The following is a 56,980-nucleotide window of genomic DNA, read 5'->3' as shown; positions in this document are numbered from 1 at the left end:
AGGCGCGCCGCCAGGCGTCATCGCGCAGGGCCCGCTGCAGGACGAAGAGCACCGTGGCCGACGACATGTTGCCATAGTCGCGCAAAACCGCGCGAGCGTCATCCAGGGCGTCGTTTTCCAGATCAAGCGCCTCCCGCAGCCCGCTCAGGACCTTGGCCCCACCAGGATGGCAGATCCAGCGATCGATCGCCGCCCGCTCCTCCCATGTCGCAAGAGAAAGTCGGCCGTGGCCTCCCCCATGCGCCGACGTGCGATCTCCGGCACGTTGATCGAAAAAACCACGCCCAGCCCGTCATCCTCGACCCGCCAGCCCATCACATCCAGCGTGTCCGGCCATCGATGCTCGCCCGAGACGCCGATCCAGGGACCCTCGCCACCCGTGCTCAAAATGGCGGCCGATGCCCCGTCGCCGAACAAGGCGCACGCCACCAGATTGGCCTTGCTCTTGTCACGCAGCCGCAAAGCCAGCGTACACAGTTCCACGACCAGCAGCAGTACGTGCCGACCCGGCCTGACCCGCGCCAGATCCGCCGCCCGCGCCAATCCGAGCACGCCGCCAGCACATCCGAGCCCAAAAATCGGCGTGCGCTCGACGTCCGGCCGCATGCCCAGACGCTCCGCTACCAGCGCATCCAGACTGGGCGTCGCGATGCCCGTCGACGACACCAGGACGACGGCGTCGATGACGTCCGGCGCCAATCCGGCCTCGTCCAGTGCCCGCTCGGTCGCCGTTACCAGCAACTCGGTCGCCTGCTCGATGAACAGCTGGTTGCGCGCACCCATCCCCCGCTCCACGAGGTGTGCTTCGATGGGCAGGCACGAATAGCGCCGCTCGATGCCCGCATGCGCAAAAAGCGGCGCCAGCCGCGCAAGGTTCTCAAGCGCCCCCTCGAAAATCCCCAAGGCCGCCGAGGTCACGGCCGACTGCTCGAGTTCATGGGACGGGACGGCCGTCGCCAAGGCCCGCAGCCGAACGGGCTCCCCTTCCACACCAACGCTGCCCGCCATGATCCCTCCACCCAATGCTCAGCGGCAAAGTCGAAACAAGCCCAGCAGAAGCACGGCCAGGAGCGTGAAATCCCCCCTTGAGACGGCGCATGGAGCCATTCGCCGGCGGGACAAGAGGCTAAAACCCAGGCTTTAGCCCAAGAACTCCACCTGGAGACGATCTATTTTGACAAGCAAGAAAGCATTCTTGCGTTCCGGCCCCCACAGTATGGCATCGTGCAACAGAGTCATCACGCCCGGCGTCATAAGGATTAGAGTGCAGCAAACACAAATATACTTATCGAACAATCTTCCCAGAACTTTTAGCCATCCACCAAAAGATTGGTCGGAACCGCGTCAGCTCTGAAGGATTATTATCCCCATTCGCTGGGGGAGATACATGATGAACTGGCATCGCGATATCGTGATTGGCGGCCTCGTGGCCTGCCTCGTAAGCGCGCCCGCCATGGCCACTGAAACCTGCCCGACGACCACCGGATTGGCCTCCTATTATGGCCAAGGGATGCACGGCAAGAAGACTGCCACGGGCGAACGCTTCAACAAGAATGCCATGACCGCCGCGCACAAAACCCTGCCGCTCGGTACGAAGGCCACAGTGACCAATCTCGAAAATGGCAAGAAAGTCGACGTCAAGATCAACGACCGGGGGCCCTATACCAAAGGGCGCTCCCTGGATCTGGCCGAGGGTGCGGCCAAGAAGATCGACCTGAACGACGGCGATGGTGTGGCCAAGGTAAAGATTGTGCCCAAGGAGACCGTCGTCGCCGCGAAGGACGGCAATAAAAAGACGGTCTGCGCCGGCAAGTGATGGCCAAGACGGCCTAGGTTACGACCGGCAATCCCAGCCGATCGCGCAGATTGCCGGTCCCATAGGCCCGGCGAAACAGGCCACGCCGCTGCAGCTCCGGCACCACGCCCGTGACGAAGGCCTGAAGACCTCCCGGATGCCAGGGGGCAAGGATGTTGAAACCATCGCAGGCGCCGGATTCGAACCAGAGCTGCAAGGTGTCCGCCACCTGCGAAGGCGTGCCGCGAACCAGCTTGTGACCGCGCGCGAGCACCATTCGCCGCGCGATCCCCCCCAGCGACAGGCCCTCACGGGCGAGCTTTTCGACCATCGCCAGCCGGCCGCGCTCGCCCTCGCCACCCCGCAGATCCGGCAGGCGGCCCGCTGGATCGTGGTTGGTCAGATCCTGGCCCACCATGTCCGAGAGATAGGCCATGGCCAAAGGCGGCGGCACGAGCTCTTCAAGCATGGCCTCGTTCGCGGCCGCCTCCGCCGCCGTGTCGCCCAGGATCGGCATGATGCCGGGCATTACCTTGAGCATCGCCGGATCGCGGCCGGCCGCCCTCGCGGCGGCCTTCAGGGCCAGGCTGCGCGCGGTCGCGTCCGCCAGCCCCTCGTTCAACGTGAAGACGACATCCGCCAGATGGGCCGCCAGGTCCTGGCCCGCAGGCGAGATGCCGGCCTGAATGACGACCGGCCGGCCTTGCGGCGGACGGGGCACGTTCAAGGGCCCCCGCACGGCGAAGAACTCGCCGTTATGCTCGATCGGCCGAATCTGGTCGGGCCGGGCGAAGTCGCCGCTCGCCTGATCGGCCAGGACGGCATCCGGCCCCCAACTCAGCCAGAGCGCCTCCATGACACGGACGAATTCGGCCGCGCGCCGGTAGCGCGCGTCGTGCGCCATATGTGCCTCGGCGCCAAAATTCCGCGCTTCCTGCCATGTGCTGGAGGTGACGATATTGACCGCAACACGCCCCTCGCTGAGGAAGTCCAGCGTCGCCAGCTTGCGCGCCACGGCGTAGGGCTCGTTGTAGGTCGTCGATACGGTGGCGGCGAGGCCGATATGCCGGGTGCGGGCAGCCAACGCCCCCAGGAGCGTAAGGGGCTCCGGCCGCACGACGATGCTGTGTCGCAGCACCGCGTCGTGGGTGTCGTTCAAGCCCAGTCCATCGGAAAGGAAGACGAAATCGAAGAGGCCGCGCTCCGCGATGTCAGCCAGCCCGGCATAGAAATCGAGCCGCATCAGATCGCGCGGATCGACGCTTGGATGGCGCCAGCCCGCCACGTGATTGCCGAGATTGAAAAGAAAAGCACCGAGATGCATCTGGCGTCGGGTCACGCGGAGCCTCCATCGGCGGACCAGTACGCCGGTCGGCCTCGTTGAACGGACACTACCCCGCCTCCCAGGGCTGCCTTCAGGCCGCGATCCGGGTCACGGCGCGATCTCGCACAAGGCGGCGACCACGCCCTCGATCTCAGAGCCGCCGCTAAAGTGACGGCAGAGACTGCGACTGGATGGTATCGCTACCGGCCGCGGGCGGATAAGGCTGGCCGCCAATCGAGGACGTTCCGCCCGCGGCCGACGTGCCCGAAGCCGGCGCCGAGGGCGTAGCTGTAGCCGATGTCGGGGCCGAAGGCGTCGGATCGTTGCTCACCGTCGCGAACTGGCCCAGATTTTGGCGGGCGGTCTGCTTGAGATTGGGCTCCATGTCCTGGATTAGGTCGGCCATCAGACGGCGCGCCTCATTGTCCCGCTCGACCACCGAGGCCCGCTGCCCGACCGAGCGGGAACGGCCGACATGCGCCGTAGCCGAGACACGCTCCTGCCCCGCCTCGTCCAGAATGATGATCCGGATCGCGAGATTGCCCTCGAGGGCGTAGGTGGGCGCATTGCCCATCCAGCCGAAGAAGCCACTGCTACGATCGGGGATGAGGCGCTCGGTGACGCTGGCCTGCTCGACCACAGCCTTGGCCGAACCGCTACCGCCGCCGGCTCGAACCCTGACCGCCAGCCAGCGCTTCGTCTCATCGGTGAGTTCGTTGCTGCGTCGTGCGTCGACGAAATTGGTCTGCGCCGGCGCTTGGCGCTGGTCGACGATCTGCACGTTGCCGACGGCCAGCGTCACGCTGGGCTGAGCGCTGTAGTTTGGTCGATAGTCGATCTCGTCGGTCTCGCAGCCGGCGAGGCCGAGGAGGGCCACGGTACCAAGCGAGGCCAGAAGGACGCGCCGTCGATGCAGGACCAAGTTCGTCAATGCCTCCGTGTATTGAACAGTTCAACCAGCCTGGCCGGTTCATAGTGGTAGCTCTGGTTGCAGAACTGGCAGGTGACGTCGATGCTCCCGTCGGGCAGGCGCATTTCCTCCACCTCCTCGGCGGAAAAGCTGAGGAGCACGCGCTCGACGCGCTCCTCGTCGCAAGAACAGCCATGCGCCAGCGCCTGAGGCTCGAAGACGCGTACGCCCGTCTCATGAAAGAGTCGGAAGAGCAAGGTGTCGAGCGGTAGACCGGGATTGGTGATCTCATCGTCGGTGGCCGTGCCCAGAAGCACCATGGCTTCCTGCCAGTCCAGCGCCTGCGCCTCCTTGGCCGCCGGATCGGTGACGGCCAGGGCCTGGACGATGATGGCTCCCCCGCGCCAGGCGCCATTGGTATCTTGCTCGAGCGCCATGCGAATGCCGGTCGGCACCTGCTCCGAGCGACGGAAATAAGCCAGCATCGAATCAGCCAGCGAGCGGCCCTCGAGCTCGACGATGCCCTGATAGGTCTCGCCGCCCGATGCCGCCTGATCAACGGTGAGGGCCAAAAGCCCCTGGCCCAGCAGGCTGACCGGATCCTCATCGGCGCTCAATGCGGCTACCCCCGCCGCATCGAAGCTCGCATAGCCCCGCAGGAAGCCGTCATTGGTGCAGTCCGCGACCATGAGCCGGATGGCTCCCTGCCCTCGGATCTGCAGCGAGAACTTGCCGTCGAACTTCAAGCCGCCGGCAAGGCCGCTGGCCAACACCAGCAATTCGCCCAGCACGCGGCAGACCGGTTGCGGATAGGCGTGCGCCTTCAAGACGCGGTCGACCGACTGGCCCAGCCGGACGAACCGCCCACGGATTTCCGAAGCCTCAAGCTGGAACGGCCTGAGGACGTCGATGGCAGGGATGGTTGCGCTCATAGCGCTTACTTAGGAAGCAAGACACCAGGCGAGAATAGCCTTTTGCGCATGAAGGCGATTCTCGGCCTCGTCGAAGACGACGGATTGCGGACCATCGATGACCTCCGCCGTCACCTCCTCGCCGCGATGGGCGGGCAGGCAATGGAGGAAGATCGCATCGCCGCGCGCCTTGGCCATGAGCGCCCCATCGACCCTGAAGGGCGCCAGGAGCCGGTGCCGCCGCTCCGCGTCGGCATCGCCCATGGAGACCCAGGTATCCGTCAAGACGACGTCGGCGTCACTCGCGGCGACCGCCGGGTCATGGGTGACGGAGACGCGCCCCTGGCGCTCCCCGGCCCAGGCCAGCACCTCCGGCTCCGGCATCAACTCGGGCGGACAGGCAACGGCCAGCTCGAAATCGAAGCGGACCGCCGCCTGGATGAACGAGGTGACCATATTGTTGCCGTCGCCCGTCCAGGCGAGCTTCTTGCCCCGGATCGGCCCCCGATGCTGCTCGATCGTCATGACATCCGCCATCACCTGGCAGGGATGCGAGCGATCGGTCAGCCCGTTGATCACCGGTATGGTGGCGTATCGGGCCAGCTGGTTGAGCTTCTCGTGCTCGTCGGTACGGATCATGATCGCGTCGACATAGCGCGAGAGCACCTTGGCGGTATCCTCGATCGTCTCGCCGCGGCCGAGCTGCATGTCGCGCGAATAGAGCACGATCGGATCGCCCCCCAACTGCCTGGCCGCCACCTCGAAGGAGACGCGCGTGCGGGTCGAGGGCTTGTCGAAGATCATGGCCAGCGTCTTGCCGGTCATGGGCTTGAGCGCCAATGCTCCATCCTTGAAGGCCCGGGCATCGTCGATGATGCGACGAAGATCCTGGCCTTCGACGAGGTCGAGGTCGAGAAAATGGCGGGTCATGCGGCCTCGGCCCGGCTGGCAGCCTGTTCGATAATGCCGACTCCTTCCTCGATCTCGTCCAGGGTGACGGTCAAAGGCGGCAGGAGGCGGACGACATTGTCGGAGGCCGGAATCGTGACCAGGCCCAGTTCCATGAAGCGCGCGACGACGTCCCCTGCGGGCTGGACGGTCCTCAGCCCGAGAATGAAGCCCTTGCCGCGCACTTCGGCGATCATCTCCGGATGCCGCGCGGCCATGCCCTGGAGTCGTTCTCTCAGGACGCCGGCACGCCTTGCGGCATCGGCCATGAAGCCTTCCTTCAGCATGACGTCGAGCACGGCGTTGGCGACCGCGGAGCCCAGCGGATTGCCACCGAAGGTCGAGCCGTGCGTGCCATAGGTCATGCCGGCCGCAGCACGCGCCGTGGCGAGGCAGGCGCCGATGGGAAAGCCGCCGCCCAGCCCCTTGGCCAGGGCCATGATGTCCGGCACCACGCCCATCCCCTCATAGGCGAACATGTTGCCCGTCCGGCCAAGCCCGCATTGCACTTCGTCGAAGAGCAGCAGCATGTCATGCTCGTCGCAAAGCTGACGAAGTGCCGCCAGGAACCCGGGTTCGGCCGCGCGGATGCCGCCCTCACCCTGGATCGGCTCGATCAGGATGGCGGCGGTCGAGGGCCCGATCGCCGCCTGGACGGCCGCAAGATCCCCGAACGGCACGACGTCGAAGCCCTCCAGGAGCGGCGCGAATCCCTCGGCCATCTTGGGCGTGGGCACTGCCGAGATGCCGGTCATCGTCCGCCCGTGAAAGGCGCCCTCGAAGGTGATGACCCGATGCCTCCCGGGAAGGCCACGGGCGAAGAAGTGGCGCCGCGCCATCTTGACCGTGATCTCGATCGCCTCGGCACCCGAATTACAGACGAAGACGGTCTCGGCGAAGCTGTTGGCGACCAGCCGGTCGGCCAGCTTCTGCAAAGCCGGGATCTCGTAGAGATTGGAGGTATGCCAGAGCGCATTGGCCTGGCTCGTCAAGGCCTCGACCAGATGTGGATGGCAATGGCCAAGTCCCGTCACCGCGATCCCGCTGCCGAAGTCCAGATATCGTCGGCCCCGGTCGTCCCACAATTGCGCACCCAGGCCGCGCTCGAAGGCGACATCCATGCGTTTGTAGACGGGAAGCAAGGTTGGAACGGACGAATTCAGCATGACGGCAGGTGCGAGCACCCCTCCAGATTTATAACATCCAAAAGACAAAGCCGGCGACATGCCGGCTTTGAAGGATATAGGGCGTTGCACAGATCCGCTCGCGGAACAAGCGCAGAAAGATGAAGCGGCGCGACGGGCTCCCTCAAGCCTTCAGGCGGTGGCCCGTGCGAAAGAACCTGAGCGTCAGCCACCAGAGCAGGATGTCGACCAGGAGCACGACGAGCGCGCCGACCCAGACATTGCCGTCGGCATGGCCGCTCATGGCAAAGCGCAACCCGTCGATCATGTAGAAGAAGGGGTTGGCCAGCGCCGCGAGGTGGAAGCCATAAGGGAGGTCGTTGATCGAATAGAAGGTGCCCGAGAGGAACGAGAGCGGCGTGATGACGAAGTTCGTCACCATCGCCATCTGGTCGAATTTCTCGGCCCAGAGCGCTGCGAGCATGCCCAGAAGCGACAGCATCAGGGACGATACCAGGAAGAAATAGAGGATGAGCCAGGGATGGCTCATCGGCAGCCGGACGAAGACCAGGGCCGCGATCGTGATGACGGCGCCTACCAGGACGCCACGCGTCACCCCGCCCATCGAGATGCCGACCACGAGCTCCGCAGGGCGCAAGGGCGGCATCAGATAGTCGATGATCGTCCCTTGGATCTTGGCGATCATCAATGAAGAGGAGGTGTTGGCAAAGGCATTTTGGGTAATGCCCATCATGACCAGGCCCGGGACCAGGAACTCGAGAAAGGAGAGTTCGCCAATGTGCCGGGCGTTCCCGCCCAGGGCCAGCGCGAAGACCGCGAGGAAGACCAGGGTCGTGATGACGGGCGCCAGCAGCGTCTGGCCGAACACCTTGAAGAAGCGGCGCACTTCCTTGTGATAGAGGGTGCTCACGCCGATCAGGTTGATGTCGGCGAAATTGGCGAACGTGCGGTCGCCTTCGCGCGGATAGGCAGGCGGCGCCACGACCACGCTCTTCATCATTTCATGCCTATTTTGCAAAACTCACCGCCCGCTGCTCATAGCCGGGCTTCACATAGCGACGCGCCGCGAGGTTTGCACGCACAAGCCGCCGATTTCGCCGACAACAGGCCTCAATAATCGTGCGTCCAGCTGAGTCCGGCACTCGTGCCGGTCTGTCCCACCGTCGTATCGGCGGACAGATTGGGCGTCAGCTCGATCGTCACCTTGGCCTTCGTACTGTCCGCCGTCGCTCCCTGCTGCACCTGCAAGAAAACGTCGTCGGAAATGTATTTGCCGGCACTGGCCGTCGTATCCGAGCCCCCCGACCCCGAGACGTCGAACGTGTCCACGCCCAATGCATCCCGCCCGATACCCATGAGCCCGTCGCCGCCGCTCTGCAGTTGCTGGATCGCGGCTGCCAGTTTCAGACCTTGGACAGGGCTGATGTCGGCCGAGGAGCGGTTGAACATGATACGCGAGACGACCTCGTCCTGGGGCGCTATCGGATCGCTTGTGAGAGCCAGCGTCGGATTGGTCGCCGCGCCGGTCACGGTGACGATGCCAGTAAAACCTCCCGCGGTCTCGGACGTCGCCTTGATGTTCAGCTCGGGAATGGGCGGTTGGGCTCCCGAGAAGGTGATCGTCCCCGTGTCGATATCAAAGCGCCGGTCCAAGAGGTTCAGATAGCCTCGGCGGTAATTGATCGTGCCGATAACAAGGGGATTGTCGGCCGTCTGCGTGACCTTGACGTTGCCGCCCCATTCACTCTCCAACCCACGGCCGCGCACGAAGAATTTCTCGGGCATGTCGACCACGACGTCGAGGCCGATGCGCATCGGCGGTGACGGTGGCGTCGTCGTTGCCGCCGGCTTCTTCTCGCCGGCTACGTTGACCGGCAAAGTGGGCGGCTTGCTGGGCGGCGGATTGGGCAGACGAATCTCCGCCTCGTTAACCTTCAGCCGGCTCTTGACGTTCATGTCGCTGAGCGAGCCGCTGACATCGGTATCGCCCGAGAGCCAGACTTGGCCGAACTCGGCATTATAGACCTGCATGTTCGCCAGCTGCACCTTGACCCCCAGGCCTGTCAGCGCCGTGCCGTTCAGGGTGACGCTGCCACTGCCATTGATCGTGCCATCCTTGCGATCCCTGGCACTCAGGGTCTGCAAGTCGATCCGGTTCTGGTTGCCGACGACCCTCACATTCAAATCGCGCAGCATGACGCCGGTCAACGAATCCTCGATCAGGCCGTTTTGGATCGCGATGTCGCCCGCAGCCTGCGGTGCTGAGAGCGTCCCGCCGAAGCGGGCATCGATATTGAGGATGCCCTGGATTCGTTGCCCGTCCAGAACAAGGATGTCGGCGATCCGGGCGAGATCGGCACGGCCGGTCAGGCTGCCATTGATCGGCTTGTTCTGCGGCAGGTCGAAGGCGAAAGGTTCCAGGCCCAGCCGAAGGGGCAGGTTCGCCTGCACGCGCAAGGGCTCGCTCGTGACCCCCGCCAAGCCGGCATTCGCCTGTACCTGGCCGCCGCCGATCGTGGCATCGGCCGTCAGATGCGCAGGCGGCACATTGCGAAGATTGTCGGCCTTAGCCTTTACCCCGGGCGCATCGAGGGAAAAGACGATGCGCGGCGCAGCGCTGCTGCCCGAGGCGTTCAAGGTGAAGCCGACCGTGCCGGCTAGGTCCGGTGCGCCGAACGGCTTGAACATCGCAAGCGGCGTCGGGTCGAGCGACGCCTTGGCATCCACGCGCCCATTGCCCAGTGCCGCATCGGCCTTCAACCGCGCCTGCCCGAAGAGCAGATCGAACCCGGCAAGCTTCATGGCGGCCCCGACCATCTCCATCTGGGCCGGCCGTTGGAGGCGAATTGGCTGGCGGGCGAAGCTGCCGGTCAGGCTCTGCAGATCGATGCGCCTGGTGTCCCCGGCCAACCCGGCCTGAAGGCTGGTCGCAAGGTCGAAGGGATTCGCTCCCTGCATTCCGCCATCCAATGCGGCGGCGATCTTGAGTGCCGCAAGGTCGCCCGTGGCCGTGACCCGCGCCTGCTTCAAGGACAGGCCCGGCTGAGCAAAGCCCGCCGCATTGATCGCCGCATCCAGGCCGAGCTTGCCGCGCACATCGTTCGCCCGCGCGGTCACGCTGGCCGATTGCAGCGCACCGAACGCGCCACCGATATCGGCCGCACGGATGTCGGCCCGGGCATTCTGCTTGCCGTCCTGGCCGTCAAAGTCGGCCTTCAGGGCGACGCTGCCCTTGAGCGGCTGGCCGATGAATGGCGCCAGCGCCGCAAGATTGCTGACCCCGCCCTCGATCCGGCCATCGGCCAGCTGCGTGGCGAGATTCAAGGCCGCCTGCCCCTCAAGCTTCGTCCCGGGGGCCGTGAGGGTCAGGTCGCGCACCGTGAAGATCTGGCCGTCGCGCGCGTAGGCGCTGGTAAGCGCTATCGGCCCGCGCCGTTCGCGGGCATCGAGGTTCAGCTTGCCGGCGATCTTGTCGATCGGACCGGCCGCATCCGCGTTCAGCGTGATCTTGCTGAAGGCGAAACCCGCTGCCTGCAGGTTGTCGATCGCGGAGGCGAGTTCGATGTCGGGCTCGGTCGTCTTGCCGCGGGCCTTGAGGTTGGCGGCAAAGCTGCCGGCCAGCGGCTGACCGGCCAGACCCGAGAGGGCCGCCAGACGCGGCAAAGCCAGATCGAGATCCGCAGCCAAGGTCTGGTCACCGCTCATTTCCACGCTGGCCTTGCCCTGGAGAGAGGCCTCCTTCGCCTTGAAGGCGAGATCCGTGACATCCAGCGACTTGCCGTTCACGTAGGCCAGATTCGCATCCAGGCTGGGCGTGGCGCCGAGCAGGTCGCTCGTACCGGCCGGCAGCCCCGCCAAATCTTCCGCGCGAAGGGCCAGGACCGCATCGATACGATCCCGCAGCGAGCCCTGCCCCTTCAAGGTCAAGCTGGCGCGTCCCGTCGTCGGCTGCTGCGTCACCGGGCGAAGCACGCTGAAGTCGGGGAGATCGAGAACGAGGTCGGTCGAGACCAGCTGATCGTCCAGCCCCATGCCGGCCTTGCCCTTCAGGCTCACGGCCGCACCCTCGAAGTCGAGGGACTGGACCGTGGCGGCCTTGCCCGCCTCGAAGCTTGCGGTGGCATCCAGCTTGGGTGCGGCGCCCAAGAGCTCCATGGCACCGGGCGGCAGGCCCGCCAGCCCGTCCGTGCGAAGGGCCAGGACCGCATCGATCTGCTTTGCCTGATCGCCCAGCGTCACATCCGCGCCGAGGTCAATCTTGCCGTCAATGCCGGGCCGGCCATTCGGATCAGGCATGGCGGCTGCCATCAAAGGCTGCAAGCTGGGTATGCCCAGATCGAGGCGCAACTTGCCCGCAAGGCTGGCCGGATCGATCGCCCCCTTGAGCGTCGCCGTGGCCCCCAAAGCCTTGAGCAGAACCGTCTTCAGATCGACCGGTCCAGCGCTCGGATAGCTCAAGGCGAGGTCGAGGCTGGCCGCCTCGTCGTCACCGAGTTGCCGGCCATTCTGGGCCAGCCCCTTGACGCTGAGGCGGCCGTTGAGGTCTGCACCAGGAAAGGTCGTCTCGAAAGGCCCGAGAAGGTTTGCCTTCAGCGCCAAGGCGACGTCGCGGACGGCATAGGGTGGATAGGCGATATCGCCGGCATTGACATCGAGGTCGATCTCGGGCTGGCGGAGAGCACCCTGCGCCAGGAGATCGAGCGTGGCGCTGCCCTTCAAGGGCTGGCCGGCAAGGCCGCTCGCGACCGCGAGGTCAGGCACGGTCAGGCTCACCTTGCCATCCAGCCGGTTCGCCGCGAGATCGGCCGCCCCACCACCCTCGATGCCGAATCCCGCGGCTCCCACATGCAGGCGCTGCAGGGCCACACGCTGAGACGAGGTTGGCTGCAACTGGACGGCGAGGTCGATCGCCCGGCCGGTCAAGGGCTCGATCGTCGGCGGCAGCACGCCGGCCGCCACGTCGATCTTGCCATCGAGGCCCAGGCGCGGCAGGTCGGCAAGACCGAGGGCGAGGTCGGCCTGGACGCTGGCCAGGTTCTGCGCCTCCAGGGCAAGCTTGCCCCGCCAGTCGGCGAGCGGGCCGCTGCCTTCGAGGTTCATATGCAGCTGGCCCGCATTCGGGCGGCCCGAGAGCGCCGCCAGAAGGCCGCCAGTCTCGTCGGCCTTGAGCTTCAGGTCGAGCGACTGCGCGGCCAGATCAGCACCCAGGCCCAGATGCAGACTGGCGGTCTGCTGGTCCTGCCGGTTGAGATCGAGCAGGGCATTCAGGCTGGTGGCGGCATCGTTGCTGCCAACCTTGCCCTCGATGCCGAAACGGGCCGCCTGCCCCAGAACGGGTTGGCCGAGCTCGAGCTGGTCCACATAAAGCCGCTGCACCTCGACGGCCACCGGGAGGGAGCGCGGGAGCTGCGGCAGGCTCGGCATGCTGAAGGGCTGCGGCTCGGGCGGCGGACTGGTGGCGGGTGGCAGGCGATTGAGGGCAACGCGCTGGGCACCGACCTCGGCCAGATTGACCTTGAGATGCAGGAGATCCGAGAGGACCAGATGCAGTCTTGCCTTATCGACCTCCAGCCACGGCCCCGAGGCATCGCCCATCCGGAGGCGACCCAGGGTCATGTCGAAGGGTACGAGGCCCTCGATGTCGGCGATCTCGAAGCTCTGCCCCGGCCCCGAGAGGCTGGAACTGGCGAGGCTGGCTACTTCCTGCTTGCCCCAGCCCGTCTGCAGGAGTCCGAAGGCACCGCCCACCAGGACGACGACCAGGACCACCAGGACCAGGATGCTCCAACCAACAAATCGCGCGATCTTGCCGATCACACCTCGTCTTGGCGGCTTGGGCGTCGCCTCGTTCATCAAACCGTCCTACGCAAACGACCGCTCGGGATGCGGTCCGTTCTCCTCATGTGCCAGCAGCATGACCGGCTGGCGGGGTCAGGCATCCTCAAAGGGACAAGTTAGAACGCCTGGCCGATACTGACATAGATCTGGACCACGTCGTCGACCGAGCGCCGGTCGAGCGGCACGCCGACATCCAGGCGCAGCGGTCCGATCGGCGTCAAATAGCGCAGGCCCACGCCCGTGCCGACGAAGAGGTCTTCGGAGAAGCTCGGGGCCGAGCTGTCGGCCACGGTGCCGCTGTCGACGAAATAGACAAGGCCGATCGATTCCGTGGCGCGATAACGGAACTCGCTGTTCAACTCGATGACCGAACGGCCGCCCACCGGATCGTCCTTGCCATTGAGCGGTCCCGCCAACTGATAGCCATAGCCGCGGATCGAGCCGCCGCCACCGGAATAGAAGCGCTCGTCCGCCGGGATCTGGTCGCGGTCGGCGCCGACGATCGTGCCGACATTGCCGCGAAAGGCCATGACGTAGCGCTCATTGCCGGCGATCGGGACATAGGCCGTGCCGATCGCCTGCCCTTTGAAGAAGTTCGTCCCGGTCTGGATCGTGTCGGTATAGGGGGTTGCATAGAGGTTGAGGCGCCAACCCCGGGTTGGGTCCAGCAGATTGTTGGAATAGTCCATGCGAATCGAGGTCGGCAGGGAGAGCAGACCGTAGGTTTCCTCCTCCTCGTCCTTGGGCTCGATGCTGGCCAGCCTGTAGGCGATGCCGGCCGAGCCCGTCACATTCTCGGCCCAGAGCGGCCGCTCAATGGCAAGGCCGGCACCGATGCTCTCGGAGGAATAGGCATCCGTGTCCTCCTGCTTCATCGAGCCATTGGCCAAGAGATTCTGCTGCCTGGCGCCGAAATCCGGCTTGACGAAGTTTGCCGAGAGCTCGCGACGCAGCGGCGAGAGATAGAGGTCGCTCCTGAATTTCTCGCCAGCCCCCAGGAAATTGCGGTTCTCCCAGAAGAAGGAGACGTTCGGCCCCTCGTCGGTCGCATAGCCGAGCCCGGCGCCGATGGAGCGCGACTTGCGCTGAGTCATCTTGTAGGTGATGGGCAGCCGCCCGGTCGCATCCAGCTGGTCCGGCTGCACGACCTGGACGACCGAGAACAGGTTGGTATTGACGAGCGACAGTCGAGTTTTTTCCATGACCGTCGGGCTGTAGCGATCGCCCGGCCGCCAGAGCACGCGACGGCGCAAAAAGCGCGAATCGATGCCGTCCGCCCCTTCGATCGTGAACTCGCCCATATGGACGATCGGCCCCGTCGTCACCGAGAGGACGACGTCCATGGTCTTGCCGTCCTTGTCGATCTCTGCCTGGAGCGGATCGGCCTTGGCAAAGGCATAGCCAAGATCCTTGGCCTCGCTGACCATGGCCGACTGGGCATTGAGGACCTGCTGCGCTTCGGCCGGCTGATCGGCGTTCAGCCCAAGCTTCTCGGGACTGGGCGCCAAAAACCCGTTGGCCGGGTCGCTGGTCACCGTCTTGATGGATCTGAGCCGGTAGCGTTGGCCTGGCTTGACGTCATAACTGAGGATAACCGGCGGTCCCTTGGTCGCGTCGGTGATCGTGTCGAGCACACCACCGGTGGTGCTGCTGTCGGCCTTGTCGTCCTCGCGCACCTGGGTCACGCGATAACTGACCGTGCCATCGTAATAGCCAGCCGAGTGCATGCCATTCACGATGTTGGGCAGATCCGCCTCCGCCCGCCGTTCGAGCACGAAGGTGCTGGCGGGGGGACGGCTCACGGCATTGGCGGCATCGGACGAGCTCAAGAGCGTCGCCCGCAACGCTTCGTCCTCCTTGCTCAGGCCACCGATCTCGACACCGTAGCGAATGCCGCTCTCAGTCGGCGGCGGAACCCCCTCTGGATCGTCCTTGCTGCGAAAATAGGAACAACCACTCAAGGTCGCGCCGAGGAGAAGGAGGCAAAAAGCCCATTTACCCAGTTCGAACGAAAGCCTCATGCGCGCGTCGTCATCGTCGCTGCCTCGTCCCCATTCGAAAGTGTTGCCTCGCCGGCCAGTGCGGCCTCTCTAGCACCCATAGGCGAGCCGTCGCGGAAGTAAACTGTCTGATGCGGATAGGGTATCTCGATACCCCGCTCGTTCAGCGCCTGGTTGATACGCTTGTTGAATTCGCGCTGCACACGCCACTGATCGCCTGGTCTGGTCTTGAGCCTTGCCAGGATGACGACCGAGGAATCGAGGAATTTGTCCACACCCGCGATCTCGAGCGGCGCCAGGATGATCCGACGATAAGGCCATTCGCCACGGATCTGCTCATCGAGCTCGCGCAGCATGTCGTAAACCGCATCGATGTTGGCTCGATAGGTAAGGGCGACGTTGAAGACGGCGAATGAGAAATCCTTGGTCAGGTTGGTGATCGTGGTGATCGAGCCATAGGGAATCGTCATGACGCTGCCGTTATAGGCACGAAGCACCACGGCGCGCATCGACATGGTCTCGACAGCGCCCGACTGGCCGCCGAGATCGACCACGTCGCCTACCCGCATCGTATCGCCCAGGAGGATGAAGAGGCCGGTGATGATGTCCTTGACCAGGGCCTGGCTGCCAAAGCCGATCGCGAGACCGACGACGCCGGCACCGGCCAGGAGCGGACCGGTATCAACACCGACCTCGGAGAGGACGGTTGCGGCGGCGAACAGGCAGATGACGACGAGGACGACGTTGCGGCCGATATTGGCCAATGTCCTCGAACGGTTCGAATGCTTGATGTTGCCGTGCGCGTCCATCGCCGTCAGATAGCGCGTGATGGCGCGATCCAGGGCCAGCCAGAGGGCAATCGCGATGAGAATGATGATGCCGATGCGCAGGCCGCGCTCCAAAACGCGCGCACCGGTGGGCGAATGCAGCCAGCCCAGTATGTTCAGCCCCCACACCTGCAAAAGCGCCAAGATGGCAAGGGCGCGAAGAGCCATGGCCAGGATGCCGAAGACGATGGCATCGCCGGCCCGCCGCGGCGCCGGATCGAGCGTGTCGGTCTCTTCCAGCGGACTCGAGCGGTCGGCGCGGCGCTGCAGGCGGTGGAGCACCAGCATGCCCAGTTGGAAGACCACCGCGATGGCCGCAGTCGCCAGAGTAGCGATGAAGAGGTAGCTGAAGCCGCCCGGCACATCGATCGCCCAGACCAGGTAATAGAGCCAGACGAGGCCGATGAGCAGGAGATGGCCCCGCGCCGCCAGGGCCTCCCAAGGCAGCACGTCGCGCAGCAGCGCCAGGCGGCTGGCACCGAGCCGTCGAACAGCTTTCGCGATCGCCGCTCGGTGACGGACCAGCCAGACCGACATCCAGCCGCAGATAATGATGAAGAGGATATGGGAGAGTACGGTGTGGAGGCTGGCGGGCAGGCCCAAGCGGTCGGCCGCGACGAGCAGGAAATAGCCATCAAGGCTCAAAAGACCGATGCCACGAGAGAATCGACGCAAGGCCAGCGCGTCCTCGTCCGACAGCTTCAGCCAGCGCCAGTCCTTGTCCCTTGGCGCGAACACGTGATGGCTGGACATCCACAGGAGATGGCCGATAGCAAAGCAGAGGACGCCCAGCGTACCGACATCGATCGTGACGTCGGCCAGCGGCAGGACGCGCAGGACGATGCTGCCGGCGATGAAGAAGCCGATGGCGGGCAGGACATCCAAGAGCAGGACCCAGAGGCGACGCAGCCCGCGCCTGAACGAGCCATGCGCGGGATTCAACCGCACGCGGCTCGTATATCGGCGGACGAAGTGCGTTAGGAGCATCACGAGGACGAGCCCGCCGACCAACGTCAGGCCCACGCCCTCGAAGACCGAGAACCAGAAGGCCCGCCGATACTCGTTGCTGGCCTGGAACGCCAGCCAGTCGGCGAGATTCGGGAGCGTCGCGATCGAGGCCAGGACGGCCTTGGCCGTATCCACCACGGCCTGCACCTGGAGATTGACCTTGCCCGTCACCTTGTCGACCAGGGTCTCGGCCCTGGTTGACGATGTGGCGCCGACAGTCTTCATGCCCGCCTGCAGCGCCTTAAGCTGGCCCAGGAACTGCTCGCGTGCGGCGGGATCCTCAAGGAGCTTGATGGTCGCCGTGAGCTCGGCTTCGTCCAACGCCGCCTTGCCCGTCGCCGACGCTGCCGCCAGCGACGGGCGGGGCGAGGTCGTCGCCGGCGCGCCCTGGTCTTGCGTCGCGGCCGGTGCCGCGGCGTCGGCCGGCGGCGCCTCAGGCTTCAGCGAATCGGCGCCAGGCTTGCCCGTGTCGTTGACGGAGGCATCCGGCGCACCCTGCGCCAACGCTTGTAGGCTGACGATTCCGCCCGAAAGAATTGTCCAGACGCCAAGGATGAGGACGATAGCTAGCGCCAGCGCTCTTGTGTGGCGAGGCAGGATGAGGCGGCCCGGAATCATGCCCGCCTATTAAGGAAACCCCAACCGAAGGGCAACCGCTACGATTATCCGCTCAAGCCCACCCGGTGACGAGAAAGCGCTGCGCTGCGCCTTCCAGCACCAATCCCGTCAGCCTGTCACTGCGGAACGCACCTGTGTCGATGCCGATGCGATTGGCCTTGACGACCGGGCGCTCGACGATCGTGTGGCCGTGCACCACGACCGCGCCCAGATCGCCTTCATGCTCGAGAAATCCCCGCCTGATCCAGATCAGGTCGTTTTGTCCCTGCAAGTCGAGAGCCACGCCTGGGCGGACGCCCGCATGACAGAAGAAATAGTCGCCAAGCCGCCAGGAAGTACAAAGCTCGTTCAGGAATCGGCGATGGCTGGCGGGCACCCGCCGCCGAAGCCGTGTGCGCCACGCCTCGCGCTCCGGTCCGGGCGGTGGCAATTCGCCTTGCATCTCATAGCTGGCTGCGGTCTCCCGACCGCCGTAGCGCCACCATTCGGCCTCGGGCCCGGGCTCGACCAGCAGCTCGCGAAACCAGGCATCGTGATTGCCCAGGAGGTAATGCGTGGTAACCCCTTGAAGGGGATGGTGCACCATATGCTCGATCACCTGCCGGCTGGCCGGCCCGCGGTCGATGAAGTCGCCCAGATAGACGAGGTCGACGAAACCCTCGGGCGGATGGTCGCGCAGATCAGACTGGATCAGCCGCTCGATCTCGAGGAGCAGATCGTAGCGGCCATGAATGTCGCCAACCGCATAGACGCGACGTCCGGGCGGCAAGGTCGCGGGTCGCCCGTCTACCGACGGCACCCGCTCGGGCTCCGCTCGAAACCATTGGATGACGGCATTACAGACATCTTTGACGACACTAGCTTCGACCACGCGCAGCCCATCACCGACGGTTAACAAGACTAAATGTTTCGGACGCCGCAGGGACTTTCAACCCACGGCTGCCCATTCATAGCGCCTTGCCACCGTTCGACCATACCCCTAGGGAAATGCATCATCATCGCTTGCGTTATCCGAGGCTCACTCAAGCCGGTTCTGGCAACGGCACGCCTACGGGCGTGGAGGCTTGCCAGGATGGCATGCAGAACTGGCACCTGACCTCGGCGGTACGATGGCGCGGAGCTCCTTCGTTGGTCTCCGCCTTCAGTGCTTCTTTGAGGCCGCGTCGATGATCTACACGATAACACCGGGAGGCCGCGCCAAGGCCGCCACCATCCATATTCACAAGGTCTGCAACGACGGCTCATCGGGCAGACGTCGCTTCGTCAAAGGTCTGGTCGACAGCGAGCAATAAGCGCCCAGATGGTCTAGAATGCCTGTGCCGACGCAGGTCGCGATTGAAACACTCCGGAAGGACGCATGCGCACGCTTATCGTCATTCTCATCCTCATCGTCGGCGGCTTTCTGGCCTTCACCAGGCTGGCCTACGGCACGTTCGACCCCTGCCAGGCAGCGGCGGCCTCCTATCGCCAGAAGGTTGAAACGGCGATGCAGGCAAAGCTTGAAGGCACCCCCGAAGGGATGCTCCTGACCATGCTTGGGCCGGCCGTCCAACCCCTCATCGACGCGGTCCTGGCCGAAACCTTCAAGACCCGCGCCACCTATGAATGCGTGGCGGCCGTTCCCTATCTGGAAACGCCCTGGGGCAAGGAGCGCGCCCAGGGCGATGCCGACAAGCTGATCGCCCAGCTGAAGAAGAAGGCGAGCTGAGGGCCGCATGGAGCAGCTCGGACGACTCCAGGGGGTCGATGCGAGGCAAGCCAGGCTGTTCGCCGCCGCCGATGGCCGGCGGCTCAGGCTGCCGTCCGACGGCGGCGGCCTGGAGGCGGCCGCTTAACATCGAGGAGGTGCTGCGCCACATAAGGTGAGGCCCGGCAGCGGGCGGTCATGAAAGGAGCGGCCTCGTGCCCCTTTATCTGCTGGCGGCCCCGGCCATCGGCATTGCCTACGGCCTCCTGGCGCAACGCGTCCATTTTTGCACGATGGGCGCGCTCAGTGATCTCTTCCTCTTCGGCAGCCGGCGACGGCTGCGCGGCTGGGTGCTGGCGGCCGCGACCGGGCTTCTGCTGACCCAGTTGCTGGTGGCGGCAGGCGCCCTGGCACCCGGCCAGACGACCTATCTGGCCTTGCCCGCGCCCGGGCTGCCAACGGCTCTCCTGGGCGGCTGTCTGCTCGGCTACGGCATGGTGCTGGCCGGCGGCTGCCCGTCCCGCAATCTCGTCAGGCTGGGCGGCGGCAGCCTGAAGGCCGGCCTCGTTCTCCTGATCATGATCGTCGTGGCGCTGATCACCACGAAGATACCCTTGCCTATGCTGCTCCCCTTGCCAGCCTTGCCGGCGGACCTAGGCTTGCCCGCCGGCCTCATTCTGGCCATTGCCGGAATGTCATGGAGCCTTGGCGATCGGCAACTGCGAAGCGACCGTACTGCCCTTTGGGTCAGTTTCAGCCTCGGGCTTCTTGTCGCCGCCGCCTGGCTGGGCGCCCCCCCCGGCCTGGAAGCCGGCCTCAACTTCGCGGTAGCGACGATGGCGCCAAGCCGGCCCATTGCCGCCTTCGCCTTTCTGCTCGCCCTTGGCGCGGTCCTGGGCGCCCATCTCGGTTCGCGCCTGCAAGGTCGGTTCCGGTTGGAGAAGCTGACCGGCCCCGACCTTCGCCGCATGCTGGGTGGCGCCGTCCTCATGGGGCTGGCCCTCCCCCTCCTGGGCGGCTGCACCATCGGCATGGGCCTGGCCGGCTTCTCGGTCCTGGCAACACCGGCGATCCTGGCACTGCTCGGCATGGCGGCCGGTGCACGCGGCGGACTTTTCTTTCTCGAAACGGGACGCCTCGCGCCCTTCCCCGGCCGCCCTTCATAGCTTGTGGACCCGGCGGGTGCGCATCATGGGATGCCTCCGACGCACTTTGTCGGCTCGGTCCCGCGCGAGATTCTGCAAACACGTCAGGCTTTCGTTAACCTCCGGCTGCGACATTGGCAGTCGCCAACGAGCCCGGACGCCAATCTATGCCAGTCACCTATTTCGTCTGCGCCAATAATAATCGCAGCAGCGGCAGGCCAGGCCCGCGCCGCCGGGTCGCCGAGCCTGCGGGCGGTTATCAAGACATACTCGGACCCTTCCTCGTGCCGGAGACCGAGGACGAGACAGCAACCTATTGCCAGATGCTTCGCCTCGCATCCGACCCGAGGCGCTTGGCGGAGGATCTGCGCTGCTTTCAGGCCAAGCTTTGCGTCGGCTGAGACGGCGGCGACCCCCGCCGCATTAGCCCGACAGGATCACCAGACACCTAATCGTCCCACGGCTCAGGGGGCGGGTGCCGCCACATGGGCTGAAAAGAAGCGATAGCTCATCGCCATGAAGCTGGCGACGATGGTCGCCTGAATGAAATCCATGATCGTGGCCACCGCGAGGCCGGTCAGACTGCCGCTGCTTCCCAGATTCGCCAGCAATTCCTGCAAAAGCGCACCAAGAAGGGTGATGGGCAGGGCACAGGCGAAGATCCCGCAGAGGAGAGGCAGCGTGTAGCCAGCTGTCAACTTCCAGGCGCGAGGCGGCGTCATGCGGCGGTCGCCGATGGCCACGGCCGGCAGCAGAAGATGGATACGCGCCATCACGAGCGCGATGCTCACACTCGTGAGAAGGCGGGACAATGCCGGATCAATCACGGGCGAGATGGACCCGCCCGGGCCCGCCACGATTGTCGATACGACAAAGAGGAGGAGCACGAATGGGATGGCGATCATGAGGCCCAAAAGCAGGCTGACGCCGACATAGCGAAGGACGCGGCCATTAACGGGCGCGAGCAGTTCCGGCGCCGGCTCGCCCAGCAGGATATGGCGATGCCAAAAGACCGCCACCGCGTTCAGGCTGAAGGCCCACACGAGATTGGCGACGGCGAAGAATGCCAAAAGAGCTGGTGACGCCTCGACATTGCCCTCGGGCAACAAACGAGCGGCGGCCGAGATCGCCATCAGCAGGAGAAGCCAGACGCCGGCCGCGCGCAGAAGCGTATCCAGCTCACCCAGGACGGCTGCGTAGGCGGCGCGCACGGTGGCTGACAAAGGAAAGGGTCGCATGCGGACTCGTCGTCTAGTGGTGGCGAACATGCCCCGGAATTTAACGATTCACGGCGGGGGTGGCGTCTTGGGTTTTAGGCCAGACGCGCCACATTGGACATAGTGCGAGGGCCGATAAGCGTCGGCCGGCATAGCGGCCAAGCCGCGAGCAGGCCGCGCGATCTGACCTTTTCAAGCCTCTGGTCGCTTGATCGACAGCCTGACCGAATAAGTCCCAGAAGGAATGTCTTCGTCGATGGATTATCGCTTCGAGCGCCTCGCAGCAGGCCGTCCGCTTGGCTGGAAGAGCCTCTTTCAGCTGTTGAGCTGGCGCGGCGTGCTCATGCTGGCGCTGGCCGCGGCCCTGGCGATCGCGATCTTCGTGGCCGCCGCCAGCGTCTTTCTGCTGGTCCTGCCGGTCCTGCTGATCGTCGGGCTGGTTGCACGCCTCTTCCTTGGTGGCAAGCAAAAACGACCACGCGCCCGTCCGGCCTCCCCCGAACTGATCGAAGGTCAGTTCGAGGTGATCGACTCATCCGCCAAACCCGCAGCCGGCACGGGCTGGGGGCCCCGCCGGCCCTGATCCTTCCCCCAGGGGACTGATCGAGGTCGCTTACCGTCAACGAAGGACGCGGTCCGAGGCCGACGGCTGGCTGTTCAGGCGGGCTTGGTCTTCGCGAAGGATGGCCGTTCGGCCAACTCATCCATGAAGCTGGCCAGGCTCGGGTGATCCTGCCGCCACGTGAGTTCCGGGAAGCGGAATTCGAGAAAGGCCAGCGCGCAGCCAAGCGTGATCTTGCCGATATCGAGCGGCAGTGGCTGGCGCTCGACCGCAGCGGCGGTAGCCAACGCCCGCGTGACCTTCGCCATCAGCCCGTCAATCCAGGGCTGCCAACGGTATTGCTCGGGTCGCAGCGACAACTCGTAGCGCACACCGATCGCGGCATCCATGATGCCATCGCCAAGGGCCTGCAGGGTCAAAGCAGCGTAGCGCTCGGCGCCGGCGGCCGGAAACAGGCGGTGACCACCTGCCATGTCATCCAGATATTCGGCGATCACGACCGAATCGTAGATCGCCTGGCCTTCATCCGTCACCAGTACCGGGATCTTGCCCAACGGATTGGCGGCGTTGACCCGCTCGTTCGCCTGGACCGGTGTTAGCTGCTCCTGCAGGAGTTCCAGCCTGTCGAACAGGCCAAGCTCGATGGCGACGACCTTGACCTTGCGCCCAAATGGCGATGTGACACTGGTGTGAAGTTTCATGAGGCCGATCTTCAAGAATGCTGTATAAGGCCAAGTTTAGCGGCTGAAGCGCTCATCCGCGAGGTGGCTGGTCGTACTTTCTAATTCCAGTCACGCTTGGCAGATGCAGTGCTAGGGTCTAGGTTCAATAAAACGCGTCACTGCGCTCCAGGAGTCCCTTGATGGGTACCTTCAGTTTTTGGCACTGGTTCATCGTCCTCGCGGTCGTCTTGATCATCTTCGGCGCCGGCAAGCTGCCCAATGTGATGGGTGACCTCGCCAAGGGCATCAAGAATTTCAAGTCCGGCATGCAGGAGGGGGAAGACGAGCAGAAGCCAGTCCTGACCCGCGACGAGACGAAGCCCGCCGCGACCAGCTCGACCTACAACAAGGAAGAGAATCGCGCCGCCTGAACGTCGGCTCGATCGTAAACGAAATGCCCCGTCCCATCGGATGGGGTATTTTTTTGTCTCAGCCTGAGCCGATAGCGTCGATTTCGTCCAGTCCCGCGTCCCAGGCGGGCGGATCGCCGATTTGACGGCCGAGATAATCGACGAAGAGCCGCACTTTGGCCGGCAATAATCTATTGGCCGGCCATACCGCGTAGAGGTTGAAAGTCCCCGGGCTGTAATCCTTGAGCACGCGAACGACGTCGCCGGCACGCAAGGCGTCACCGGCGAGGAACGTGGGCTGCATGACGATCCCCTCCCCGGCGATCGCCGCCGCTAACAGCATGTCGCCGTTATTGGCCGTCATCTGCGGCATCGGCTCGACGACGACCGTCTCCTTGCCGCGCGTCAACGTCCACCGCGTGACGGCGATGCCTTGTCCATAGATCAGGCCTTTATGGTGGGCTAGATCCGCGGGCCTTTCAAGCCGGCCCGCTGCGGCCAGATAAGCCGGCGAGGCGCAAAGGATCATACGCACCGTGGCCAGCCTTCGAGCAACCAGTGACGAGTCCGCCAACCTGCCAATGCGAACGGCGAGATCGAAACCATCGTCGATCAAATCAACCTGGCGGTCATTCAAGACGAGATTAATCTTGAGGCTGGGATATGTCCGCATGAAGCCGGGCAGAAGGGGGGCCAGATGCTTGATGCCGAAGCTCATCGGGGCCGAAACATTGAGCGTTCCAGCAGGTTCGCCGTGCAGGTTGGTCAACTCCGCGCTCGCCCGCTCGAACTCCGCCAGAATTCGCTGGGCCCGCCCGAGAAACGCCTGACCCGGCTCGGTCAGGCCGACCCGGCGCGTTGTTCGATTCAAGAGCCGGACACCCATCGTCCGTTCGAGCTTGGCGACACGCTTGCTAACCAGCGCACGCGCCACCTTCAGCCTAGCGGCCGCAGTCGTAAAACTACCCGTCTCACCGACGGCCACGAAAGCCTGCATGCCATCTAATCGATCCAAGCCTGCCGTCCCTCGCCCCGGAGTCTGGTCGCGCAACCGGAGATCGGTAGCGAGAACTGCGTTCGTCGACTAGGTATCTGATAAATACTCGTGATCACAGCCATAACAGCTACAATACCAGTACATCAGCCAGTTCGGCCCAAGTCACATGAACGATCATTTACTATCCGGCTGCCTGCGTAAATAGAGTTGCGCCGACTTGCGCTCTGCAAGCCAGCTACCACCGCGACCAGATTTACCGAACTTCCGAGCAGTAAAGATTAGGGTAGGATTTGAGCGCTCACGTTTTCTTGATCGCCCCATGCGGCGACGCGGCATGCGTTCGAGCGTTAGAGTAGGAAGTGTCGATGGATGATAAGTGCAGCGACATTGAGGTCCGCGACGGCCCTTTGGTCGGAGCCGCCTGATCCACGACGGACGGAGGGAACATGGCAGCAATCTCCGAGACACTCGACAGTCAGCGAGCCAATCGGCGCTTTATTCGCGAATCAATGAACGCCCCGCTCCTGACGCGGGAGCATGAACTCAATCTCGCCCGCCGCTGGCGCAACAGCGATGACCAGGAGGCGCTGCACGAGCTTGTTCAGGCCTATATGCGTCTCGTGATCAGTACGGCAAGCCGGTTCAAGAATTATGGGCTGCCAATGGGCGACCTCGTGCAGGAAGGTGTCGTTGGCCTCATGCAGGCAGCCGCCCGCTTCGAGCCTGAGCGGGATGTAAGATTCTCGACCTATGCCGCATGGTGGATCCGCTCGGCGATGCAGGATTACATCCTGCGCAACTGGTCGGTGGTGCGTACCGGTACGACGGCTGCGCAGAAATCGCTCTTCTTCAATCTTCGCCGCCTGCGCGCCAAGATCGACGATGGCCGGGGCGCGACCCTCAATCAGGCAGGCCGCTCCTACATCGCCGAAGCGTTGTCGGTAACCGTCGATGATGTCGAATCGATGGAAATGCGCCTTATGGGAGGCGATCAGTCGCTTAACGCGTCGATCAGCCCCACGGGCGAGGACGCCTGGCAGGACTTCCTGGCGGATGAGCGCCCCAATCCCGAGGAACTGGTCAGCGAGAGCCTCGATTCGCGCGAGCGCACGCGCTGGCTGGTGGATTGTCTCTCGGAGCTCAGCGATCGCGAGCAGGTCATCATCCGCGAGCGCCGTCTGCGCGACGATGGCCGGACGCTTGAGGAATTGGGCGTGAAGCTCGGGATCAGCAAGGAACGCGTCCGGCAGATCGAGCATCGTGCGCTCACCAAGCTTCGGCATGCTTTGCTCAAGCGCCTGAAAGACCCCTCAGAAGCCATGCTCCTGACAGCGCTGCCAGCCTAACGCGCCGCTACACCACACTTCTTGAGACAAATCCCCGGCTTTCGACCGGGGATTTTTTTAGGGCACGCCGCCTCAGACCATGCTGGGCAAGACCCGATCGGGTGGCCTGTGGCCGTCGATGAAAGTCTTGATGTTGATGATCACCTTCTCGCCCATGTCGAGACGGCCCTCGATCGTGGCGGAGCCCATATGCGGCAGGAGCACGACATTCTCGAGCTGCTGCAATTTCGGATTGATGGCGGGCTCGTTCTCGAACACGTCGAGGCCGGCACCGGCAATCTTCCGCTCCCTCAGCAGCCTCGTCAGTGCGGCCTCGTCGATCACCTCGCCACGCGCGGTGTTGATCAGGATCGCATGCGGCTGCAGCAAGGCCAGATGCCGGGCCGAGAGCAAATGGAACGTGGCTGGCGTATGCGGACAGTTCACGCTGATGATATCGACGCGGGCCAACATCTGATCGAGGCTCTGCCACCACGTCGCCTCGAGCTCGTGCTCGACGGCTTCCGCCAGCCTCCGGCGGTTATGATAATGAATGGACAATCCAAAGCCCTTGGCGCGTCGCGCCAGGGCCGAGCCGATCCGCCCCATGCCGACGATGCCCAGCCGCTTGCCGCCTATGCGATGACCGAGCATCGCAGTCGGCCGCCAACCGCCCCATTCGCCAGAGCGCGCCAGCCGCTCTCCCTCCGGCACCCGCCGGGCGACGGCCAGGATCAATGCCATGGTCATATCGGCCGTGTCTTCGGTCAGAACACCGGGCGTGTTGGTGACGGTAATACCGCGCTTGTAGGCGGCCTCGACATCGATATTATCCACGCCATTGCCATAATTGGCGATGAGCTTGAGCTGGGGGCCGGCATGGGCGAGGAGGGCTGCGTCGATCCGGTCCGTCACAGTGGGTACCAAGATCTCGGCCCGGGCCACCGCCTCCATCAGGCCCGCCTTGCCCATCGGCTTGTCATCCGGGTTGAGCGTGGCGTCGAACAGCTCCATCATCCGCGCCTCGATGGGCTCCGGCAGCTTGCGGGTAACGACGACGAGCGCGCGTGAGCGAGGCATGATCTCTCCCCTGACGATCTTGTCTGGCCTATCAGAATCCCCATCTCGGCTCAAACCACGCAACGTGCTAGCAAGGTCAATGCTCAGTCGAAGGTGCCCAGCCTGCACGGCAGCGGGGCACGCCGTCTATCCTCTGCCCGAAAGCTCGTCCGTGGTGATCCTTCTTCGTCGTCTCATCCTTCTCATCGCCCTCCTCGTCACGGCCCTGCCGGCCGTGGCGCAGCAGAAGACCGGCCCCTCGGGCCTGCCGCTTCCGCGCTTTGCCTCGCTCGCTGCAGATCGCATCAACGTTCGCACCGGACCGGGCAAGCAATACCCCATTCGCTGGATCTACGCGCGCAACGGCCTGCCGGTGAAGATCGTCGAGGAATTCGATACTTGGCGGAAAATCCAGGACCAGGACGGTGACGATGGCTGGGTGCATGTGAGCCTGCTTTCGGGGCGGCGGACTGTCTCCATCCTCGCGACCGTGGCCGAATTGCGCCGCACACCCGATCCCGACGCCAGCGTCCTTCTGCGCGCCGAACCAGGGGTCATCGGCAGGCTGATATCCTGTAATCCCAGCGCCTGCGAGATCGAGATCGAGCAACGCCGCGGCTGGCTCGAGCGTACGCATTTCTGGGGTGTATTGCCCGACGAAGCCACCTTGCCCACAGGCTAAGGCCAATGTTCATCCGCCAACTGGCCTATCTGACAGCGCTGGCGCGAGAGCGTCACTTCGCGCGCGCGGCGGTCAGGTGCAGCGTCTCGCAGCCGACCTTGTCGGCCGGCATCCGCAGCCTCGAGAACGAGCTTGGCGTCGCTGTCGTCATGCGAGGGCACCGTTTCGTCGGCCTGACGCCCGAAGGTCTGCGCGTTCTTGAGTGGGCCCAACGGTCGCTGGCGGATCTGGAAAGCCTGAAGCAGGAACTCCTCGCCCTCAAACACGGTCTGGTCGGCCGATTGCGGATCGGTGCCGTGCCGACGGCCCTTCCGGTCCTGGCACCGCTTACGGCGCGCCTATTGGCGCAGCACCCGCAATTATCGCTTGATGTCTCGTCAGCCACCTCGGGGCAGATCCAGCAGGGCCTGGAAGGCTTCGAGCTCGATCTGGGCATTACCTATCTCGACAACGAGCCCTTGCGGGCCTTCCGCTCGTTGCCGCTCTATAGCGAGACCTATATCTTCCTGGCCCCGGCCGACGAGTGGCCAGACCGGAACAGCGTGACCTGGAGCGAAGCTGCCAGCGCCAATCTCTGCCTGCTCAACCCGCATATGCAAAACCGCCGCATCGTCGACGCGGCGCTCTCAGCCGCGGGCAGCGGCGTCAACGCCCGCATCGAGGCCGACTCGTTCGTGACACTTGCGGCCTTTCTCCAGACGGGTGCCTGGGCCAGCATTTTTCCCGCCAGCTATCTGCCCTTCGTGCCGGCCGGATTAGCGGTCAAATCGATGCAGATCAGGGACCAGGAACGGGCCCAGACGATCGGCATCGTCTATCCTGACCGGGAGCCCGTGCCGCCCTCGACCCGGGCCGTGCTGGCCGAAGCCAAGGCCACGCTTACCCCCTGAAATCGACCATCATCCATACCGACGTCCGGCAACAAAAAACCCGGCTCGCGAGCCGGGTTTTACTGTTTCGATCTCGGCAAAGAATGCACCTACTCGGCGGTATCGATCTCTTCCCAGCGGGTCTCAGCCACCCGCGGAAGACGGCGCCTGACGCTGTCATCGGCATCCCGAATACGCACCACCACATCGATCCGATCGATCACCTTGCCAGCCGGAGGCTCCGGCAGCCGGGTGAATTCGACGGCGTCGTCGGGCACATCGATGATCTCGCCCGTCGACTTGTCGAAATAATGATAATGCGAGGTAGGGTTGGTATCAAAATAGCTCTGCCCGCTGCCGACAATGACCTCGGTCATCAAGCCGGCGCTGGTGAACTGGTGGAGCGTGTTGTAGACGGTCGCCAGGGAGACTGGAATGCCGGCCACGCGCGCCTCCTGGAAGAGTTCCTCTGCCGTTACGTGGCGGGGGCCCGTCTCAAGCAGCAACTTCGCCAGCGCCAGACGCTGACGGGTTGGGCGTAGACCACTCGCCTTGAGTTGCCTGAGGGCATTGGCATACGCTCGACTCATATCAAACCTCTAACCCTTCCACCACGCGCTTGCTCGGCTTCGCTCGGCTGGCATTCCATCCGAGCCCCTACATTGCCATATGGCATGCCGACCGCCTCTGCGGTATGGGGGATATAGGACCATTATAGTCCAGTATTGTCAATAAAGACAAATTCGGAAACGTTCCAGACTCTCGGGCAAGGCGTAGGCGAGGATGTCAATTACCCGTCAAGATGCGCTGGACCAATTGCTTCACCGACGGAATGAATCCATTGGCGTAAAATGGATCCTGCTTAAACTGGTACACATTGTGGCCTGAAAACATCAACTGGTTGTCGACGGGATCGCCCTCGCCATGGGCAATATCCTGTAGGGTCTTTTGGATGCAGAACGACCTCGGATCGGCCATGCGGCCGGTCGTCATGTCGTCATGATCCTTCCAGTTGCTGAACGAGCAATGGCTAAGACAGCCCATGCACCCCGCCTGATCACGACGGATGTTACGCGCCCGCTCGGGCGTGACGAAAATCATGGTGCTATCGGGCGTCCGCATCGGCTGGGTAAAGCCTTCACTCTGCCAAGCCTGCACGCGCGCCAGATCGTCTGCACGCATGAACACGCCGCTGCCGCTGCGGCCATAGGCGAAAAAGGCATCCTTACCGCTTGCCGGATCAGCCACCTCGGCGATTTCGACCTGGCGATCGGAGCGCTCCACGAGCTCGTTTAGAAAATCGTTGCGCACCGCCGATGAATAGAAGCCCGTCGGGCTAAATTTGTGCAGGAGCACGTCGCCCGGCAGTAGATTGGCGATCCGCTGTTTCCAGCTGTCTGGAATAGGGCTTTCCTGGGTCAAAAGCGGCCGCGTGCCAAATTGAAAGGCGATGGGCCCGAGCTCGGGATTACCGATCCAGTCCTTCCAATCCTTAAGGTGCCACACACCGCCGGCCATGACGATCGGCACGTGGCCGAGGCCGAAGGAACGCATCAGTCGCCGGAGTTCGAGGACGCGTGGCAGCGGCGATTGCGGCGCCTTGGGATCCTCGACGTTGGAGAGGCCGTTATGGCCGCCGGCCCGCCATGGATCCTCGTAGACGACAGCACCTAGAAGCTCGGCTGCCTTGTGATAGGCACGCTTCCAAAGCGCATTGAACGCACGGCCCGACGAGACGATCGGGTAATAGTGGATACCGTAGCGCTCGCAGATCTCGGCCAGGCGATAGGGCATGCCAGCGCCGCACGTCACGCCGTGGATCAAGTCCTTTGCACCGTCGAGCACGCTGGTCAGCACGCGCTCGCAGGAACCCATCTCCCAAAGCACGTTAATATGGATCCGCCCTTCGCCGCGCCTCGTCTCATGCGCGATCCGGGCCTGACTGATCGCCCCCCTGATCGAGTAGTCGATCAATTCCTCATGCCGCTCCCGACGGTCACGCCCCTTGAAGATAAGGGGCACATACTCGCCGTTCGCATCGACCACATCGGCATTGACGCCTGAGAAGGTACCGACGCCACCAGCCGCCGCCCAGGCTCCGGCCGAACGGCCGTCGCTGACGGCGACGCCCTTACCACCTTCCACGAGAGGCCAAACCTCGGCTCCCGAGATGACCATGGGCTGCACGCAGCTCATATCGGTCGTCCACTTCGATAAGGTGAAAGTCTACCACGCCCGTGGCTGGAAGTTGCCCGCCACGGGCGTTCAGTATCTTCTATGTGAGATCGATCACGCATCACAAAAGGGGTCCGCCCCTTTTGTGATCTCGCCTAGCTCGCCCGTTCGCGCCGACGCCGCCCCTCGGGACGCTCTCCACGCTCAGGACGATCATGGTCACGCCGCTCGCTACCACGTTCACGATCATCGAAACGTGGCTCGCGGGGCGCCCTCGGCACCTCGGCACCTGTGTCCTGGTCGACCGCGCGCATCGACAGCTTGATCTTGCCGCGATCGTCGATCGCCAGGACCTTGACCTTGACGATATCACCCTCATTGACGACGTCGGTAACCTTGCCAACGCGTTCGTTCGCCAACTCGGAGATATGACAAAGTCCGTCCTGGCCGCCAAGGAAATTGATGAAGGCGCCAAAGTCGACGACGCGGACAACCTTGCCGGTATAGATCACGCCGATCTCAGGGGTTGCAGTCAGGCTGCGGACCCAGTCCACCGCCTTTTGCGCCGCATCGCCATCGGCCGAGGAGATCTTCACCGTGCCGTCGTCGTTGATGTCGATCTTGCAGCCGGTCGTCTCGGTGATCTCGCGGATCATCTTGCCGCCCGGTCCGATGACCGCGCCGATCTTGTCCTGGGGAATGCTGATCGTGATGACGCGTGGAACCGTCTCGCGCATCTCGCCGCGCGGCCGGCCCAGCCCCTTGGCCATCTCACCTAGAATGTGCAGCCGGCCATCCCGCGCCTGCTCGAGCGCGACCTGCATGATCTCCTCGGTGATGCCGGCGATCTTGATGTCCATCTGCAGGGAGGTGACGCCCTGATCGGTGCCGGCGACCTTGAAGTCCATGTCGCCCAGATGGTCCTCGTCGCCCAGGATGTCGGAGAGGATCGCAAACTTCGCCCCCTCCTTGATCAGGCCCATGGCAATGCCGGCCACCGGCCGGGGCAGCGGCACGCCGGCATCCATAAGCGCCAGCGAGGTGCCACAGACGGTCGCCATGGAGGACGAGCCATTGCTCTCGGTGATCTCGGAGACGACGCGGATCGTGTAGGGGAACTGATCCTTGGCCGGCAAAAGCGGCCGCACCGCACGCCAGGCGAGCTTGCCATGGCCGATCTCGCGCCGGCCGGGCGAGCCCATGCGTCCCGTCTCACCCACCGAGTAAGGCGGGAAATTATAATGCAGCATGAAGTGCTCGCGGACATCCCCTTCCAGCGAGTCGATCACCTGCTCGTCCTGGCCGGTGCCCAGCGTCGCGACCACGAGGGCCTGCGTCTCGCCACGGGTAAACAGCGCCGAACCATGGACGCGCGGCAGCACGCCGACCTCGGCCTCAATCGGCCGGACGGTCTTCGTGTCGCGCCCGTCGATCCGGCGACCCGTATCGAGGATGGCGCCGCGCACGATCTTGGCTTCCAGTTCCTTGAACTGCGCACCGACGACGAGAGCATCCTCCTTGCCTTCGCCGCTCAGCTCCTCGATCGCCTTGGCCTTGATGGCCTTCACGGCCTCGTAGCGCAGCTGCTTCTTGGGTTCGCCGTAAGCCTTCTTCAGCGGCTTGGCATAGGCCTTCTCGAGCGCCTTGAAGAGCTTGTCGTGATCCGGAACGTCGACATCCCAAGGGGCCTTGGCGGCCACCTCCGCGAGGTCGATGATGAGATCGATCACGGGCTCGAACGACTTCATGCCGAACATGACGGCCTCGAGCATGGTCTCCTCGGAGAGCTCCTTAGCTTCCGATTCGACCATCATCACCGCATCACGCGTACCAGCGACGACAAGGTCGAGGCGGCTCTTGGCCAGTTGCTCACGCGACGGATTGAGCACGAAGGCACCGTCGATATGGCCGACCTTGGCCGCGGCGATGGGGCCCAGGAACGGCAGCCCGCTCAACGTCAAGGCAGCCGAGGCCGCGATGATCGAGAGAATGTCGCTATCGGTCTCGCCATCGTGCGCCAGGACGGTGGCGACCACCTGGACCTCGTTCTTAAAGCCCTCGATGAAGAGGGGGCGAATCGGCCGGTCGATCAAGCGCGAAACCAGCGTTTCCTTCTCGGAAGGCCGGCCCTCGCGCTTGAAGAAGCCTCCCGGAATCTTGCCGGCCGCGAAGGCCTTTTCCTGGTAGTTCACGGTGAGCGGGAAGAAATCCTGGCCGGCCTTGACGCTCTTGGCGCCAACCACCGTCGCCAGGACAACCGTGTCGCCTAGCGAGGCCAGGACCGCGCCGTCCGCCTGGCGCGCCATGCGCCCGGTCTCCAGGACCAACGGCTTGCCGCCCCAGTTCATTTCTTTTCGGGTGATGTCAAACATCATTTTTTAACCTTTCCGGGTCGGTGCCGTCGGGCATGATCGCTTGCAGGTCTCAAGGCAGATAGCCGAAAGCCCCGCATCAGCTCAGCGACGGAGGCCGAAGCGCTCGATGATCTGCTGGTAGCGGCTCTGGTCGTTCTTGCGGACATAGTCCAACAGACGACGGCGCTGACCGACCATCATCAAGAGACCGCGCCGGCTGGCGAAGTCCTTGTGATGCGCTTTTAGGTGTTCGGTCAGGTTGGTAATGCGTTCGGAGAGGATCGCTACCTGCACTTCCGGCGACCCCGTGTCGCCTTCATGCGTGGCATGTTCCTTGATGAGCTCGCTCTTGCGCGTAGCGGTAATCGACATCGGCCTTTCCTTTCTAAGCCCGGGCGCCCATAGCGCCCTTGAGGTTGAAGACACGCACCGGACTGAGTTCCGCACCGTCCAGACGCGCGATGGCCACGAGCTCGCCGGCCTGCGTCACCTTCAAGGTGACGCCGTCCTGAGCTTCCTCGCCGACGAGGCGAGGCGCCACGCGCACGGACTGCCCTGAACGCAGCCGAAGCGCTTGCGGCTCAGTGACAGCAAACGCCGGGATGCCGGCCAGCGCTGTTGCCACTGAGACGAGCACCTGGGGCAAGGTCTCCTCCTGGACGAGCGCATCGAGCGCTTCCAGGGAGATCGCCTGCGCCAGGCCAAACGGCCCCACGGACGTGCGCCGCAGGGTCGATACATGGGCAAAGCAACCAAGCGCTTCGCCCAGATCGCGGGCCAGGGAGCGCACATAGGCTCCCTTACCGCTGATCATCTCGAATTCGGCGTGGTCGTCATCGACCCGCCGAACGAATTTCAATTTCTCGACCAGGATCGGCCGTGGCTCAAGCACCACGTCCTCGCCCCTGCGAGCCAGGTCATAGGCGCGCTCGCCCTGTATCTTGACCGCCGCATAGCGTGGCGGCCTTTGCATGATCAGGCCGATAAAGCGGGGCAGCGCTCCTTCGATCGCGTCGTCGCTCGGTCGTTCCGCCGAGGTTGCGATCACCTCCCCCTCGGCATCGTCCGTATCCGTCGCCGCGCCGAACCGCACGGTAAAGCTGTAGGCCTTGCGCGCGTCCATGATGTAGGGAACGGTCTTGGTCGCCTCCCCCATCGCGATCGGCAAAATTCCCGTCGCCATCGGGTCGAGCGTGCCGCCATGGCCCACCTTGGCGGCGTCCGTTATCCACTTCACCCTGCCCACGACCTGCGTCGAGGTAATGCCCTCGGGCTTGTCGATCACCAGCCAGGCATCGATCGGGCGCCCACGACGCCTACGCCCGGCCATCGTCTTCGTCCTCGATCGCATCCGCCACCGGCCAAAGCGCAAGGCCGAGCCTCGCTTTGTCGGCGTCGATCAGCCTCTGCATTCGTGACGCCTCGTCGAAAGTCTCATCGGCGACGAAGTGCAGCCTTGGGGCAAACTTAATATGCATGCGCCGGGCGATCCGGCCTGCCAGGCGCGGCGCCTGCTCGATCAGGGCCTCCAGTGTCTCCGGGCGGAGCGGGCGGCCGAGCTCGGTGGTAAAGACCGTCGCATGCTTCAAATCGCGGCTGATACGCACCTCGGCGACGGTCACCGAAGTCCCTTCCAGCCTTGGATCATGGACGTGGCCCATCATCAAGTCCTCGGCCAGCAGATGTCGGATCTGCTCGGCAACGCGAAGCTGACGCTGGGAAGGCTCCATCTGGTGGCTGCTCGCCGACCCTCTAGCCATGGCGTATCTCCCGCCCGCACTTCAGAGCGCGGTAAAACGAGGGACCAACACCGGTCCCTCGCTGTCCTACGGCAGATCCAGCACGTCCGATCTCGCTCCCAATCCGGGCTCCCATCGCCCCGCGGTCAGAGGGTTCGTGCAATCTGCTCGACCTCATAGACCTCGATGACGTCACCCGTCCGGATGTCGTTATAGTTCTCGATCGACATGCCGCACTCGAAGCCCTCCTTCACTTCGCGGACATCGTCCTTGAAGCGCTTGAGGGAGCCCAGTTGGCCATCGAAAACCACCACGTCGTCGCGTAGGAGGCGGGCCCGTGCATGGCGCTTGACCATGCCGTCCGTCACCCGACAGCCAGCGATCTTGCCGACCTTCGTGATGGAATAGACCTCGCGGATCTCGGCATGGCCGAGGATTGCCTCGCGGGCCTCAGGCTTCAACATGCCCGAAAGGATCGCCTTCACCTCGTCCAGAAGCTCGTAGATGATCGAGTAGTAGCGGATCTCGATTCCTTCGCGCTTGGCCATCTCCCGCGCCTGGGCATTGGCCCGGACGTTGAAGCCGAGGATGACGCCCCGACTGGCCATCGCCAGCGTGACGTCGCTCTCCGTGATGGCACCGACGCCACCAGCCAGCACTCGGGCACTGACTTCGTCGGTCGAGAGCTTGGTGAGGCCGGTGACGATCGCTTCGAGCGACCCGTGCACATCAGACTTGATGACGACCGGCAACTCACTGGTCTCACCGCTCTTGAGCTGGCTGAACATCTCCTCAAGCGAGTTCTTACCCGCAGTGATGACCTGCGCCTGCTCCCGCCGCTTGCGCTGCCGGTATTCGGCGATGTCACGCGCACGCTTCTCCGTGTCGACCACCTGCAGGCGGTCACCCGCCTCGGGCACGCCATCCAGGCCCAGGATCTCGACCGGCGTCGCGGGCCCAGCCTCGGTCACATTGTCGCCGTGATCGTCGATCAACGCCCGAGCACGGCCCCATTGGGCGCCGGCTATGACGATGTCGCCGACCTTAAGCGTACCGTTTTGCACCAGCACCGTCGCCGCGACGCCGCGTCCTCGATCGAGCTGCGCCTCAATGATCGTACCTTGTGCTTCGCGCGCCGGATTGGCGCGCAGATCGAGCACCTCGGCCTGCAGCTGAATGGCTTCGATAAGCTTATCCAGACCCTGCTTCTTGAGCGCGCTCACCTCGACCGCCAGTACGTCGCCGCCAAACTGCTCCAGCACGACATCGTGACTGAGCAGCTCGGTGCGCACACGCTCAGGATTGGCATCCGGCTTGTCGATCTTGTTGATCGCCACCACGATCGGCGACTTGGCAGCCTTGGCATGCTGGATGGCCTCGACCGTCTGCGGCATCACGCCGTCATCCGCCGCCACCACCAGGACCACGATGTCCGTGACCGCAGCACCGCGCGCCCGCATCGCCGTGAAGGCCGCGTGGCCCGGCGTGTCGATGAACGCCACCGGCAGGCCACGACCGATATCGACCCGATAGGCGCCGATATGCTGCGTGATGCCGCCGGCCTCGCCCGAGACGACATTCGTCTGCCGGAGGGCATCGAGCAATGACGTCTTACCGTGGTCGACATGGCCCATGACCGTGACGATCGGCGAACGCGGCTGCAGGTCACCCGCCTCGTCGGTGAGCCCGTCAATGCCTTCCTCGACATCGGCCTCGCTGACGCGCCTGACCTTGTGACCGAACTCGCTCACCACCAGTTCGGCCGTGTCGGCATCGATCATCTGGTTGATCGTCGCGATGATGCCGTTCTTCATCAAGGCCTTGACGACCTCGACGCCACGAACGGCCATACGCGATGCCAGTTCCTGCACGGTAATGCTCTCCGGCAGCACGACATCGCGCTGGATCGGTTCGCTGCTCACCTGCTGCGTCTGACGGCCTCTCTGCATGTGCCGACGCAGCGACGCCAGACTGCGCTGACGCTCCTCGGGCTCGTCACCGTCGATCAAGGCCGGGCGCAGCGGCCGCTTGGTGTCGCGATCGGTGCGCGCCAATGCGGGTCGCTTGGAAGGCGATGCCTTGGCACCGACCTTGCCACGCCGGCCGTCGGCCTCCTCGTCGGTCTCGAGCACACGCGGCTGCTTGCCCACACGGCGAGCCAGATCAGCGGCGATCTTTTCCTCATTACGAGGGGCCACCGGCACGCCCGGCTCCGCGTCGGCTCGCACAGACGGCGCCGCGGCGCCGGCACGCTGGGTACGGCGCTCGCCTTCCTCAAGCAGCTTGCGCGCCTGCTCCTCGGCACGGCGACGCACCTCTTCCTCGGCGCGGCGGCGAGCTTCCTCGTCCTGTTTGCGCTTGAGGGCAGCCTCTTCCTCCGCGCGACGCCGGGCCGATTCCTCAGCCACACGTCGCGAATTCTCTTCCGAGCGACGCCTCGCATCGTCTTCCGAACGCCGAGCCTCGGTCAGGGCCCGCAGACGACCCGCCTTTTCATCGTCGGTCAGGGCCTTGAGGACCATCGGCCGGCGCTGCTGATTGCCGGCCGGACGCGCACCAGGACGCGTCGGAGCCGCGCCCGCCGGCCGCGATGGCGGCGGTGCCGTCTGGCGGGGACCGGAACTACCGGGCGCCACGCTCGGGCGGGGTGCATTGGCGATCGGCGCTGCCGCCGCTGTCACTGGCCGTGCCGCGGGCGCGGTCGGAGCTTCACTCAACGATGATTCCTTAGAAGCCGGCGCTGCGGGCACTTCGGCCACGGCCGGAGCCAATGGCTCGACTGATTCGGGTACCGGCGCAGGAGCCGGTGCCACAACGGGTTCGACGGCCTTGGCCTCGACGGGCTCGGGCTCGATGACGGGCGCCGCGGGCGGCGCCGTCTCCAGCGCCGCCTGACGAGCGGCGAAGGACTCGGCCACCGGCGCATCGGTCCTCACCGGTGTGGCCGGCGCCACCTGCGGCTGACGGGCCACCGGCGTGGCCGGGGCCGGCTTGGCCGCAACAGGCGCCGGCGCCGATGGCGCGGCGCGACTGCGCTTCACCTCGACCGCGACGGCCTTGCTGCGCCCATGGCTGAAGCTCTGCCGGACGACACCGCTCTCAACCGTCTTCTTGAGCTCAATCCGGGGCGCGGACGGCCGGGAAGACAGCCCTATGCGAGCGTTTCTGTCTTGTCCCTTGGCGTCACTCATGCTGCGTCGTCGTCCTCATTTTCCGACCTTGCCCCATCGGGCCCGGTCAACATCCTAGCCGACTGCGCCGGCTCGTCGCTTTCGCCTGCCAACGGCTGCCCATCGGGCTCGACCCGCTGCGACGCCATCGGCAAATGCCCGTCCTCCGCGTCCGCCCCCAAGGGCTTCGCCGAAGACAGGCCCGCATCCTCGTCCTCGCCAACCGGCTCGGCCGGCCCCTCCGAGGGCACGTCACCAAGAATACCGGCCAATCGACGCAGATCTCTCTCGAGACGCAGCGCCAGCGTTCCAGCACTCACAGCGGCGTAGGTAGCTTCCTCACGACCAACGGCACCGCCGACCTCGTCGCGAGACAGACAGGTGGCGACGGACACGCCTTCCGCAAGAGGAAGGAGCCGCCGGCGTTGACCGTCCGACGAATCCGCCGCCATGATCAACAGCCCGACCTGCCCGTGCTGCAGGGCATCGACCACTTTGTCGAACCCTACCACAAGAGCCCCGGCACGACGTGCCAGACCCAGGCCATCGACGCAGCGGCGGCGCATCAATGCCTCGATCTCGCTCAGAAAACACGGCGGCACGCGAACAGCCCGTCGGGCCGCTCTCGCAAAGGCACGTCCATCTATCGATGCCTCTATAGCACTTCGTGACGCCGTCAGCCAGATACCTCTTCCCGGCAGTCGCTCTGCCAAATCCGGGATAAGACGACCTTCCAGGTCAACCACGAAGCGTATCATGGCCTGTCGCGACGCGCTTTGCCGGCTTGCCACGTCCCGACGACGCTTGCCGCCCCGACGGGACGGCGAGGCAGATTTTTGCCCCCGCACAGCCAGCGCGCCCGATCTCAAGCCCTCGTTGCCTCGTCTGCGTTCGCGATTGCGTCTCCCTCGAGTGCCTCGTCTTCGGCTGCTGGCGGAGGCTCAATCCAACCAAGATGCACACGCGCATCCATGATAATCTCCGCCGCCGCTGCCTCGTCGAGGCCGCTCTCACCGCTCTGCTCGACGAGCTCGTCCGCAGCCAGGTCCGCCAGATCCTCCAGTGTCTTCACCCCGGAGCGACCAAGCGCAACGACAGTCGGAAGATCAAGCCGCTCATAGGTGAGCAGGTCATCGGCGATCTCAAGTTCCTTGGCCTCGGCCGCCAAGGCCTCGTTGCGCTCCTCGAGATAACTCTGCGCGCGCTCCTTGAGCGCCGCCGCGACTTCCTCGTCGAAGCCCTGAATTGAGGCTAGTTCCTCAAGCTCGCAATAGGCCACTTCCTCGGGCGAGGTGAAACCCTCCGTCGCCAGAAGCTGGGCGATTACTTCCTCGACATTCAAGGTATCGATGAACATCGCCGTCGCCTCGCGGAATTCCCGCTGGCGTCGTTCCGAATTCTCGGTCTCTGAGACGATGTCGATCGCCCAGCCGGTCGCCTGGCTGGCCAGACGCACGTTCTGCCCCCGACGACCGATTGCGATATGCTGCATGTCATCAGGGACGACGACTTCGATGCGCTGGGCGTCGGGATCGAGCACCACGCGCGACACCTCGGCCGGCGCCAGGGCGTTGACAACGAACGTTGCCGGATCCGCGGCCCAGGGGATGATGTCCACCTTCTCGCCGCCGAGCTCGGCCACCACCGCCTGCACGCGCGAGCCGCGCATGCCGACACAGGCGCCGACCGGATCGATCGAGCTGTCCTTCGAGATGACGGCAATTTTGGCCCGGCTGCCAGGATCGCGAGCGCAAGCCTTGATCTCGATGATGCCGTCATAAATCTCCGGCACCTCCTGCTCGAACAGCTTCACCATGAACTGGGGATGCGTACGCGAAAGGAAGATCTGTGGGCCGCGCATCTCTTGGCGGACATCGTAGATATAGGCTCGGATGCGATCCTTGGTGCGGAAGCTCTCACGCGGGATCAGGTCATCCCGGCGGACGATTGCTTCCGAACGACCTAGATCGACCAGCACGCCCGAATGCTCAACGCGCTTGACCTCGCCGACGATGATCTCGCCGATCCGGTCCTTATATTCGTTATACTGGCGCTCGCGCTCCGCGTCGCGCACCTTCTGCACGATCACCTGCTTGGCGCTTTGCGCCGAGATGCGGCCGAGATCGATGGGCGGCAGCGGATCCAGGATAACGTCACCAGTCTGCGCCGCTGGATTGCGTTCGCGCGCCTCCTCGACCGAGATTTGACGCGCGTAGTCCTCGACCTCGTCAGCCACCTCAAGCTCGCGATAAAGCTTGATTTCGCCCGTGCGCCGGTCGATCTCCGCGACGATCTCGTGCTCTTGGCCATATTTACGGCGCGCGGCGGTCTGCACCGCCTGCTCCATGGCCTCGATCACCTCGCTCGTGGTGATGCCCTTTTCCTGCGCCACCGCCTCCGCCACGCGGACGAGTTCGGCGCGGCCCATCACAGAGCTAAGCTCCATCCTTCTCTTCCTTGTGCTTGGCCCGACCACTCGCGGCAGCCGAATCCCCAACCGCGCCAGTCTTTCCCCTGACGCCCTTGGGAGAGCCTTTGCGCCCTCCTGTACCGGCAACCTTTCCTGGTTTTGCCGGTGGCTCGAATGCGACCGAAAGCTTGGCCTTCCTGATGCTCGGGAAAGGCAACGCCACCGGCCCACCCTCCTCGACATCGACGAGGACATCGCTCTCGCGTACACCACGCAAAAGCCCCACGAAGCGACGCCGATTGTCCAAGGGAGGCTCGACCTCGATCCGCACCCGTTCACCAACGAACCTGGTAAAATCCTCCAGCCGGGTAAGGGGCCGGTCGATACCAGGCGAACTGATCTCGAGCGTGTAGGCTCCACCAATCGGGTCGGCAACGTCAAGGATGGCCGAGACCGCATGGCTGATGTCGGCGCAATCATCGACCGTCATGAGCCTATTCCGGTCAAGGGGCTCCGCCATCACCTGTAGCCGCGGACGATTGCCGCCATGCATCCGCACGGCGACGATCTCAAAGCCCATGGCCCGGACAGTCGGCTCAATCAGCGGCGTGATCGTATCGAAGGCGCTAATCGTCGGCCTCTAGAACGCAGCCCCGAAGGATGCTTCACAGGGTTGAAACAAGTTATCCAGCGAACACGACAAAGGGAGCGGGCTGCAACCCACCCCCGACGCCGTTTCGTTAAGAGGTGGCTTCTTATGACGCGCGTCGCAAGGGGACGCAAGCGTTCTCGTTACAATTCGTTTGCTAGACGCCGGCGAAAACGCAGATAGATCGGCGCGCGGCCAGCGCGGGCCGCCTTGGCCTCATAGCGTGTCCCGGGCCAGCCGGCCCAAGGCAATCGCCAGTCATCGGCGGTGGCGGCCAACCACTCGAACGCCTCGCAGGCAAGGAGGGTGGCCAGCATCGCCTGGCCATAATCGCGATCGTCCGTGGCAAGGCGAAGCTCGCCGCCAGGCTCGATCACCCGGGCAAAATCGGCCACCGTCTCCGGATTGACGATGCGCCGCTTATGATGCCGAAGCTTCGGCCACGGATCGGGGAACAGAACGAAAGCCCGGCCAAGGCTCGCATCCGGCAAGGCCTTCAAGAGCAAGCGCGCATCGTCGATGAGGACGCGAACATGCGGGAGGTCCAGCGCCTGGCAGACGGACATCAGCTTGGCGACGCCGTTCAGGAAAGGCTCGACACCGATAATGCCGATATCGGGGTGAGCTGCCGCCGTGGCGGCCAGATGCTCACCGCCACCAAAGCCGATCTCCAGCCAGACGCTCTTGATATCGGCGGCGAAGAGCTCTCGAGGCTTAAGCCCGTCTTCGGCCGTTACCTCAAAGCGTCGCAACGGCAGCAGCTCCGCCATCGCCCGCTGCTGAGCCGGTTTTAGCTTGACGCCGACCCGGCGCCCATAGATCTGGCGCCGCTGGCGCTCCGGATGCGACGCCGGCGACTCCATCTCGGTCATGACGCCACAGGTTGCCTAGTTGAAGGCGCGCTTGAGTTCGTCGACAAGGGTCAGGGCCTCCCAGGAGAAGCCACCATCGCTTTCCGCCGGCCGTCCGAAATGACCATAGGCGGAGGTGCGCGCATAGATCGGCCGGTTCAGCTTCAGCGTCTCGCGAATGCCACGCGGGCTGAGCAGCATGATTTCGTTCAGCACCTTGCCGAGGCGCCCCTCGTCGACGCGGCCGGTACCGTAGGTATCGACATAAATCGACAGTGGCTTGGCGACGCCGATCGCATAGGACAGCTGGATCACGCATTTGTCGGCGAGACCGGCCGCCACGACATTCTTTGCCAGATGGCGTGCTGCATAGGCCGCCGAACGGTCGACCTTGGTGGGATCCTTGCCGGAAAAGGCGCCGCCGCCATGCGGTGCCGCGCCACCATAGGTGTCGACGATGATCTTGCGCCCGGTCAGGCCGGCATCACCGTCCGGGCCTCCAATGACGAAATTCCCGGTCGGATTGACGTAGAGCTCATCCTCGGGCGGCATCCAACCCTCGGGCAGCACGGAGGCGATGGTCGGCCGTACGATCTCGCGGATATCGGCCGGGGTGAGACCTTCCTGATGCTGGGTCGAGAGCACGACCGAGGTGGCACCGACGGGCTTGCCCGACACATAGCGCAGCGTCACCTGGCTCTTGGCGTCCGGTCCCAGCATCGCGAGCTCGCCCGAATGGCGCTTCTCGGCCAGACGATGGAGGATCTCGTGGGCATAAAAGATGGGGGCTGGCATCAGTTCGGGCGTCTCGTTGCAGGCGAAACCGAACATGATGCCCTGGTCGCCAGCACCCTCATCCTTCTTCTCCGAGCTGTCGACGCCCATCGCGATGTCGGCGGATTGCTCGTGCAGAAGAATGTCGATCCTGGCCTTCTGCCAGTGAAAGCCTTCCTGCTCGTAGCCGATATCCTTGATCGCCTTACGAGCCGCCTGCTCAATCTGCTCGTGGGTGATGTTGCTTTGAGGTCCCGGCCTCACCTCACCGGCAATCACGACCCGGTTCGTGGTCGCCAGCGTCTCGCAAGCGACACGTGCCTGCGGGAACTCACCCAGATAGAGATCGACAATCTCATCGGAGATGCGATCGCAAACCTTGTCTGGATGGCCCTCGGCCACCGACTCGGAAGTGAACAGATAATCGGAAGCGGCCATGCCTATTGATCCCATGCGCTAGGTCGAGAATTCAAGTCGCCGCTACGGCCACCTCGTCCCACACGCCTTCCCAAGTTTGGAAAGACGACGCTGACCCATATCGATATGCAGATTGCTTTATGCCGATAGCCGCGGTCAAGCCGTCCGCATGTGCCGGAGCCATGCGGACGCGTCAAGGGTCAGATCATCCGCCTCGTCGCGCGCACCGGCCTGCGATCGGCCAGGAGCGCCCCGGCTACGGAGATCAGGGCAAGCGCCAGCGGCAGCCAGAGATGCCGGGCGTAAAGCGGCGCCGGCAATGCGCCGGGCAGGGGGGCGTCCAGGACTCCCTGGACGCCCAGGGGAAGCTCTGCCTGGACCCGGCCATAGGCGTCCGTGACGACGGATATCCCCGTATTGGCGGCTCGGACCAGCGGCAGCCCCTCTTCGACTGATCGGGTGCGGGCCATCGCCAGATGCTGATAGGGACCGGCACTGTCACCGAACCAGGCATCGTTGGTGATGTTCAAGAGCCACGCCGGCCGCGGCGCATCGGCAGCGACGGCTTCGCCCGGAAAGATCGCCTCATAGCAGATCAGCGGGCTGAAGGGCGGCAGACCGGGAGGCGACATGGTCACGCGTCCGGGGCCCGGCTGGAAATCGAAGCTGCCCTCGGTCAGGTTCCGCAGTCCGACCCGCGAAAGCAGCCAGCGCATTGGCAGGAACTCGCCGAACGGCACCAGATCGACCTTGGCATAGCGTCCATAGACGCTGCCGCCCGCACCGATGACCCAAAGCGAATTATTGGCCTTGGTCTTGTCGTTCTCAACCCAGAAATAGTCGCTCCCTGTCACCAGGTACCCGCCCGACGGCACGACGGAAGCCAGATAATCCCTGACAATCGGCTCACGATCGATCGCATAAGGAACGGCGCTTTCGGGCCAGATCAGCGCGCGCAACGGCGGCAGGCCGGGCTTGGGCGGCTGTTTCGACATCTCGATATAGCGCAGGAACCACTGCTCGCGCAGGGCTGGGTCCCATTTCCGCTGTTGATCGATCGCGGCTTGGACGAGGCGCACGCTCTGGCCGGTCTCGGCGGGCGCGGCCACCAGCTTGAGGCGCGCTTCGCCGAATGCCGCCGCAAGCCCCAGAAGCACCAATGCCAGGATCGGGCCACGGAAGCGCCCTGCCGGGGCATGTTCGAAGACGGTTGCGGGCAGAGCCGCGCCAAAGACGGTGAGCAGCGTCAGGCCGGGTGATCCGACCCACGCCACGATTTGCAGGATCTGGTCGACCGGCGCCCAGACCACGGCCATTGGATTCCAGGGAAATTGCGGTCCCCACCGACCACGGAAATAATCGGCCAGGGCCCAAAGCGCCGCCAGCGCCAGGGCCTGCGCCACGGGATGGCGCCAACGCTTGCAGGCGATAATCGCCGTGACGACTGCCGGAAAGAGGGCACAAACCATGGCCAGCAGAATGTCGGCCGGCAATGCTAGCGCGCCGAACTTCTCGGGATCGGTGTAAAAAGCGATCGCGACCCAATAAAGCCCGACCTGATAATAGCCGTAGCCGAAGCACCAGCCGATCAGGAAAGCGCCGGGGATGCCGGCCGTCCGCCGCAAGAGAGCCAGCAAGCCGGCAAAGGCAAGCAGACCCACGAGCAGGCTCACCGGCGGCAAGGCCAGCGCGACGACGGCACCGCAGCCCAGAGCCAGGACAGCATGGCCCAGAAGGGTCAGCACCGGCCTGCCTCGCGCCTGGCGTTCGGCCAAAGGCTCGCGCACGGCCGTTCCGATGACTTTACTGCTCACGAAAGAGCCGCTCCCTCCCCTGACGGAGCATGCTCAATGCGCACGCGTTTGATGCGCCGCGCGTCACCGTCAACGACGGTGAAACGCCAGCCGCTCGGATGCACGATCGTCTCGCCCTGCTGCGGCACGCGGTCGACCAGCGAATAGATCAGCCCGGCCAGCGTGTCCGCCTCGTCGCGCTCATCGGCGCCGAGCAGCTCCGTCTTCAACCGCTCCTCCAGATCCTCCAGGTCGACCCTGGCATCCGCCTCATAGTGGCCATTGCCAAGATCGGCGATCTCGCCGTCCTTGCCCTGCTCACGATTGTCCTGAAGCTCGCCAAGGAGCTCCTGCACGAGATCTTCAACCGTCACGATGCCGTCGGTACCGCCGAACTCGTCGACGACGATAGCCACGTTCTTGGCCTGGTCGCGCATCTCGAGCAGCAGATCGATCACGCGCATCGACGGCGGCACGACCAGAACGGGCCGCACGATGCTTGTAAGATCGAAAGCCGCGCCGTCGCCCCAGAAGGGCAGAAGATCCTTCACGTGGACGATCCCCAGGATATCGTCGAGCGTCTCGCGAAAGACCAAGAGGCGGGAATGACCGGAGCTCTGCATCATCTTCACGACCGTCGCCAAGGGCGCCTCGGCCGACACCGCCGCCAGATCGGCGCGCGGGACCATGACGTCGTCGACCCGGACCTCGCCGAAGCTGAGCGCATTGAAAAGGAGGGCCCGCTGCTCGGTCGTGAAGCTCTCGGCCTGGCCTTCCTCCGCCTCTTCGATCAGCTCCTCGAGCGTCTCGCGCAAGCCGGCATTCTCGACCTCGCCACGGCCGGCGAGATCGCGCAGGCGGCGAAGAACCCCATCAAGGAAGGACGAGGGCGGCGCATCGCGACGTGCCACCTGCTTCATGACACGCCTCCGACGAAGGCGTCTTCGTCGATCGGCGGCAGGCTGTGCGGATCGACGATGCCGAACCTGGCCAAAAGCTCGGTTTCGATCGCTTCCATGCGGGTGGCCTCGTCATCATCCTCGTGGTCGTGGCCGAGAAGATGCAGGACGCCGTGGATCACGAGATGGGTCAGATGGGCCTCGATGTCGATCCCGCGCTCGGCGGCCTCGCGCTCGACCGTCTCCAGCGCGATCACGATGTCGCCAAGAAGCACGGGAGCACCGGTCGGCAGAAAGACGAGTTCCTGCGGATCGACACCAGGGAAGGAGAGAACGTTGGTCGCCTTGTCCTTGCCGCGCCAGTCGCGGTTGAGGACCTGAATGCGCGCATCGTCCGTCAGCAGGATGCTGAGCTCGACCGGCCGCATCTTAGGACCAAGAAAGTCGCCGAGGCATCGATCGAGCGCGGCAGACGCCGCCCGGTCGATGAGGGTCTCGATCTCGGTGACGACCGAGCTCCACCTTGGAGCTTCGATCGTCACCGATCGAGAGTGAGAACTATCGCTGTCCATCTTAGGTCAGGCGGGATGGGTATCCCGCACTTGATCTCCGCTTTGCCGGCCCACCCCGTGCGGGCCGATCCTGTCAAATCATCCTAGACAGCCGCTCCTACACGGGGCGTCCGTCGTAAGCATCGATGATCTCCGCCACCAGCGGATGACGAACGATGTCGCCCCGCTCGAAACGTACCAGACCAATTCCCTTGATGCCCTCGAGCCTGGGAATGGCGTCAATCAGGCCGGAGGGCTGGCCAGGAGGCAGATCGGTCTGGGTGGGATCGCCCGTCACCACCATGCGGGAATTCTCGCCCAGACGGGTTAAGAACATCTTCATCTGCATGGGCGTGGTATTTTGCGCTTCGTCGAGGATGACAAAGGCGTTGCTGAGCGTGCGGCCACGCATATAGGCCAGCGGCGCTATCTCGATCTGCCCCTGCTCGATCCGAGTCTGGAGCTTACCCTCGGGCAGCATGTCCGCGAGCGCGTCATAAAGCGGCCGCAGATAGGGATCGACCTTCTCCTTGAGGTCGCCCGGCAAAAAGCCCAGCCGCTCGCCGGCCTCAACGGCCGGCCGCGATAGGATGAGCCGCTCGACCTTGCGCTGCTTTAAGAACCAGACGGCCATCGCGACCGCCAGATAGGTCTTGCCCGTGCCGGCGGGCCCCACACCCAAAACCAGCTCGAACTGCTCCATGGCGCGGACATAGGCCGCCTGATTGGGCGACCGGGGCGCCACCGCCTTGCGGTCGGTGCGGATCTGCCAGCGGTCTTCGTTTAGTGGCTCGCTCTCGGTCTTTTCCACCGAGACCATCCGTAGCGCCGCGTCGACTTCCTCCTTACCGACCATGCCGCCACGGCGAAGCTGATCGTAGAGGCTCTGCAGGACCTTGGCCGCTCCCCCCACATCCTCGTCCGAGGCACCTTGGATGAAAACCTCGTTGCCGCGGCTGACGATGCTAACGGGAAGTTTCTGCTCGATGCGAGCCAAGTTGAGATGATGCTGCCCGAATAAGAGCGCACAGGTCGCGTTGTCGTCGAAGCTGAGCTGGTGGCTCGAGGGGTGATCGACGCGGGAAGCAAGGGTCTTCAGGCTGGTTCTCCAGGCGTTGCCATGGCCTTCTCAGGCCGCGGCCGATCGGGACGACGCGAGGGCAAGGACGCCCGCCAAACTGTGTGGATGGCAGGCGGTAATTTCAACTGTGGCCATGTCGCCAACCTTGAGATCAACAGCCGATACATGGACAGCCTGCAGCCAGGGCGAACGGCCGATAAGCTGGCCCTCGTGGCGCCCGGGCCGTTCCAGAAGCACATCGGTCTTGCGACCGACGGTGGCTCGGTTGAAGGCTGTCGACTGTTCTTCCAGGAGGGCCTGCAAGACCGCCAGCCGCTCGGATTTGACGGCATCCTTGAGCTGGCCGCGCATGCCGGTCGCCGGCGTGCCGGGCCGACCGCTATATTTGAAGGAATAGGCCTGCGCGAAGCCCACATCCTCGACCAGCCGCATGGTGGCGGCAAAATCCTCGTCGGTCTCGCCCGGAAAGCCAGTGATGAAATCGGAGGAAAGCGCGATGTCGGGACGCGCCGCGCGTAGTGCGTCGACGATACGGCGAAAATCGTCCGCCGTGTAACCACGGTTCATGGCCTTGAGCACCTTGTCCGAGCCGGACTGGACCGGCAGATGCAAGAAGGGCATGAGCGCTGGGATTTCACCATGCGCCCGGATCAGATCGGCGTCCATGTCGCGCGGATGCGAGGTCGTATAGCGTATTCTGGCAAGATCCGGAATCTCGGCCATCGCCCGGATCAGGCGCGCCAGCGTCCACTCGCCGCCTTCCGGCGCCTCGCCGTGATAGGCGTTCACGTTCTGGCCCAGCAGCACAAGCTCGCGCGCGCCGGCCTGCACCAGCATGCGGGCCTCGGCCAGAACGGCAGCGGCAGGCCTGCTTTCTTCAGCACCCCGTGTGTAGGGAACGACGCAGAAGGTGCAAAACTTGTCGCAGCCTTCCTGGATGCTCAGGAAGGCTGATGGAGGCGCCGCCTCGACGTGGCGGACGAGCTCGTCGAACTTGCTGATGAGGGGAAACTCGGTATCGAGTTGGCTTTTGCCCTCGCGTTGCCGGCGCGCCAGCAGCTCCGGCAGGCGATGGTAGGACTGCGGGCCGACGACGAGGTCGATATAGGGCGCCCGATCGAGCATCGCCTCGCCCTCGGCCTGGGCCGTGCAGCCGGCCACGGCCAGGAGCATGTCGCCGCCGCCCTGCGCCAGCCGCTCACTCCGCAGGTCACGCAGCCGCCCGAGATCGGAATAGACCTTCTCGGTCGCTTTCTCGCGGATATGGCAGGTATTGAGGATGACCAGATCGGCATCGGCGGCCGCTTCCGCCCGCTCATAGCCATGAGGCGCCAGCGCTTCCGCCATCCGGTCGGAATCGTAGACGTTCATCTGGCAGCCGTAAGTCTTGACGAAGACGCGACGCTTTCGGCGTTCAGTCGACATGATCGCTAGAAACGCTCTGCATGATGAACGGGCGCAACATCCATATCGTCAAGGAGACCGTATCATTGTCCGCGAGGGTACCGCCTGGGTTTTCACCCGGCATCCATGATAGAGGTATAGCACGAGCTTCCGGTCCGGGTCCAACGACTAGCTCCCTCTTTGGCAGCTTTAACCCGGCCTTGATGGACCGATGGTCATAACGGGACGCATGCGTTTGATGAGTGCTTTTCTCGACATCACGGACGAGACCTGCCCGATGACGTTCGTGCGCACCAAATTGCGGCTCGAGGCCATGCAACCGGGTCAGGTCCTGCACGTCCGGCTGCGCGATGGCGAAGCCGCTATCAACGTCCCCCGAGCCGTCGCCGACCACGGCCATCGCATCATGTCGATGGAGCGCCTGGAGGCGGAGATCCTCGAACTCGTCATCGAGCGGAAGTAAGGCAGCCCGCCGGCGCTCAATGGGGGGCGGTCGCCGCCAGCTGGAGGCGCGAGAGCGAGGTCTCGAGCTCGCAGCGCATCGTATAGGCGTCCGCGCGCGTGCCATCCGGTCGGAGATAATAGTCAGTGCGGGTGCCGACGCACTCGAAACCATGGCCCTCATAGAGCCGCTGTCCGGATTGATTATCGACGGCGACCTCCAGGAACATGAGGCGGGCACCATCCCGCAGGCAACGACTCATACTGGCCTGCAGAAGCTGGCTGGCGATCCGCCGGCGCCTAAAGCTCTCGATGACCCCAAGCGAAAGCAGCTCGCTCTCATCATGGACGACGCGGCAAATCGCGAAACCGACCCCTCTCAAGCCGTCCAGGCCTTGATCATAGAAGCGGGCAACGAGGCCAAAGCCGCCGGGAAGCGCCAGCAGATGCGCGAGGTCGGCCCGGCTCCAGGGATCATCGAAGCAGGCCCGATGCAACTTTGCCAGACGGCCCAGGTCGAAAGGGCCAACCGGCTTGATCGTCAAGGCCGACGACAATCTGAGACTCAACATCAATCAACGTCCGGCGGAGGCCTTAATCTTTGCGCGATCTTGGCATCGGGAGCGCGTTGATAAAAGGGGCGCACGGCAGTACCGGCGACCGGGTGTCGATCTTCGGCCAACTGGCGACACGCAACCCGCCACACCCCCTCGGCCACCGGGACGCCCTCGGCCTCAATCTTGATGCCACCCAGGTCCAGAAGCGCCACACCGTCGCCGCCCAGCTGCGAAGGCGGATTTGCCAGGACACGGAAGCGGGCAGCGTCGACACTCGAGAGCTCGGGCCCGCCCGAAGGACGGCCGGCGCGAAAATGTTGCAACACCACCTCGCCGCGCCGGACATCCTTAACGACCCAAAGATCCGGAGCGGGCGGCAGACAGGCAGCAATGGCCTCGAGCGTTCCGATCGGCATCAAGGAACAGGGCAAGGCCAGCGACAAGGCTCGGGCCGTCGCCACCCCGACACGCACGCCGGTAAAGCCGCCGGGTCCAATCGTCAGGGCCACCAAGCCGACATCCGACCACTTGCCATGTGCGCGAACCATGCGGTCGAGCAGCGGCATGAGCGCCTCTGCGGCATTGGCATCTTCTGCGGCCGTCGCAGCGACGAGCACGCCTTCTCGCGTGCCTAGGCAGGCTGAAAGCGTGTCGCCCGTACAATCGAAAGCGACGATCAGCGGCCGGTCCGGCTCAGTTGACGGCACGGACCTCGACGACCTCGGGGACGTAGTATTTGAGCAGGTTCTCGATGCCGCTCTTGAGTGTCATCGCGGAACTGGGACAGCCGGAGCAAGCGCCACGCATGTGCAGATAGACGATGCCACGCTCATAGCCATGCAAGGTGATATCGCCACCGTCACGTGCCACTGCCGGCCGGACGCGCGTATCGATCAACTCACGGATCTGCCGGACGGTGGGATCGTCATCGTCGATGACGGCGGCAGGCTCGGGCGTCGTAGCGGCCAAAAGCACTGGCTCGCCAGACATGAAATGCTCCATGACTGCACCAAGGACGGCCGGCTTCAGGAGATACCAGTCAAAGCCCTCATGCTTGGTGACGCTCACGAAGTCCTGACCAAGATAGACGCTCTTGACGCCATCGACACCAAAGACGCGCATCGCCAGCGGCGACTTTGCCTCCGCGTCGAGCGGATCGTCGAATTCGGCCGTGCCTTCGCCGAGTACAGGCTGGCCCGGCAGGAATTTGAGCGTCGCGGGATTTGGCGTCTGCTCGGTCTGGATGAACATCAATGACCCTCCGTCGGTCCTCATCACATGGGCAAGCGAGGGCCGGGATGCAAGCAGCGACGAATGCCGGCAGGCCCGGGTTGCGCGAAACCATGAGCGACTAAGAACGCGGATCGAGAAAACCCACGATCTCGTTGATCTCCCGCATAAGCGGCAAGGCAAGGGCGTTCGCCCGTTCCGCCCCCTTTGCCAACACCGAATCGACATAGCCGGGGTCGGCTCGAAGGCGGCGCATCTCGGCGGCCAAGGGCGACAACTTCGCGACGGCGAGATCGGCCAGCCGATTCTTGAAGGCAGAGAATTGCAGCGAGACGACTTCTGCCTCGACTTCGGCGCGCGACCGCCCATCAAGGGCCGCGTAGATCGTCAGGAGGTTGGAAGCCTCAGGACGATTTTCCGGATCATAGGTGATGCCCTCGATCGCATCCGACTTCGCCTTCCTGATCTTGCTGGCGATGGCATCGGCATCATCGACGAGATTGATGCGCGACATGTCGGAGGGATCAGACTTGCTCATCTTCTTGGTACCGTCGCGCAGGCTCATCACGCGGGTGGCCTCGCCCAGGATCAAGGGCTCGGGCTGGGGGAAGAAGTCGACCCCGAACTTGCGATTGAAAATCGCCGCTATGTCGCGGGCCAGCTCCAGATGCTGCTTTTGATCCTCCCCGACCGGGACGTGCGTCGCCTTGTAGACAAGAATGTCGGCTGCCATCAGGACGGGGTAGTCGAAGAGGCCGACCGGGGCCCCTTCCCTGTCCTTGCCGGCCTTTTCCTTGAACTGGGTCATGCGATTGAGCCAGCCCATGGGAGCCACGCAATTGAAGATCCAAGCCAGCTGGCTGTGGGCAGATACGTTGCTTTGGACAAATAGGATCGAGCGATCGACATCGATGCCCGAGGCGATGATGGCAGCCGCCATTTCGCGAGTATTGGCACGCATCGCCGCCGGGTCGATGAGCGTCGTCAGCGCATGCAGGTCGACGACGCAGAAGATGCAGTTGAATTCCTCTTGCAGCATCACCCAGTTGCGAATGGCGCCCAGATAGTTGCCCAGATGTAGGCCGCCCTGTGTGGGCTGGATGCCGGAGAAGATCAGACCCTGCTGCATGAGAGGACAACTTTCGCACGGGATAACGTCAACGCGAGGCTGCTCTAGGACCATGCGGCGGCTGCGTTCGTCAAGTCGGCCCTAGCCGGCCAGCTGGCTCTTCAGTTCACGCATGTCCGTGCCGCCCAGAAGCTGGGCCAGACCTAGATAGATCGCCCCGCCGCCCAGACAGAGCAGAATGAGCCGAAGCGCTGCCGGCCCAGGCAGCGCCACGAAGGGAAAGAAATAGAGGAACAGGCCCATGCCGATGGCAGCCAGCGTCATGCGCGGCAGACGCCGGCGCAGCCTGGCGTCGGAGACGAAGTCGCCCTTGCGTCGAAGAAGAACGAGGAGAAGGAGTGCGTTCACCCAGTTCGTCGTAGCGGTCGCGATGGCGATACCGACATGGGCCAGCGGTCCGATCAGGAGGCCGACCAGAAGGATGTTGCCCATAAGACAGACCGCCGCGACGATTACCGGCGTGCGCGTATCCTCGCGGGCGAAGAAGACCGGCGCCAAGACCTTGATCAGCACATAGGCGGGCAGGCCGAGAGAAAAACCTGCGAGGGCGCCGGCCGTGGCCTGCGCGGCTCTCGCATCAAAGGCGCCACGCTCGAACAAGGTCGCGGTAATCGGTCCGGCGATGATAACGAGTGCTACCGCAGCCGGCAGCGTCAGCAGCATACCGACTTCGATCGCCCGGTTCTGCGCCTCCATGGCGGCGGCGTGTCGTCCAGCGCGCAGGTCGCGGGCCAGCGTGGGCAGGAGCACCGTACCGAGCGCCACGCCGATCAGCCCAAGCGGCAGCTGGTTCAGCCGGTCGGCATAGAAGAGATAGCTGACAGAGCCGGATGGCAGATGCGTCGCGAACCACGTGCCGATGATGAGATTGATTTGGTAGACGCCAACGCCGACCAGCCCCGGCAGCGCCAGATAGAGCAGCCGCTTGACGCCGACCGTGAGGCGCGGACGCATCAACCTCAGGCCGTAGCCCAATCGACGGGCGAAGATCACGATGTAGATCAGCTGGATGACGCCGGCGACCGCCACGCCCCAGGCTAGCGCGTGGGCGGGCGATTTGGGATGCAGATGGCCGAGGAGAAGAGCCAGGATCAGGACAATGTTAAGGATGATCGGCGCCGCGGCGGCCGCGCCGAAACGGCCGAGCGCGTTCAAGATGCCGCCAAAAAGCGCGCCCACGGCGACGAAGGCCAGATAGGGAAAGGTGATGCGCGAGAGTTCAACGGCGAGCGCGAAACGCTGGCTGTCCGGCGAAAAACCGCTGGCCAGAATACTGACGAGCCAGGGCATCACCAATTCCGCGCCAAGGACGAGCAAAAGGACAAAGGCAGTAAGGACGGCCAGGACGTCCTGGGCAAAACGTCTTGCCGCCTCCGGGCCATGGCGGTCGAGCATCCTGGCGAAGAGCGGCACGAAGCTCGCGTTGAACGCCCCCTCCGCGACGAGTCGTCGGAAAAGATTGGCCAGCTTGAAGCTGACAAAGAAGGCATCCGCCAGGACCGAGGCGCCCAGAACGGCGGCGATCATCGCATCGCGGACAAAACCCAGAATACGCGAAACGAGCGTCAGCGTGCCCACCGTCAAGGCGGCGCGCACCACGTTCAAGCGGGGACGATGCTCCCCGGCGCCATTGCCTGGATTGTTCACCCTTCGCGCAATGTCGCCAGGAGCGAGCGCTCGATACGGGCGATCTTGCTCTTTTGCGTGACCTTCATACCGAAGACGTCCTTGACGTAGAACACGTCGACGACACGCTCGCCATAGGTGCTGATATGCGCGCTATGGATGACGAGCCCGAGTTCCTTGAGCATCTTGGCAAGGAGAAAGAGGAGCCCCGGCCGGTCGCGGCCATTGACCTCGATGACGCTGTAGGTGCGGCTGGCCCCGTTGTCGATCAGGACGCGCGGCTCGACCTTAAAGACGTCCGTTCGTTGCGGCAGCGAACGCTTGCCCTCGAGCGCACGCTCCAGCCAGATCTCGCCGCGCAACGCTTTTTCGATGTTTGCCCGAATGCGCGCATGTCGCCCCTGGTCGCCGACGGCCGAGGTGCGCTCGAGATCCTGGAAACCCAGCGTGTCCAGCGCCATGCCGTCCGAGGTCGTAAAGATATGCGCATCCGTGATCGAGACGCCGGAGAGCGCCAAGGCGGCCGCGATCTTCATGAACAGGCCAGGGTGATCGGCAGCATAGATGAATACTTCGGTGCGCGCCCTGAATGCGTCGACGTTGAAGTCGATCGTCAAGGGCGCGTGGTCGTCGTCGGCCTTTTGGATCAGGAGCGCGTGTGTGAGATGCTCCTGCGCCTGAAAGCCCAGCCAGTAACGAGGGTCGTGACGCTCCAGATAGGCAGCGATCTGGGGCTCGCTCCAGGCACCGTCAGGCAGGCTGCCCAAAGCGCGGGCCAAGGCCGACTTGGCGGCGTCAACACGCTCGCGGCGCCTGCCATGGGGATCGCCGGAGGCCATGATGGCGGCGGCCTCATGGTAGAGTTCACGCAGGAGCTGGCCCTTCCAGCCATTCCAGACATTCGGGCCCACTGCGCGAATGTCGGCGACCGTCAGGAGCAAAAGCAGCTTTAGACGTTCTGGCGATTGCACGATGCTGACGAAATCCTGGATCGTCTTGGCATCCTCGGCATCCCTGCGGAAGGCGAAATGGCTCATCACAAGATGGTTGGCGACGAGCCAGACGACCGTCTCGGCGAAGGCATCCGTCAGCCCCATGCGGGCGCAAAAGCGTCGCGCGATCTCCGCACCGATCCTTGAATGATCGCCCCCCCTGCCCTTGCCGATATCGTGCAGGAAGGCAGCGAGCATCAGCTCGCGCTTGGAGATTGCCTTGGGCATGATTTCGCTGACGACGGGCAGTTCTTGAACAAGCTTGCCTTCCTCGATGTGGCTGAGCCCCTCGATGACGCGGATCGTGTGCTCGTCCACCGTGTACACATGGTAGAGATTGTGCTGCATCAGACCGATGATCCGCCCGAACTCCGGCACGAATCGGCCAAGGATGCCCGATTCGTTCATGCGGGTAAGCGTCAAGGCCGGGTCGGGCCCGTCGGTCAGGATCTGCAAAAAAATGCGGTCAGCCTCGGGATTGTGCCGCATCTCGTTGCCGACAAGACGCAGGTTGAGCTGAACGGCCGCCAGGGCAGCGGGATGAATGTCGAGCTCGCGCTCCTGAGCTAGCCGGAACAGCTCCAGCATCGCCACCGGGCGCTGGACGAAAAGATCGGGCTCGGCCAAGCCAACCCACGATCCCTGGACAAAGAAGCCATTGATACGTCGCCGCCCGAAGCCGATGCGCGGCAAGGTGAAACGCGGCTTGCGCTTGTGCTGTTCCTCCAGGGCCGCGCAGACGATCCGGGTCAGCGCACCCACGTCCTTGGCGACCAGATAATAATGCTTCATGAAGCGCTCGACGCCGCGCGAACGCGGCCTGTCTCGATAGCCCATGCGCGCGGCGATCTGTGGCTGCAGGTCGAAGGTCAGGCGTTCCTCCGCCCGGCCGGTCAGATAGTGAAGTTCGCAACGGACGGTCATCAAGAACGCCCGGGATTTCCTGAAACGGGACAATGAGCTTCGCGTCAGCACCCCGTGCTGCACAAGTTCGCCCACATCCTTGATGCCGTAGATATGCTCGCCCAGCCAGACGAGCGTCTGAAGGTCGCGAAGGCCGCCTTTGCCTTCCTTGATGTTGGGCTCGAGCAGATAGCGGCTGTCGTGCGATTTTAGATGACGCTGGTCGCGCTCGGCCAGCTTGGCCTCGATAAAGGGCGCTTCCTCGCCTTGAACGACCTCGGAACGGTAACGCCTATCGAATTCGTGAAAGAGCTCGGGATCGCCCCATACCAACCGCGCCTCCAGGAGAGCGGTGCAGACCGTCAGATCCTCCCGCGCCAGTTTGACGCACTCGTTGATCGAGCGGATGGCCTGCCCGACCTTCAAGCCGAGGTCCCAAAGCTTGTAGAGGACGAATTCCGCTATCTGCTCGATCCAGGGCGTGCGCTTGTATTCATAGAGGAAAAGCAGATCGATGTCGGAAAAGGGTGCCAGCTCGCCGCGGCCGTAACCGCCGACGGCCACGACCGCCAGACGCTCGCCCTTTGTCGGATTGGCCTTCCCGTAGAGGCGGTGATCGGCGTAGTCCAGAGCGCCCGCGATGATCGCATCCATCTGGAGAGCCAGCGCTTCGTGTACGATTTCAGCGTTGCCGCCAGCCTCGAAATAGCTCCTGACACGTGCCCGGCCGTCCTGGAGCCGGTGCTTCATGTCCTCGAGCAGCGAGGGGGGCTCCACGCCACCCGGCGCCCCATGTTGACCGAGTTCAAGACGAAGGGCCGGTGCATCGATCAATGCCGAGGCGGCAAGATCATGGGCAGCGCTATCGTCGACCGCATCTTCGGTCGTATCATCGAGCTGGGATATGGCGACGGGTTGGGATCGCGCTTCTGCCCCGCTTGCACCGCGTCGACCGATTGATATCCTCATGGCTCTTAAATGACTCTAAAAGGTGCCGTAGAGACGATGATAGATGGCGTCGACCGACGACGCGGCCAGGGAGCGATCCATTGACCCAGTTTCTAGCGATGGGCGGCTATGGCGCTTACATATGGTCAGCGTTCGGCTTCACAACCGTCATCCTTGCAGGCCTCTTGTGGCAGAGCATTCACTTCGCGCGCAAGCAGTCGCGCTTGCTGGCCGCGCTCCGTGCGCAGGCTCCAGCCGGGCGCGTGCGTCGGCGTACGCCCAAGGTGACGCTGCGCGAGAACGACGCGGGCGCTGGCGTCGGCCAGACCCAGCGCCTTCCGTCTTGAAACCGATTCCCCCATGCGCCTGAAGAAGCAGCACCGCCTCGTTTTGATCCTCCTGGTCCTCATCTTGACGGCCGGTTCGACCACCCTCGTACTCACCGCGCTCGGCTCCTCGGTGGCCTTCTTCGTCTCGCCGGCGGATATCGCCAGCGGGAAGGTCGGCGCGGGCAAGCGCTTCAGGCTGGGCGGCCTGGTCGCTGATGGGAGCGTTCGCCACGAAGCGGGCGGCGAGGTGCGCTTTGCCGTCACCGATGGGAAGGGTACCGTCAATGTCGACTTCACCGGTCTTCTTCCCGACCTTTTTCGTGAGGGGCAGGGGATTGTTGCCCAGGGCACGCTCGGCCCCGATGGCACCTTTCAGGCGAGCGAGGTGCTGGCCAAGCACGATGAGCGCTACATGCCGCCCGAGGTAGCCGAGGCCCTAAAGCGCAGTGGCCACTGGCAGGAAGGCAGCGCCGCGTCGGCCGGACCGGCCCCGGGTACCGCCTCGGCCGATGCAAGCAAGGATGCCCGCCCAGGGCAGGGAACGCTGCAATGATCGTCGAGATCGGCCATTACGCCCTCGTGCTGGCACTCTGCTTTGCCATCGTGCAAGGGACGGTGC

Annotated in this window: 53 protein-coding genes and 1 pseudogene (2 of these 54 only partly in view); 14 read left to right on the top strand and 40 right to left on the bottom strand. The window is 64.1% G+C overall.

What is annotated here, in order from left to right:
• Together CFB17_RS19540 and CFB17_RS01060 are read right to left on the bottom strand one after the other, a co-directional pair.
• Positions 1-139, bottom strand: partial view of a 3-oxoacyl-[acyl-carrier-protein] synthase III C-terminal domain-containing protein gene (locus CFB17_RS19540; protein WP_243389687.1) — the 5' portion only. 59 nt of this gene lie to the left of the window's left edge; only the first 139 of its 198 coding nucleotides appear in the window; its start codon is at positions 137-139; the stop codon falls past the left edge of the window.
• Positions 140-144: 5 nt separating this feature from the next.
• Complete coding sequence (locus CFB17_RS01060) at positions 145-1,008, bottom strand: type III polyketide synthase (RefSeq protein ID WP_243389654.1); 864 nt, start codon at positions 1,006-1,008, stop codon at positions 145-147.
• A 382-nt stretch (positions 1,009-1,390) separates the two neighbouring features.
• Between CFB17_RS01060 and CFB17_RS01055 the strand changes: the two genes are divergently transcribed.
• Positions 1,391-1,816, top strand: coding sequence for a septal ring lytic transglycosylase RlpA family protein (locus tag CFB17_RS01055; RefSeq protein ID WP_207761879.1), 426 nt, complete (start codon positions 1,391-1,393; stop codon positions 1,814-1,816).
• A 13-nt stretch (positions 1,817-1,829) separates the two neighbouring features.
• On the opposite strand, the gene CFB17_RS01050 is transcribed toward CFB17_RS01055, so the two are convergent.
• From CFB17_RS01050 to CFB17_RS01005, 10 genes are all read right to left on the bottom strand, one after another.
• A complete protein-coding gene (locus CFB17_RS01050; protein WP_207761878.1) occupies positions 1,830-3,134 on the bottom strand; it encodes an NtaA/DmoA family FMN-dependent monooxygenase in 1,305 nt (434 codons plus the stop codon).
• 148 nt (positions 3,135-3,282) lie between these two features.
• A complete protein-coding gene (locus CFB17_RS01045) occupies positions 3,283-4,050 on the bottom strand; it encodes a hypothetical protein (RefSeq protein WP_088559543.1) in 768 nt (255 codons plus the stop codon).
• On the bottom strand, positions 4,047-4,961 hold the full coding sequence (hslO, locus tag CFB17_RS01040) for an Hsp33 family molecular chaperone HslO (RefSeq protein ID WP_088559542.1): 915 nt from the start codon (positions 4,959-4,961) through the stop codon (positions 4,047-4,049). The genes CFB17_RS01045 and hslO overlap by 4 nt, the downstream gene beginning before the upstream one ends.
• Before the next feature lie 9 nt (positions 4,962-4,970).
• The gene (argF, locus tag CFB17_RS01035) at positions 4,971-5,870 is read right to left on the bottom strand and encodes an ornithine carbamoyltransferase (RefSeq protein ID WP_088559541.1); all 900 of its coding nucleotides are present in this window, start codon (positions 5,868-5,870) and stop codon (positions 4,971-4,973) included.
• Positions 5,867-7,054: an aspartate aminotransferase family protein gene (locus CFB17_RS01030; RefSeq protein WP_088559540.1), complete on the bottom strand. Its 1,188-nt coding sequence runs from the start codon at positions 7,052-7,054 to the stop codon at positions 5,867-5,869. The genes argF and CFB17_RS01030 overlap by 4 nt, the downstream gene beginning before the upstream one ends.
• A 142-nt stretch (positions 7,055-7,196) precedes the next feature.
• On the bottom strand, positions 7,197-8,030 hold the full coding sequence (locus tag CFB17_RS01025; RefSeq protein ID WP_088559852.1) for an ABC transporter permease: 834 nt from the start codon (positions 8,028-8,030) through the stop codon (positions 7,197-7,199).
• A 113-nt stretch (positions 8,031-8,143) separates the two neighbouring features.
• Complete coding sequence (locus CFB17_RS01020) at positions 8,144-12,886, bottom strand: translocation/assembly module TamB domain-containing protein (RefSeq protein ID WP_088559539.1); 4,743 nt, start codon at positions 12,884-12,886, stop codon at positions 8,144-8,146.
• Positions 12,887-12,987: 101 nt separating this feature from the next.
• Positions 12,988-14,892, bottom strand: a complete 1,905-nt coding sequence (locus CFB17_RS01015) for an autotransporter assembly complex protein TamA (protein WP_088559538.1) — start codon at positions 14,890-14,892, stop codon at positions 12,988-12,990.
• Positions 14,889-17,324 carry a mechanosensitive ion channel family protein gene (locus tag CFB17_RS01010; RefSeq protein ID WP_088559537.1) on the bottom strand — a complete coding sequence of 812 codons (2,436 nt, stop codon included), beginning with the start codon at positions 17,322-17,324 and terminating at the stop codon, positions 14,889-14,891. Before CFB17_RS01010 ends, CFB17_RS01015 begins: the two co-directional genes overlap by 4 nt.
• A 52-nt stretch (positions 17,325-17,376) precedes the next feature.
• Positions 17,377-18,195: a metallophosphoesterase gene (locus tag CFB17_RS01005; RefSeq protein ID WP_165769351.1), complete on the bottom strand. Its 819-nt coding sequence runs from the start codon at positions 18,193-18,195 to the stop codon at positions 17,377-17,379.
• A 295-nt stretch (positions 18,196-18,490) separates the two neighbouring features.
• Between CFB17_RS01005 and CFB17_RS19760 the strand changes: the two genes are divergently transcribed.
• From CFB17_RS19760 to CFB17_RS00985, 4 genes are all read left to right on the top strand, one after another.
• The gene (locus tag CFB17_RS19760; protein ID WP_279311690.1) at positions 18,491-18,616 is read left to right on the top strand and encodes a hypothetical protein; all 126 of its coding nucleotides are present in this window, start codon (positions 18,491-18,493) and stop codon (positions 18,614-18,616) included.
• Positions 18,617-18,681: 65 nt separating this feature from the next.
• Positions 18,682-19,032 carry a hypothetical protein gene (locus tag CFB17_RS00995; protein ID WP_088559534.1) on the top strand — a complete coding sequence of 117 codons (351 nt, stop codon included), beginning with the start codon at positions 18,682-18,684 and terminating at the stop codon, positions 19,030-19,032.
• A gap of 194 nt (positions 19,033-19,226) precedes the next feature.
• Positions 19,227-20,177, top strand: coding sequence for a YeeE/YedE thiosulfate transporter family protein (locus CFB17_RS00990; RefSeq protein ID WP_088559533.1), 951 nt, complete (start codon positions 19,227-19,229; stop codon positions 20,175-20,177).
• Positions 20,178-20,323: 146 nt separating this feature from the next.
• Positions 20,324-20,557, top strand: coding sequence for a hypothetical protein (locus tag CFB17_RS00985; protein ID WP_088559532.1), 234 nt, complete (start codon positions 20,324-20,326; stop codon positions 20,555-20,557).
• Positions 20,558-20,620: 63 nt separating this feature from the next.
• On the opposite strand, the gene CFB17_RS00980 is transcribed toward CFB17_RS00985, so the two are convergent.
• Positions 20,621-21,394: a hypothetical protein gene (locus tag CFB17_RS00980; RefSeq protein WP_088559531.1), complete on the bottom strand. Its 774-nt coding sequence runs from the start codon at positions 21,392-21,394 to the stop codon at positions 20,621-20,623.
• 235 nt (positions 21,395-21,629) lie between these two features.
• On the opposite strand from CFB17_RS00980, the gene CFB17_RS00975 reads away from it, so the two are divergent.
• A complete protein-coding gene (locus CFB17_RS00975; protein ID WP_088559530.1) occupies positions 21,630-21,956 on the top strand; it encodes a hypothetical protein in 327 nt (108 codons plus the stop codon).
• A 74-nt stretch (positions 21,957-22,030) separates the two neighbouring features.
• Here CFB17_RS00975 and CFB17_RS00970 read toward each other — a convergent pair whose 3' ends face one another.
• A complete protein-coding gene (locus CFB17_RS00970; protein ID WP_088559529.1) occupies positions 22,031-22,636 on the bottom strand; it encodes a glutathione S-transferase in 606 nt (201 codons plus the stop codon).
• Between the two features lie 161 nt (positions 22,637-22,797).
• On the opposite strand from CFB17_RS00970, the gene CFB17_RS00965 reads away from it, so the two are divergent.
• A complete protein-coding gene (locus CFB17_RS00965; protein WP_088559528.1) occupies positions 22,798-23,028 on the top strand; it encodes a twin-arginine translocase TatA/TatE family subunit in 231 nt (76 codons plus the stop codon).
• Between the two features lie 58 nt (positions 23,029-23,086).
• On the opposite strand, the gene CFB17_RS00960 is transcribed toward CFB17_RS00965, so the two are convergent.
• Positions 23,087-24,004 carry a LysR family transcriptional regulator gene (locus CFB17_RS00960; protein WP_088559527.1) on the bottom strand — a complete coding sequence of 306 codons (918 nt, stop codon included), beginning with the start codon at positions 24,002-24,004 and terminating at the stop codon, positions 23,087-23,089.
• 446 nt (positions 24,005-24,450) lie between these two features.
• Here CFB17_RS00960 and CFB17_RS00955 point away from each other — a divergent pair, with 446 nt between their 5' ends.
• On the top strand, positions 24,451-25,350 hold the full coding sequence (locus CFB17_RS00955; protein WP_088559526.1) for an RNA polymerase factor sigma-32: 900 nt from the start codon (positions 24,451-24,453) through the stop codon (positions 25,348-25,350).
• A gap of 72 nt (positions 25,351-25,422) precedes the next feature.
• On the opposite strand, the gene CFB17_RS00950 is transcribed toward CFB17_RS00955, so the two are convergent.
• Positions 25,423-26,409: a 2-hydroxyacid dehydrogenase gene (locus CFB17_RS00950; protein WP_088559525.1), complete on the bottom strand. Its 987-nt coding sequence runs from the start codon at positions 26,407-26,409 to the stop codon at positions 25,423-25,425.
• Between the two features lie 151 nt (positions 26,410-26,560).
• Between CFB17_RS00950 and CFB17_RS00945 the strand changes: the two genes are divergently transcribed.
• Together CFB17_RS00945 and CFB17_RS00940 are read left to right on the top strand one after the other, a co-directional pair.
• Positions 26,561-27,070 carry an SH3 domain-containing protein gene (locus CFB17_RS00945; protein WP_243389652.1) on the top strand — a complete coding sequence of 170 codons (510 nt, stop codon included), beginning with the start codon at positions 26,561-26,563 and terminating at the stop codon, positions 27,068-27,070.
• Between the two features lie 5 nt (positions 27,071-27,075).
• On the top strand, positions 27,076-27,960 hold the full coding sequence (locus CFB17_RS00940; RefSeq protein WP_088559523.1) for a LysR family transcriptional regulator: 885 nt from the start codon (positions 27,076-27,078) through the stop codon (positions 27,958-27,960).
• 89 nt (positions 27,961-28,049) lie between these two features.
• On the opposite strand, the gene irrA is transcribed toward CFB17_RS00940, so the two are convergent.
• The 18 genes and pseudogenes from irrA to miaB all read right to left on the bottom strand — a co-directional run bounded on the left by irrA (position 28,050) and on the right by miaB (position 48,227).
• A complete protein-coding gene (irrA, locus tag CFB17_RS00935) occupies positions 28,050-28,529 on the bottom strand; it encodes an iron response transcriptional regulator IrrA (RefSeq protein ID WP_088559522.1) in 480 nt (159 codons plus the stop codon).
• A 196-nt stretch (positions 28,530-28,725) separates the two neighbouring features.
• Positions 28,726-30,135: an NAD(P)H-dependent flavin oxidoreductase gene (locus CFB17_RS00930; RefSeq protein ID WP_088559521.1), complete on the bottom strand. Its 1,410-nt coding sequence runs from the start codon at positions 30,133-30,135 to the stop codon at positions 28,726-28,728.
• 134 nt (positions 30,136-30,269) lie between these two features.
• Positions 30,270-32,486 (bottom strand): polyribonucleotide nucleotidyltransferase, encoded by a 2,217-nt coding sequence (gene pnp / locus CFB17_RS00925; protein WP_088559851.1) that lies wholly within the window; start codon positions 32,484-32,486, stop codon positions 30,270-30,272.
• Between the two features lie 84 nt (positions 32,487-32,570).
• Positions 32,571-32,840 carry a 30S ribosomal protein S15 gene (gene rpsO / locus CFB17_RS00920; RefSeq protein ID WP_088559520.1) on the bottom strand — a complete coding sequence of 90 codons (270 nt, stop codon included), beginning with the start codon at positions 32,838-32,840 and terminating at the stop codon, positions 32,571-32,573.
• A 13-nt stretch (positions 32,841-32,853) separates the two neighbouring features.
• Positions 32,854-33,798 carry a tRNA pseudouridine(55) synthase TruB gene (truB, locus tag CFB17_RS00915; protein ID WP_088559519.1) on the bottom strand — a complete coding sequence of 315 codons (945 nt, stop codon included), beginning with the start codon at positions 33,796-33,798 and terminating at the stop codon, positions 32,854-32,856.
• Complete coding sequence (rbfA, locus tag CFB17_RS00910; RefSeq protein ID WP_088559518.1) at positions 33,785-34,228, bottom strand: 30S ribosome-binding factor RbfA; 444 nt, start codon at positions 34,226-34,228, stop codon at positions 33,785-33,787. Before rbfA ends, truB begins: the two co-directional genes overlap by 14 nt.
• A gap of 125 nt (positions 34,229-34,353) precedes the next feature.
• Positions 34,354-37,398 (bottom strand): translation initiation factor IF-2, encoded by a 3,045-nt coding sequence (gene infB, locus CFB17_RS00905; RefSeq protein ID WP_088559517.1) that lies wholly within the window; start codon positions 37,396-37,398, stop codon positions 34,354-34,356.
• Positions 37,395-37,943, bottom strand: coding sequence for a L7Ae/L30e/S12e/Gadd45 family ribosomal protein (locus CFB17_RS00900; RefSeq protein ID WP_243389651.1), 549 nt, complete (start codon positions 37,941-37,943; stop codon positions 37,395-37,397). Before CFB17_RS00900 ends, infB begins: the two co-directional genes overlap by 4 nt.
• Positions 37,944-37,991: 48 nt before the next feature.
• Positions 37,992-38,168: pseudogene (locus CFB17_RS20020) on the bottom strand (YlxR family protein); the annotation flags it as partial.
• Between the two features lie 74 nt (positions 38,169-38,242).
• On the bottom strand, positions 38,243-39,823 hold the full coding sequence (gene nusA / locus CFB17_RS00895) for a transcription termination factor NusA (protein ID WP_088559515.1): 1,581 nt from the start codon (positions 39,821-39,823) through the stop codon (positions 38,243-38,245).
• Positions 39,813-40,388, bottom strand: a complete 576-nt coding sequence (locus CFB17_RS00890; protein ID WP_279311694.1) for a ribosome maturation factor RimP — start codon at positions 40,386-40,388, stop codon at positions 39,813-39,815. The genes nusA and CFB17_RS00890 overlap by 11 nt, the downstream gene beginning before the upstream one ends.
• Before the next feature lie 191 nt (positions 40,389-40,579).
• A complete protein-coding gene (gene trmB / locus CFB17_RS00885) occupies positions 40,580-41,308 on the bottom strand; it encodes a tRNA (guanosine(46)-N7)-methyltransferase TrmB (RefSeq protein WP_088559513.1) in 729 nt (242 codons plus the stop codon).
• Between the two features lie 15 nt (positions 41,309-41,323).
• Positions 41,324-42,499: a methionine adenosyltransferase gene (gene metK / locus CFB17_RS00880; protein WP_088559512.1), complete on the bottom strand. Its 1,176-nt coding sequence runs from the start codon at positions 42,497-42,499 to the stop codon at positions 41,324-41,326.
• A gap of 179 nt (positions 42,500-42,678) precedes the next feature.
• Complete coding sequence (gene lnt, locus CFB17_RS00875) at positions 42,679-44,292, bottom strand: apolipoprotein N-acyltransferase (RefSeq protein WP_088559511.1); 1,614 nt, start codon at positions 44,290-44,292, stop codon at positions 42,679-42,681.
• Positions 44,289-45,191 (bottom strand): hemolysin family protein, encoded by a 903-nt coding sequence (locus tag CFB17_RS00870; RefSeq protein WP_088559510.1) that lies wholly within the window; start codon positions 45,189-45,191, stop codon positions 44,289-44,291. The genes lnt and CFB17_RS00870 overlap by 4 nt, the downstream gene beginning before the upstream one ends.
• Positions 45,188-45,742, bottom strand: coding sequence for an rRNA maturation RNase YbeY (ybeY, locus tag CFB17_RS00865; RefSeq protein ID WP_088559509.1), 555 nt, complete (start codon positions 45,740-45,742; stop codon positions 45,188-45,190). The genes CFB17_RS00870 and ybeY overlap by 4 nt, the downstream gene beginning before the upstream one ends.
• Positions 45,743-45,839: 97 nt before the next feature.
• Positions 45,840-46,718, bottom strand: a complete 879-nt coding sequence (locus tag CFB17_RS00860) for a PhoH family protein (RefSeq protein WP_322112111.1) — start codon at positions 46,716-46,718, stop codon at positions 45,840-45,842.
• A 132-nt stretch (positions 46,719-46,850) separates the two neighbouring features.
• The gene (gene miaB, locus CFB17_RS00855) at positions 46,851-48,227 is read right to left on the bottom strand and encodes a tRNA (N6-isopentenyl adenosine(37)-C2)-methylthiotransferase MiaB (protein WP_088559507.1); all 1,377 of its coding nucleotides are present in this window, start codon (positions 48,225-48,227) and stop codon (positions 46,851-46,853) included.
• Positions 48,228-48,444: 217 nt separating this feature from the next.
• On the opposite strand from miaB, the gene CFB17_RS00850 reads away from it, so the two are divergent.
• Entirely contained in the window at positions 48,445-48,669 is a 225-nt protein-coding gene (locus tag CFB17_RS00850) for a sulfurtransferase TusA family protein (protein WP_243389649.1), read from the top strand.
• Between the two features lie 16 nt (positions 48,670-48,685).
• On the opposite strand, the gene CFB17_RS00845 is transcribed toward CFB17_RS00850, so the two are convergent.
• From CFB17_RS00845 to CFB17_RS00820, 6 genes are all read right to left on the bottom strand, one after another.
• Positions 48,686-49,219 carry a GNAT family N-acetyltransferase gene (locus CFB17_RS00845; protein ID WP_088559506.1) on the bottom strand — a complete coding sequence of 178 codons (534 nt, stop codon included), beginning with the start codon at positions 49,217-49,219 and terminating at the stop codon, positions 48,686-48,688.
• Positions 49,219-49,911 (bottom strand): tRNA (adenosine(37)-N6)-threonylcarbamoyltransferase complex dimerization subunit type 1 TsaB, encoded by a 693-nt coding sequence (gene tsaB, locus CFB17_RS00840; RefSeq protein ID WP_088559505.1) that lies wholly within the window; start codon positions 49,909-49,911, stop codon positions 49,219-49,221. Before tsaB ends, CFB17_RS00845 begins: the two co-directional genes overlap by 1 nt.
• A complete protein-coding gene (locus CFB17_RS00835) occupies positions 49,898-50,455 on the bottom strand; it encodes a NifU family protein (RefSeq protein ID WP_088559504.1) in 558 nt (185 codons plus the stop codon). The genes tsaB and CFB17_RS00835 overlap by 14 nt, the downstream gene beginning before the upstream one ends.
• Before the next feature lie 100 nt (positions 50,456-50,555).
• On the bottom strand, positions 50,556-51,563 hold the full coding sequence (gene trpS, locus CFB17_RS00830; RefSeq protein ID WP_088559503.1) for a tryptophan--tRNA ligase: 1,008 nt from the start codon (positions 51,561-51,563) through the stop codon (positions 50,556-50,558).
• A gap of 81 nt (positions 51,564-51,644) precedes the next feature.
• A complete protein-coding gene (gene murJ, locus CFB17_RS00825) occupies positions 51,645-53,162 on the bottom strand; it encodes a murein biosynthesis integral membrane protein MurJ (protein WP_243389685.1) in 1,518 nt (505 codons plus the stop codon).
• A gap of 44 nt (positions 53,163-53,206) precedes the next feature.
• The gene (locus CFB17_RS00820) at positions 53,207-56,053 is read right to left on the bottom strand and encodes a [protein-PII] uridylyltransferase (protein ID WP_088559501.1); all 2,847 of its coding nucleotides are present in this window, start codon (positions 56,051-56,053) and stop codon (positions 53,207-53,209) included.
• An 80-nt stretch (positions 56,054-56,133) separates the two neighbouring features.
• Between CFB17_RS00820 and ccmD the strand changes: the two genes are divergently transcribed.
• The 3 genes in view from ccmD to CFB17_RS00805 are tightly spaced (at most 13 nt apart) and all read left to right on the top strand, a layout consistent with a single transcriptional unit that may run on beyond the window.
• On the top strand, positions 56,134-56,379 hold the full coding sequence (gene ccmD / locus CFB17_RS19065) for a heme exporter protein CcmD (protein ID WP_165769349.1): 246 nt from the start codon (positions 56,134-56,136) through the stop codon (positions 56,377-56,379).
• 13 nt (positions 56,380-56,392) lie between these two features.
• Complete coding sequence (gene ccmE / locus CFB17_RS00810; RefSeq protein ID WP_088559499.1) at positions 56,393-56,914, top strand: cytochrome c maturation protein CcmE; 522 nt, start codon at positions 56,393-56,395, stop codon at positions 56,912-56,914.
• Positions 56,911-56,980 carry the 5' end (the start) of a heme lyase CcmF/NrfE family subunit gene (locus CFB17_RS00805; RefSeq protein WP_088559498.1) on the top strand. It continues 1,916 nt past the right edge of the window, so the window shows 70 of its 1,986 coding nt (coding positions 1-70); the start codon lies at positions 56,911-56,913; its stop codon lies off the right edge, out of view. The genes ccmE and CFB17_RS00805 overlap by 4 nt, the downstream gene beginning before the upstream one ends.

Source organism: Arboricoccus pini, from assembly GCF_900187945.1.
GTDB lineage: Bacteria > Pseudomonadota > Alphaproteobacteria > Geminicoccales > Geminicoccaceae > Arboricoccus > Arboricoccus pini.
This window is presented reverse-complemented; position numbering and strand designations above follow the sequence as displayed.

Coding starts and splice junctions, on each gene's coding strand:
- hslO (WP_088559542.1), bottom strand. CDS start 4,961: ATGAGCGCAACCATCCCTGCCATCGACGTCCTCAGGCCGTTCCAGCTT.
- CFB17_RS01025 (WP_088559852.1), bottom strand. CDS start 8,030: ATGAAGAGCGTGGTCGTGGCGCCGCCTGCCTATCCGCGCGAAGGCGAC.
- CFB17_RS00985 (WP_088559532.1), top strand. CDS start 20,324: ATGCCAGTCACCTATTTCGTCTGCGCCAATAATAATCGCAGCAGCGGC.
- CFB17_RS00995 (WP_088559534.1), top strand. CDS start 18,682: ATGCGCACGCTTATCGTCATTCTCATCCTCATCGTCGGCGGCTTTCTG.
- CFB17_RS00845 (WP_088559506.1), bottom strand. CDS start 49,219: ATGTTGAGTCTCAGATTGTCGTCGGCCTTGACGATCAAGCCGGTTGGC.
- CFB17_RS00980 (WP_088559531.1), bottom strand. CDS start 21,394: ATGCGACCCTTTCCTTTGTCAGCCACCGTGCGCGCCGCCTACGCAGCC.
- irrA (WP_088559522.1), bottom strand. CDS start 28,529: ATGAGTCGAGCGTATGCCAATGCCCTCAGGCAACTCAAGGCGAGTGGT.
- argF (WP_088559541.1), bottom strand. CDS start 5,870: ATGACCCGCCATTTTCTCGACCTCGACCTCGTCGAAGGCCAGGATCTT.
- CFB17_RS01015 (WP_088559538.1), bottom strand. CDS start 14,892: ATGAGGCTTTCGTTCGAACTGGGTAAATGGGCTTTTTGCCTCCTTCTC.
- CFB17_RS00930 (WP_088559521.1), bottom strand. CDS start 30,135: ATGAGCTGCGTGCAGCCCATGGTCATCTCGGGAGCCGAGGTTTGGCCT.
- CFB17_RS01010 (WP_088559537.1), bottom strand. CDS start 17,324: ATGATTCCGGGCCGCCTCATCCTGCCTCGCCACACAAGAGCGCTGGCG.
- infB (WP_088559517.1), bottom strand. CDS start 37,398: ATGAGTGACGCCAAGGGACAAGACAGAAACGCTCGCATAGGGCTGTCT.
- CFB17_RS00835 (WP_088559504.1), bottom strand. CDS start 50,455: ATGTTCATCCAGACCGAGCAGACGCCAAATCCCGCGACGCTCAAATTC.
- rbfA (WP_088559518.1), bottom strand. CDS start 34,228: ATGGCTAGAGGGTCGGCGAGCAGCCACCAGATGGAGCCTTCCCAGCGT.
- ybeY (WP_088559509.1), bottom strand. CDS start 45,742: ATGGACAGCGATAGTTCTCACTCTCGATCGGTGACGATCGAAGCTCCA.
- CFB17_RS00965 (WP_088559528.1), top strand. CDS start 22,798: ATGGGTACCTTCAGTTTTTGGCACTGGTTCATCGTCCTCGCGGTCGTC.
- CFB17_RS00850 (WP_243389649.1), top strand. CDS start 48,445: ATGAGTGCTTTTCTCGACATCACGGACGAGACCTGCCCGATGACGTTC.
- nusA (WP_088559515.1), bottom strand. CDS start 39,823: ATGGAGCTTAGCTCTGTGATGGGCCGCGCCGAACTCGTCCGCGTGGCG.
- CFB17_RS00940 (WP_088559523.1), top strand. CDS start 27,076: ATGTTCATCCGCCAACTGGCCTATCTGACAGCGCTGGCGCGAGAGCGT.
- CFB17_RS00900 (WP_243389651.1), bottom strand. CDS start 37,943: ATGCGCCGCCGCTGCGTCGATGGCCTGGGTCTGGCACGTCGTGCCGGG.
- trmB (WP_088559513.1), bottom strand. CDS start 41,308: ATGACCGAGATGGAGTCGCCGGCGTCGCATCCGGAGCGCCAGCGGCGC.
- CFB17_RS01060 (WP_243389654.1), bottom strand. CDS start 1,008: ATGGCGGGCAGCGTTGGTGTGGAAGGGGAGCCCGTTCGGCTGCGGGCC.
- CFB17_RS00820 (WP_088559501.1), bottom strand. CDS start 56,053: ATGAGGATATCAATCGGTCGACGCGGTGCAAGCGGGGCAGAAGCGCGA.
- CFB17_RS00955 (WP_088559526.1), top strand. CDS start 24,451: ATGGCAGCAATCTCCGAGACACTCGACAGTCAGCGAGCCAATCGGCGC.
- pnp (WP_088559851.1), bottom strand. CDS start 32,486: ATGTTTGACATCACCCGAAAAGAAATGAACTGGGGCGGCAAGCCGTTG.
- CFB17_RS01030 (WP_088559540.1), bottom strand. CDS start 7,054: ATGCTGAATTCGTCCGTTCCAACCTTGCTTCCCGTCTACAAACGCATG.
- truB (WP_088559519.1), bottom strand. CDS start 33,798: ATGGCCGGGCGTAGGCGTCGTGGGCGCCCGATCGATGCCTGGCTGGTG.
- miaB (WP_088559507.1), bottom strand. CDS start 48,227: ATGTCGACTGAACGCCGAAAGCGTCGCGTCTTCGTCAAGACTTACGGC.
- CFB17_RS00970 (WP_088559529.1), bottom strand. CDS start 22,636: ATGAAACTTCACACCAGTGTCACATCGCCATTTGGGCGCAAGGTCAAG.
- rpsO (WP_088559520.1), bottom strand. CDS start 32,840: ATGTCGATTACCGCTACGCGCAAGAGCGAGCTCATCAAGGAACATGCC.
- CFB17_RS00975 (WP_088559530.1), top strand. CDS start 21,630: ATGGATTATCGCTTCGAGCGCCTCGCAGCAGGCCGTCCGCTTGGCTGG.
- CFB17_RS00870 (WP_088559510.1), bottom strand. CDS start 45,191: ATGAAGCAGGTGGCACGTCGCGATGCGCCGCCCTCGTCCTTCCTTGAT.
- CFB17_RS01020 (WP_088559539.1), bottom strand. CDS start 12,886: ATGAACGAGGCGACGCCCAAGCCGCCAAGACGAGGTGTGATCGGCAAG.
- CFB17_RS19760 (WP_279311690.1), top strand. CDS start 18,491: ATGATCTACACGATAACACCGGGAGGCCGCGCCAAGGCCGCCACCATC.
- trpS (WP_088559503.1), bottom strand. CDS start 51,563: ATGCAGCAGGGTCTGATCTTCTCCGGCATCCAGCCCACACAGGGCGGC.
- ccmE (WP_088559499.1), top strand. CDS start 56,393: ATGCGCCTGAAGAAGCAGCACCGCCTCGTTTTGATCCTCCTGGTCCTC.
- CFB17_RS01055 (WP_207761879.1), top strand. CDS start 1,391: ATGAACTGGCATCGCGATATCGTGATTGGCGGCCTCGTGGCCTGCCTC.
- CFB17_RS00960 (WP_088559527.1), bottom strand. CDS start 24,004: ATGCAGGCTTTCGTGGCCGTCGGTGAGACGGGTAGTTTTACGACTGCG.
- CFB17_RS00950 (WP_088559525.1), bottom strand. CDS start 26,409: ATGCCTCGCTCACGCGCGCTCGTCGTCGTTACCCGCAAGCTGCCGGAG.
- metK (WP_088559512.1), bottom strand. CDS start 42,499: ATGGCCGCTTCCGATTATCTGTTCACTTCCGAGTCGGTGGCCGAGGGC.